Annotated in this window: 51 protein-coding genes, 17 tRNA genes and 3 rRNA genes (2 of these 71 only partly in view); 58 read left to right on the forward strand and 13 right to left on the reverse strand. The window is 38.1% G+C overall.

Annotated elements, in window-relative coordinates; all coding sequences use genetic code 11:
- Together MKX83_RS07730 and putP are read right to left on the reverse strand one after the other, a co-directional pair.
- Positions 1 to 1,187, reverse strand: the 5' portion of a protein-coding gene (locus MKX83_RS07730) for a PucR family transcriptional regulator (protein ID WP_095370026.1). The gene continues 94 nt to the left of window position 1, outside the view; 1,187 of the gene's 1,281 nt are visible here — the first part of the coding sequence; it begins with the start codon at positions 1,185 to 1,187; its stop codon lies off the left edge, out of view.
- Positions 1,188 to 1,324: 137 nt separating this feature from the next.
- The gene (putP, locus tag MKX83_RS07735; RefSeq protein WP_095370025.1) at positions 1,325 to 2,791 is read right to left on the reverse strand and encodes a sodium/proline symporter PutP; all 1,467 of its coding nucleotides are present in this window, start codon (positions 2,789 to 2,791) and stop codon (positions 1,325 to 1,327) included.
- Between the two features lie 393 nt (positions 2,792 to 3,184).
- Between putP and MKX83_RS07740 the strand changes: the two genes are divergently transcribed.
- The 8 genes from MKX83_RS07740 (at position 3,185) to MKX83_RS07775 (ending at position 9,281) form a co-directional block, all read left to right on the forward strand.
- Positions 3,185 to 4,333 carry an ABC transporter substrate-binding protein gene (locus MKX83_RS07740; protein ID WP_095370024.1) on the forward strand — a complete coding sequence of 383 codons (1,149 nt, stop codon included), beginning with the start codon at positions 3,185 to 3,187 and terminating at the stop codon, positions 4,331 to 4,333.
- A gap of 30 nt (positions 4,334 to 4,363) precedes the next feature.
- Positions 4,364 to 5,239 (forward strand): branched-chain amino acid ABC transporter permease, encoded by an 876-nt coding sequence (locus MKX83_RS07745; RefSeq protein WP_095370023.1) that lies wholly within the window; start codon positions 4,364 to 4,366, stop codon positions 5,237 to 5,239.
- Between the two features lie 15 nt (positions 5,240 to 5,254).
- The gene (locus MKX83_RS07750; RefSeq protein ID WP_095370022.1) at positions 5,255 to 6,232 is read left to right on the forward strand and encodes a branched-chain amino acid ABC transporter permease; all 978 of its coding nucleotides are present in this window, start codon (positions 5,255 to 5,257) and stop codon (positions 6,230 to 6,232) included.
- Positions 6,204 to 6,977 (forward strand): ABC transporter ATP-binding protein, encoded by a 774-nt coding sequence (locus MKX83_RS07755; RefSeq protein ID WP_341054924.1) that lies wholly within the window; start codon positions 6,204 to 6,206, stop codon positions 6,975 to 6,977. Before MKX83_RS07750 ends, MKX83_RS07755 begins: the two co-directional genes overlap by 29 nt.
- The gene (locus tag MKX83_RS07760; RefSeq protein ID WP_095370020.1) at positions 6,970 to 7,680 is read left to right on the forward strand and encodes an ABC transporter ATP-binding protein; all 711 of its coding nucleotides are present in this window, start codon (positions 6,970 to 6,972) and stop codon (positions 7,678 to 7,680) included. The genes MKX83_RS07755 and MKX83_RS07760 overlap by 8 nt, the downstream gene beginning before the upstream one ends.
- A gap of 349 nt (positions 7,681 to 8,029) precedes the next feature.
- Positions 8,030 to 8,599 carry a TetR/AcrR family transcriptional regulator gene (locus tag MKX83_RS07765; RefSeq protein WP_157733756.1) on the forward strand — a complete coding sequence of 190 codons (570 nt, stop codon included), beginning with the start codon at positions 8,030 to 8,032 and terminating at the stop codon, positions 8,597 to 8,599.
- A 26-nt stretch (positions 8,600 to 8,625) separates the two neighbouring features.
- Complete coding sequence (locus MKX83_RS07770) at positions 8,626 to 8,970, forward strand: DMT family transporter (protein ID WP_095370018.1); 345 nt, start codon at positions 8,626 to 8,628, stop codon at positions 8,968 to 8,970.
- On the forward strand, positions 8,970 to 9,281 hold the full coding sequence (locus MKX83_RS07775; RefSeq protein WP_095370017.1) for a DMT family transporter: 312 nt from the start codon (positions 8,970 to 8,972) through the stop codon (positions 9,279 to 9,281). Before MKX83_RS07770 ends, MKX83_RS07775 begins: the two co-directional genes overlap by 1 nt.
- Positions 9,282 to 9,325: 44 nt before the next feature.
- On the opposite strand, the gene MKX83_RS07780 is transcribed toward MKX83_RS07775, so the two are convergent.
- Positions 9,326 to 10,162 carry a phytoene/squalene synthase family protein gene (locus MKX83_RS07780; protein ID WP_341054926.1) on the reverse strand — a complete coding sequence of 279 codons (837 nt, stop codon included), beginning with the start codon at positions 10,160 to 10,162 and terminating at the stop codon, positions 9,326 to 9,328.
- Positions 10,163 to 10,538: 376 nt separating this feature from the next.
- Here MKX83_RS07780 and MKX83_RS07785 point away from each other — a divergent pair, with 376 nt between their 5' ends.
- Positions 10,539 to 12,269: an ABC transporter ATP-binding protein gene (locus tag MKX83_RS07785; RefSeq protein ID WP_095370015.1), complete on the forward strand. Its 1,731-nt coding sequence runs from the start codon at positions 10,539 to 10,541 to the stop codon at positions 12,267 to 12,269.
- Positions 12,259 to 14,079, forward strand: a complete 1,821-nt coding sequence (locus MKX83_RS07790) for an ABC transporter ATP-binding protein (protein ID WP_445293159.1) — start codon at positions 12,259 to 12,261, stop codon at positions 14,077 to 14,079. Before MKX83_RS07785 ends, MKX83_RS07790 begins: the two co-directional genes overlap by 11 nt.
- Before the next feature lie 66 nt (positions 14,080 to 14,145).
- Here the strand turns inward: MKX83_RS07790 and MKX83_RS07795 are convergent, their stop codons facing one another.
- Positions 14,146 to 14,274: a YfhE family protein gene (locus tag MKX83_RS07795; RefSeq protein WP_095370014.1), complete on the reverse strand. Its 129-nt coding sequence runs from the start codon at positions 14,272 to 14,274 to the stop codon at positions 14,146 to 14,148.
- 242 nt (positions 14,275 to 14,516) lie between these two features.
- Between MKX83_RS07795 and MKX83_RS07800 the strand changes: the two genes are divergently transcribed.
- Both MKX83_RS07800 and MKX83_RS07805 read left to right on the forward strand, forming a co-directional pair.
- Entirely contained in the window at positions 14,517 to 15,581 is a 1,065-nt protein-coding gene (locus MKX83_RS07800; RefSeq protein ID WP_341054928.1) for a hypothetical protein, read from the forward strand.
- Positions 15,582 to 15,816: 235 nt separating this feature from the next.
- Positions 15,817 to 15,951: a hypothetical protein gene (locus MKX83_RS07805; protein ID WP_267892247.1), complete on the forward strand. Its 135-nt coding sequence runs from the start codon at positions 15,817 to 15,819 to the stop codon at positions 15,949 to 15,951.
- A 36-nt stretch (positions 15,952 to 15,987) separates the two neighbouring features.
- On the opposite strand, the gene MKX83_RS07810 is transcribed toward MKX83_RS07805, so the two are convergent.
- The gene (locus MKX83_RS07810; RefSeq protein WP_307317995.1) at positions 15,988 to 16,899 is read right to left on the reverse strand and encodes a TIGR01777 family oxidoreductase; all 912 of its coding nucleotides are present in this window, start codon (positions 16,897 to 16,899) and stop codon (positions 15,988 to 15,990) included.
- Positions 16,900 to 17,001: 102 nt separating this feature from the next.
- Between MKX83_RS07810 and recX the strand changes: the two genes are divergently transcribed.
- Positions 17,002 to 17,811, forward strand: coding sequence for a recombination regulator RecX (recX, locus tag MKX83_RS07815; RefSeq protein ID WP_307317993.1), 810 nt, complete (start codon positions 17,002 to 17,004; stop codon positions 17,809 to 17,811).
- Positions 17,812 to 17,826: 15 nt separating this feature from the next.
- On the forward strand, positions 17,827 to 18,153 hold the full coding sequence (locus MKX83_RS07820; protein WP_095370010.1) for a YfhH family protein: 327 nt from the start codon (positions 17,827 to 17,829) through the stop codon (positions 18,151 to 18,153).
- A 35-nt stretch (positions 18,154 to 18,188) separates the two neighbouring features.
- Here MKX83_RS07820 and MKX83_RS07825 read toward each other — a convergent pair whose 3' ends face one another.
- Together MKX83_RS07825 and MKX83_RS07830 are read right to left on the reverse strand one after the other, a co-directional pair.
- Positions 18,189 to 18,347 carry a YpzG family protein gene (locus MKX83_RS07825; protein ID WP_095370009.1) on the reverse strand — a complete coding sequence of 53 codons (159 nt, stop codon included), beginning with the start codon at positions 18,345 to 18,347 and terminating at the stop codon, positions 18,189 to 18,191.
- 19 nt (positions 18,348 to 18,366) lie between these two features.
- Positions 18,367 to 18,537 (reverse strand): small, acid-soluble spore protein K, encoded by a 171-nt coding sequence (locus MKX83_RS07830; RefSeq protein ID WP_095370008.1) that lies wholly within the window; start codon positions 18,535 to 18,537, stop codon positions 18,367 to 18,369.
- Between the two features lie 121 nt (positions 18,538 to 18,658).
- On the opposite strand from MKX83_RS07830, the gene MKX83_RS07835 reads away from it, so the two are divergent.
- Positions 18,659 to 18,928 carry a YfhJ family protein gene (locus MKX83_RS07835; RefSeq protein ID WP_095370007.1) on the forward strand — a complete coding sequence of 90 codons (270 nt, stop codon included), beginning with the start codon at positions 18,659 to 18,661 and terminating at the stop codon, positions 18,926 to 18,928.
- 77 nt (positions 18,929 to 19,005) lie between these two features.
- Here the strand turns inward: MKX83_RS07835 and MKX83_RS07840 are convergent, their stop codons facing one another.
- Positions 19,006 to 19,986 carry a metal-dependent hydrolase gene (locus tag MKX83_RS07840; RefSeq protein WP_095370006.1) on the reverse strand — a complete coding sequence of 327 codons (981 nt, stop codon included), beginning with the start codon at positions 19,984 to 19,986 and terminating at the stop codon, positions 19,006 to 19,008.
- An 86-nt stretch (positions 19,987 to 20,072) separates the two neighbouring features.
- Between MKX83_RS07840 and mutY the strand changes: the two genes are divergently transcribed.
- From mutY to nikC, 11 genes are all read left to right on the forward strand, one after another.
- Entirely contained in the window at positions 20,073 to 21,179 is a 1,107-nt protein-coding gene (gene mutY, locus MKX83_RS07845; RefSeq protein ID WP_328198533.1) for an A/G-specific adenine glycosylase, read from the forward strand.
- A 75-nt stretch (positions 21,180 to 21,254) separates the two neighbouring features.
- Positions 21,255 to 22,007: an enoyl-[acyl-carrier-protein] reductase FabL gene (gene fabL / locus MKX83_RS07850; protein WP_341054934.1), complete on the forward strand. Its 753-nt coding sequence runs from the start codon at positions 21,255 to 21,257 to the stop codon at positions 22,005 to 22,007.
- Positions 22,008 to 22,092: 85 nt separating this feature from the next.
- A complete protein-coding gene (locus MKX83_RS07855) occupies positions 22,093 to 22,248 on the forward strand; it encodes a gamma-type small acid-soluble spore protein (RefSeq protein ID WP_224935696.1) in 156 nt (51 codons plus the stop codon).
- 164 nt (positions 22,249 to 22,412) lie between these two features.
- On the forward strand, positions 22,413 to 22,679 hold the full coding sequence (locus tag MKX83_RS07860; RefSeq protein ID WP_095370003.1) for a YgaB family protein: 267 nt from the start codon (positions 22,413 to 22,415) through the stop codon (positions 22,677 to 22,679).
- A 261-nt stretch (positions 22,680 to 22,940) separates the two neighbouring features.
- Entirely contained in the window at positions 22,941 to 23,471 is a 531-nt protein-coding gene (gene ntdP, locus MKX83_RS07865) for a nucleoside tri-diphosphate phosphatase (RefSeq protein WP_095370002.1), read from the forward strand.
- A gap of 171 nt (positions 23,472 to 23,642) precedes the next feature.
- Positions 23,643 to 25,391 carry an ABC transporter ATP-binding protein gene (locus MKX83_RS07870; protein WP_341054936.1) on the forward strand — a complete coding sequence of 583 codons (1,749 nt, stop codon included), beginning with the start codon at positions 23,643 to 23,645 and terminating at the stop codon, positions 25,389 to 25,391.
- A 373-nt stretch (positions 25,392 to 25,764) separates the two neighbouring features.
- The gene (locus tag MKX83_RS07875; RefSeq protein WP_095370000.1) at positions 25,765 to 26,757 is read left to right on the forward strand and encodes an ABC transporter ATP-binding protein; all 993 of its coding nucleotides are present in this window, start codon (positions 25,765 to 25,767) and stop codon (positions 26,755 to 26,757) included.
- Positions 26,754 to 27,737 (forward strand): ABC transporter ATP-binding protein, encoded by a 984-nt coding sequence (locus MKX83_RS07880; RefSeq protein WP_095369999.1) that lies wholly within the window; start codon positions 26,754 to 26,756, stop codon positions 27,735 to 27,737. Before MKX83_RS07875 ends, MKX83_RS07880 begins: the two co-directional genes overlap by 4 nt.
- Positions 27,738 to 27,754: 17 nt before the next feature.
- Entirely contained in the window at positions 27,755 to 29,353 is a 1,599-nt protein-coding gene (locus MKX83_RS07885; RefSeq protein ID WP_095369998.1) for an ABC transporter substrate-binding protein, read from the forward strand.
- A 79-nt stretch (positions 29,354 to 29,432) separates the two neighbouring features.
- Positions 29,433 to 30,437, forward strand: a complete 1,005-nt coding sequence (locus MKX83_RS07890; protein ID WP_095369997.1) for an ABC transporter permease — start codon at positions 29,433 to 29,435, stop codon at positions 30,435 to 30,437.
- Positions 30,438 to 30,456: 19 nt separating this feature from the next.
- On the forward strand, positions 30,457 to 31,350 hold the full coding sequence (gene nikC / locus MKX83_RS07895) for a nickel transporter permease (protein WP_233435343.1): 894 nt from the start codon (positions 30,457 to 30,459) through the stop codon (positions 31,348 to 31,350).
- 57 nt (positions 31,351 to 31,407) lie between these two features.
- Here the strand turns inward: nikC and MKX83_RS07900 are convergent, their stop codons facing one another.
- The 3 genes from MKX83_RS07900 to MKX83_RS07910 form a co-directional block, all read right to left on the reverse strand.
- On the reverse strand, positions 31,408 to 32,493 hold the full coding sequence (locus tag MKX83_RS07900; protein ID WP_307317977.1) for an FUSC family protein: 1,086 nt from the start codon (positions 32,491 to 32,493) through the stop codon (positions 31,408 to 31,410).
- A gap of 505 nt (positions 32,494 to 32,998) precedes the next feature.
- Positions 32,999 to 37,468, reverse strand: a complete 4,470-nt coding sequence (locus tag MKX83_RS07905; protein ID WP_341054938.1) for a glutamate synthase-related protein — start codon at positions 37,466 to 37,468, stop codon at positions 32,999 to 33,001.
- Between the two features lie 351 nt (positions 37,469 to 37,819).
- Entirely contained in the window at positions 37,820 to 39,115 is a 1,296-nt protein-coding gene (locus MKX83_RS07910; protein ID WP_341050371.1) for a glutamate-1-semialdehyde 2,1-aminomutase, read from the reverse strand.
- Positions 39,116 to 39,284: 169 nt separating this feature from the next.
- Between MKX83_RS07910 and MKX83_RS07915 the strand changes: the two genes are divergently transcribed.
- From MKX83_RS07915 to perR, 3 genes are all read left to right on the forward strand, one after another.
- On the forward strand, positions 39,285 to 39,701 hold the full coding sequence (locus MKX83_RS07915) for an ion channel (RefSeq protein ID WP_341054940.1): 417 nt from the start codon (positions 39,285 to 39,287) through the stop codon (positions 39,699 to 39,701).
- A 76-nt stretch (positions 39,702 to 39,777) separates the two neighbouring features.
- Complete coding sequence (gene bcp / locus MKX83_RS07920; protein WP_095369992.1) at positions 39,778 to 40,248, forward strand: thioredoxin-dependent thiol peroxidase; 471 nt, start codon at positions 39,778 to 39,780, stop codon at positions 40,246 to 40,248.
- Positions 40,249 to 40,616: 368 nt separating this feature from the next.
- Positions 40,617 to 41,057 carry a peroxide-responsive transcriptional repressor PerR gene (perR, locus tag MKX83_RS07925; RefSeq protein WP_180317040.1) on the forward strand — a complete coding sequence of 147 codons (441 nt, stop codon included), beginning with the start codon at positions 40,617 to 40,619 and terminating at the stop codon, positions 41,055 to 41,057.
- A 127-nt stretch (positions 41,058 to 41,184) separates the two neighbouring features.
- Here the strand turns inward: perR and MKX83_RS07930 are convergent, their stop codons facing one another.
- Positions 41,185 to 41,547: a YgzB family protein gene (locus MKX83_RS07930; protein WP_095369990.1), complete on the reverse strand. Its 363-nt coding sequence runs from the start codon at positions 41,545 to 41,547 to the stop codon at positions 41,185 to 41,187.
- A 144-nt stretch (positions 41,548 to 41,691) separates the two neighbouring features.
- On the opposite strand from MKX83_RS07930, the gene MKX83_RS07935 reads away from it, so the two are divergent.
- From MKX83_RS07935 to MKX83_RS08055, 25 genes are all read left to right on the forward strand, one after another.
- Complete coding sequence (locus MKX83_RS07935) at positions 41,692 to 42,552, forward strand: nucleotidyltransferase-like protein (protein ID WP_251163047.1); 861 nt, start codon at positions 41,692 to 41,694, stop codon at positions 42,550 to 42,552.
- Between the two features lie 280 nt (positions 42,553 to 42,832).
- A 16S ribosomal RNA gene (locus tag MKX83_RS07940) occupies positions 42,833 to 44,381 on the forward strand.
- 387 nt (positions 44,382 to 44,768) lie between these two features.
- A 23S ribosomal RNA gene (locus MKX83_RS07945) occupies positions 44,769 to 47,701 on the forward strand.
- A 229-nt stretch (positions 47,702 to 47,930) separates the two neighbouring features.
- A 5S ribosomal RNA gene (gene rrf, locus MKX83_RS07950) occupies positions 47,931 to 48,048 on the forward strand.
- Together the 16S, 23S and 5S rRNA genes with 17 tRNA genes alongside form the textbook arrangement of a ribosomal RNA operon.
- A gap of 19 nt (positions 48,049 to 48,067) precedes the next feature.
- A tRNA-Asn gene (locus MKX83_RS07955) sits at positions 48,068 to 48,142 on the forward strand.
- 2 nt (positions 48,143 to 48,144) lie between these two features.
- Positions 48,145 to 48,238, forward strand: a tRNA-Ser gene (locus tag MKX83_RS07960).
- Positions 48,239 to 48,253: 15 nt separating this feature from the next.
- Positions 48,254 to 48,328 (forward strand) — tRNA-Glu (locus MKX83_RS07965).
- 4 nt (positions 48,329 to 48,332) lie between these two features.
- Positions 48,333 to 48,408 (forward strand) — tRNA-Val (locus MKX83_RS07970).
- Between the two features lie 10 nt (positions 48,409 to 48,418).
- A tRNA-Met gene (locus MKX83_RS07975) sits at positions 48,419 to 48,492 on the forward strand.
- Positions 48,493 to 48,495: 3 nt separating this feature from the next.
- Positions 48,496 to 48,572, forward strand: a tRNA-Asp gene (locus MKX83_RS07980).
- A gap of 54 nt (positions 48,573 to 48,626) precedes the next feature.
- Positions 48,627 to 48,702 (forward strand) — tRNA-Phe (locus MKX83_RS07985).
- 3 nt (positions 48,703 to 48,705) lie between these two features.
- Positions 48,706 to 48,778, forward strand: a tRNA-Thr gene (locus tag MKX83_RS07990).
- A gap of 11 nt (positions 48,779 to 48,789) precedes the next feature.
- Positions 48,790 to 48,873: transfer RNA gene (locus tag MKX83_RS07995), tRNA-Tyr, on the forward strand.
- A 3-nt stretch (positions 48,874 to 48,876) separates the two neighbouring features.
- Positions 48,877 to 48,950 (forward strand) — tRNA-Trp (locus MKX83_RS08000).
- Positions 48,951 to 48,956: 6 nt separating this feature from the next.
- Positions 48,957 to 49,032: transfer RNA gene (locus MKX83_RS08005), tRNA-His, on the forward strand.
- Positions 49,033 to 49,078: 46 nt separating this feature from the next.
- Positions 49,079 to 49,153, forward strand: a tRNA-Gln gene (locus tag MKX83_RS08010).
- Between the two features lie 5 nt (positions 49,154 to 49,158).
- Positions 49,159 to 49,233: transfer RNA gene (locus MKX83_RS08015), tRNA-Gly, on the forward strand.
- Between the two features lie 19 nt (positions 49,234 to 49,252).
- Positions 49,253 to 49,326: transfer RNA gene (locus MKX83_RS08020), tRNA-Cys, on the forward strand.
- A 31-nt stretch (positions 49,327 to 49,357) separates the two neighbouring features.
- A tRNA-Leu gene (locus MKX83_RS08025) sits at positions 49,358 to 49,446 on the forward strand.
- 21 nt (positions 49,447 to 49,467) lie between these two features.
- Positions 49,468 to 49,550 (forward strand) — tRNA-Leu (locus MKX83_RS08030).
- Positions 49,551 to 49,553: 3 nt separating this feature from the next.
- A tRNA-Gly gene (locus MKX83_RS08035) sits at positions 49,554 to 49,624 on the forward strand.
- Between the two features lie 338 nt (positions 49,625 to 49,962).
- Entirely contained in the window at positions 49,963 to 50,778 is an 816-nt protein-coding gene (locus tag MKX83_RS08040; RefSeq protein ID WP_095369988.1) for an ABC transporter ATP-binding protein, read from the forward strand.
- Positions 50,779 to 50,841: 63 nt separating this feature from the next.
- The gene (locus tag MKX83_RS08045) at positions 50,842 to 51,762 is read left to right on the forward strand and encodes an iron-hydroxamate ABC transporter substrate-binding protein (protein WP_307318270.1); all 921 of its coding nucleotides are present in this window, start codon (positions 50,842 to 50,844) and stop codon (positions 51,760 to 51,762) included.
- 4 nt (positions 51,763 to 51,766) lie between these two features.
- Positions 51,767 to 52,807, forward strand: a complete 1,041-nt coding sequence (locus MKX83_RS08050) for a FecCD family ABC transporter permease (protein WP_322909115.1) — start codon at positions 51,767 to 51,769, stop codon at positions 52,805 to 52,807.
- Positions 52,804 to 53,811 (forward strand): FecCD family ABC transporter permease, encoded by a 1,008-nt coding sequence (locus tag MKX83_RS08055; RefSeq protein WP_095369985.1) that lies wholly within the window; start codon positions 52,804 to 52,806, stop codon positions 53,809 to 53,811. Before MKX83_RS08050 ends, MKX83_RS08055 begins: the two co-directional genes overlap by 4 nt.
- A 124-nt stretch (positions 53,812 to 53,935) precedes the next feature.
- Here MKX83_RS08055 and MKX83_RS08060 read toward each other — a convergent pair whose 3' ends face one another.
- Positions 53,936 to 54,601 carry a B3/B4 domain-containing protein gene (locus tag MKX83_RS08060; RefSeq protein ID WP_095369984.1) on the reverse strand — a complete coding sequence of 222 codons (666 nt, stop codon included), beginning with the start codon at positions 54,599 to 54,601 and terminating at the stop codon, positions 53,936 to 53,938.
- An 87-nt stretch (positions 54,602 to 54,688) separates the two neighbouring features.
- On the opposite strand from MKX83_RS08060, the gene queG reads away from it, so the two are divergent.
- From queG to nfsA, 4 genes are all read left to right on the forward strand, one after another.
- A complete protein-coding gene (gene queG / locus MKX83_RS08065; protein ID WP_095369983.1) occupies positions 54,689 to 55,828 on the forward strand; it encodes a tRNA epoxyqueuosine(34) reductase QueG in 1,140 nt (379 codons plus the stop codon).
- 89 nt (positions 55,829 to 55,917) lie between these two features.
- Positions 55,918 to 56,784, forward strand: coding sequence for an amidase domain-containing protein (locus MKX83_RS08070; RefSeq protein WP_095369982.1), 867 nt, complete (start codon positions 55,918 to 55,920; stop codon positions 56,782 to 56,784).
- A 71-nt stretch (positions 56,785 to 56,855) separates the two neighbouring features.
- Positions 56,856 to 57,329 carry a tRNA (uridine(34)/cytosine(34)/5-carboxymethylaminomethyluridine(34)-2'-O)-methyltransferase TrmL gene (gene trmL, locus MKX83_RS08075; RefSeq protein ID WP_341054947.1) on the forward strand — a complete coding sequence of 158 codons (474 nt, stop codon included), beginning with the start codon at positions 56,856 to 56,858 and terminating at the stop codon, positions 57,327 to 57,329.
- Positions 57,330 to 57,411: 82 nt separating this feature from the next.
- On the forward strand, positions 57,412 to 57,671 hold the start of the coding sequence (gene nfsA / locus MKX83_RS08080; protein ID WP_095373493.1) for an oxygen-insensitive NADPH nitroreductase. It continues 490 nt past the right edge of the window; only the first 260 of its 750 coding nucleotides appear in the window; it begins with the start codon at positions 57,412 to 57,414; its stop codon lies beyond the right edge, outside the window.

Consider the following 57,671-nt stretch of genomic DNA (forward strand, 5'->3'; position numbering starts at 1 on the left):
CATCGTGTATTAAAGTCATCAAAATTAATCGTAGTTAATTGATGTATTTTCTTTAATCGGTACTTTAGCGTATTTTCATGAATGAACAATTCTTCTGCTGTAGGCTTGAGACGACAGTTATTGAGAAGGTAAGCTTCTAATGTATCAATATAATTCGTATGATTATTTTGATCCTTCGTCAATAAAATAACTAAATCTTCATTACTATAATTGGTTTGTTTATTATGTTGTTCAATGATAGCTAAATAGCGTAATGTTTTTAGTTTTCGATAATTGATTGGAAGAGACTGTTCCTTATTAAAAAACATAGCGGTTTGTAAAACCTCAAGAGCCTCTGTATAGCTTTGCCTTAATTTATAGATAGAAGAATACTTATTTCCAATCCCAACGACCAACGATGTATCTGCATATTGCAAACGTATTGACTGTACGAGGTGTTCTGCATTCTCTTCTAAAGAAACATCTTGTTGATCATGACTAGCAAGCAAAACAATCATTTCTAAGTGGTAGAAGAAAATATAGGCAGACTGAGTCATATTATTGACAGATAATCTTACCGTATTAATGATTTCTTCAAAGTTTTTATCATCGCCTTCTTCCACCTTAAATACAGCAACAATAAAAGCTTTAGGCAATGTAACCTTTGCTGAAGCTGCCTCTACCTTTAATTGATGTTTCGTTTGGAATGAGTCTTCGATGACTTTTTCATAAAAATAATGATCTTCTTCAACCTTACCATCTTTAGCGAGCTTGTCACGATTAAGCAAGAATGCGATATGAGAAGAAGCGGCATCCAGGAACGCTAACTCTTTTTCTTTTAACTTAGGTGCTGTTTCTTGTATCCATATATAACCGTAAATGTCATTTTGATAAATAGCGGAAACAACAACCCGTTTATTCAGTGAAATATCTTTCATTGCTTTTATACGAAAAGGTTTCTTATGCTTAGTTAACTGATCAACGATACCTTCATCTGTAAATCTTTCAAAGATTGAGATGGGCCATTGTTTATTAAAGATGGTTTGCTTATTCACTTCATCATAATCCTCGGTAAAATAAGAACTATAGGCAATTAAAGAAAACTGTGCATCTTCAATAACAACAGGTTTTTTAAGTTGGATACTAATCATTTCGGCTATTTCTTCTATATTGGTAGAGGATTCTATTCTATCTAATTGTAAATCCATGCTTTTATCCTCCTTACGATGGACATTCAAGTCACATACCCCATATTATATTAAAAAAGACCTATGAAAGCCAATAGTATAAAAAGAGCAAAAAAAAGACCTAGGCAACTCGCCTAGGTCTTTTCACTCTCTAGAAATTAAGATTTAATCACTCGTTGATATTCATCGAAATCTTCTTCCACTTTTTTAGGTGGTTTGCTCGTTAAAAGGCTAACCACAATTATAGCTAATAAGCTGATTAGGAATCCTGGAATTATTTCGTAAAGGGTATCAGATAAACCTGCTGCTGACCAAATGATGACTGTCGCAGTTCCGAAAATCATACCAGCTAGTGCACCCCAACTTGTCATACGCTTCCAATATAAACTAAGTAATACTAAAGGTCCAAATGCAGAACCAAATCCAGCCCATGCATAACCGACAAGATCTAAGATCGTAGAATTCTTTTCCCAAGAAAGATATAAAGCAATTACCGAGATAATTAAAACTGACAATCTACCGATAAATACCAACTCTTTATCAGTGGCCGATTTACGTAAGAAGGAATTATAAATATCTTCAGTAAGAGAGCTTGATGTTACTAATAATTGAGATGAGACAGTACTCATGATTGCTGCCAAAATCGCTGCAATAATAAACCCAGTAATTAATGGATGGAATAAAATCTCGCCTAATAGTATAAATACTGTTTCTGGATCATCGATTGAATATTGAGTATTATTGAAGAAACCAATCCCAACGAAGCCAATAAACATGGCACCAATAATACAAAATACCATCCAAATCATACCCATCCATGTTGCCTTTTTCACGTCTTTTACTGATTTAATAGCCATAAAACGAACAATGATATGAGGTTGACCAAAGTATCCAAGTCCCCATGCTAATAATGAGATGATCCCAAGAAATGAAGTTCCGCGAAAGACATCTAGTAGAGCAGGGTCAATTTCTTTTGCTGTATCAACAGCGACACCTAAGCCACCAATCTCAGTTAAGGCAACAATTGGTACTAATACTAAAGCGATAACCATAATTAAACCTTGAACTAAATCAGTTAAACTAACAGCAAGGAATCCTCCAAATAAAGTATAAGCAATTGTTACCCCTGCAATAATTAAGAGTCCAGTATGGTAATTAAGGCCGAAGATACTTTCAAATAAGACGCCACCAGAAACCATCCCGGATGATACATAAAATGTAAAGAATACTAAAATAACAACACCGGAAACCATTCGCAATATTTTGGCTTTTTCGCCAAAACGATTTTCTAAATATCCTGGAATAGTAATAGAGTCATTCGCAATTTCTGTGTACACACGTAATCGTGGTGCCACATAAATCCAGTTTAATAAGGCCCCAACTGTTAATCCTACAGCAATCCAGCCCGAACTTAACCCTGTGGCAAACATAGCACCAGGAAGACCCATTACAAGCCAGCCACTCATATCTGAGGCTCCGGCACTAAGTGCAGTTGTTAATGGTCCTAAATCTCGTCCACCTAGCATATAATCATTTAAATTAGATGTTCTTTTATAGGAGTAATACCCTATATAAAGCATACCTAGCATATAAATTGCTATAGATATTATAATTCCTGTTTCCATTCTTTTTCTCCTTCCACATTCCAATACAATTTTTTCTAGTTTAATAATTAACATTCCAAAAAAAGAGGGAATTTATTTATATAGAAAAGACAATAAAAAAAAGACGTACAAATAGGGCTTCTCCCTCAAAATTTTTTTAGAAAGTCAATTATAGTAACTACCCAAATGCTCACCTTATTAATCATATATTTTTATATGAGCTATATCAATATATTTTCAACACAATGATATGGTCATTCTTTTGTCCCATATAGACAAAAGAAGATAATATTTAGTATATTAATGGATTTGTGTACTGAATTTTTAAAATATTTTATTTACAATGCAATATATTTATATTTTAATAGTAATATAGTTTTGAAAAATGAATTAATTTCTCGGGGGGCAAGGAAAATGAGAGGTTTAATGAAAAAATTAGTAGGATTTACAGCGCTTTCAAGTGTGCTTTTTTTAACCGCATGTGGAGGCGGCGGTAATGAAGAATCAAGTGGTACTGAAGGAGGAGAGGTTTCAGCAGACGTTGGAGTGGTCTCCTTTTTAACTGGATCAGGTGCTGCATATGGTGAAGCTATACAAGGTGGTTTAAAGTTAGCTCAGGAAGAAATAAATGCAAAAGGTGATGTGAAAATCAATCTAATCTTTGAAGATTCAGCAGGTAAGCAAGACCAAGCCTTAACTGCTGCTCAAAAATTAATTAACTCAGATAATGTAACAGCAATTATTGGTCCGACACTTAGTACAGAAATGAATGTCGTTGGACCAGAAGCAGACTTAAGTGGTGTGCCGATTATCGGAACGTCTACAACTGCTGAGGGGATCCCTCAGATTGGCGATTATGTTTTCCGTAATTCTATTCCTGAAGCGTTGGCTATTCCTGCATCAATGCAACAAGCAATAGACAAATATGATGTGAAGAAGGTTGCTATTCTTTACGGGAATGATGATGTGTTTACAAAGTCTGGTTATGACACGATGAAGAAAACGGCTGAAGAAATGGGACTTGAAGTCTTAACGACAGAAACGTTCCAAAAAGGTCAATCGGATTATAATGCCCAATTAACGAAGATTAAAAATTTGAATCCCGATTTAATTCTTGCTTCAGCGCTTTATAACGAAGGGGCAGTCATTATGGACCAAGCACGGAAAATGGGGATTGATGTTCCGTTTGTTGGTGGTAACGGATTCAATTCTCCGGAAGTTATCAATATTGCCGGTGAGTCTTCAAATGGGTTGATAGTAGCAACACCATGGTATAGCGAAAAAGAAGATGAAAAGGTACAGGAATTTGTGACGAAATTTGAAGAGGAACATGGTCATGTTCCAGATCAATTCGCTGCTCAAGCCTATGACGCATTATACATTCTAGCAGATGCACTTAAAAATGCCGGAAGTTCAGATCGTGATGCTGTAAGAGATGCATTAGCAAAAACAAAGGATTTTGAAGGAATTCTCGGCAATTTCTCTTTTGACGAAGAGGGCGATGTATTAATGGACCCTACGGTGTTAGTTATTGAAGGAGAAAAATTCGTTGAATTTAAGTAAGAAGAAAAATGTGTTAGAAGGTGAGACACCGTGTTAATAGAACAATTAATTAATGGACTAACATTGGGCAGCATTTATGCAATTGTTGCCCTTGGATTTACTTTAGTATTTGGCGTTTTAGGTATTATCAATATGGCACATGGCGAGATCTTTATGTTTGGAGCATTTATTGGAGTAATGATTACATCTACATTAAATGCGCCTTTATGGGTTGCTTTTCTGGGTGCAATCATCATTACGGCTATTATGGGTTACTTATTAGAGAGGTTTGCTTTAAGACCGTTAAGGCATAAACAAGGTGTATCACATCTAGCCCCACTAATAAGTACAATAGGTGTTTCTATTCTTTTAGAGAACTTATCACACCATCTTTTTGGTGCAGGGAATCATCCATTTAGAACAAGCTTTGCTGAAATCAGTTTTCAAATAGGATCAATCACCGTTTATTTAGTACAAATCGTTATTTTCGTCATTTCTATCGTGTTAATGCTCGTATTAACATTTTGGTTAGGTAAAACAAGAGCTGGAAAGGCATTAAGAGCCACGGCAGAAAATCTAGAAACGGCGAGTCTCTTAGGTGTGGATACGAAAAAAACCATCCTGATGACAGTAATCATTGCTTCAGCCATGGGTGGAATAGCTGGTATATTGGTCGGAATGGCTTTTAACTCAGTAACGCCGCAGATGGGTCTATCAATGGGCTTAAAAGGTTTAGCGATTATCATTCTTGGCGGAATGGGCAGTGTGAGAGGAGCCATGTTCGGTGGCCTCATTTTAGGATTAGCGGAAACCTTCATCGTTGTATACGGAGATTCAGGCTATCGAGATGCTATTGCATTCTTAGCTATTATTATTATTCTTCTCATTCGGCCTCAAGGGTTGTTTGGCCAGAAAATTTCAACGTAAGAAGGTGAACGCAGGATGCTAGCAGAATTAATTAATCCGTACTATTTACAAGTAGGTTGCTTTATTTTAATTAATATTATTTTAGGTATCAGTGTATATATAACACTATCAACAGGACAGTTATCATTGGCGAATGCTGGTTTCATGGGAATTGGCGCTTATACATCAGCACTATTAACGATTCATTTTGAGTTGCCTATTATCATCGGTATTATCATCGGTGCATTAGTTGCCGCTTTATGTGGAGTACTTATTGGTATTCCAACATTAAGGCTTCAGGGTGTTTATTTAGCCATTGTAACCTTAGGTTTTGGAGAAGTTATTCGTGTGATTTTTGTCAATTGGGAAAGCGTAACGAATGGCTCAGTAGGTATATCAGGAATCCCTCATATAGGAAGAGAAATACTGAAAACATTACAAGGATTTGGTTTTCAACCGAGCTCTATTGGATTACAAAATAATCAATTTATATTTTTAAGTATTTTTATCCTTCTGTTATTAATTACCATTTTTGTGATTTGGTTTTTCAGAAGACAGCACCAATCAAGAGTGGGAAGAGCTTTTGCTGCTATCAAATTAGATGAAAAAGCTGCGGAATCAATGGGAATCAATATCACTTATTATAAGGTTTTAGCCTTTGCACAAGGTGCACTTGTTGCCGGTTTTGCCGGGGCAATGTATGCTCATATACTTGCTTATATTAGCCCTGCCGATTTTGCCTATCATCGTGCGGTTGAAATTTTAATCTTTGTTGTGTTCGGTGGTAGTGAAGTGATTTGGGGTCCAATATTCGGAGCATTCTTCTTAACATTAATGCCTGAGGTGCTAAGGTTTATTAGCGAGTATCGTTATATGATTTATGGACTGATTATCATTATTATGATGGCTGTCCGCCCACAAGGACTTATCGATGTGCCATTATTGAAGGCTTTAAGTAAAAAGGGTAGAAAAAGGGGGCAGAAGCATGGTACTGGAAATCACAAAAGTATGTAAAAATTTTGGTGGATTAAGTGCTTTGACTGATGTTACCTTCTCAATAAATGAGGGAGAAATATTTGGTTTAATAGGCCCTAATGGTGCCGGTAAAACAACGATGTTCAATTTGATTACGTCTATGTTTACACCAACTTCAGGACAAATTACTTTTAAAGATGAAGATATTACAACGATGAAATCACATAACATTACCGAAAAAGGGATATGCCGAACGTTTCAAAATATCCGTTTATTCCCTGAAATGTCGGCCCTTGAAAATGTCATGGTCGGGCAGCATTCCCGCACTCACTCAGGTGTGTTAAAAAGCGTCTTTCGTACAGCTTCACAAAAGAAAGAAGAAGCAAAAATAAAAGGTATAGCAGAAGAACTTTTAGACTTTGTCGGATTATCTACTTTTTCTGATGTTACTTCAGAAAATCTCGCCTATGGACAACAAAGGCGGCTCGAGATTGCACGTGCACTTGCTAGTGAGCCAAAAGTACTCCTGCTTGATGAACCGGCAGCTGGTATGAATGAGACTGAAACAAGCGACCTGTTTGATTTAATTAAGAAGATTCAACAGAAGGGCATAACGGTTTTAATTATTGAACATGATATGCCACTTGTGATGAAATTATGTGATCGCATAGCTGTATTAAACTTTGGCAAGAAGATAGCAGAAGGTACTCCGATTGAGATACAGAACCACCCAGAAGTAATTGAAGCTTATCTCGGTAAGGAGGAGGAAGATCAATATGCTTGAAGTTAGTGGTATTCATGCCGGTTATGGGAAAATTCAAGTGTTAAAAGATGTATCGCTAGAAGTGGAAGAAGGAACGATTGTCACCATCTTAGGGGCAAATGGCGCTGGGAAATCAACCACAATGAAAAGTGTATCCGGATTATTAAAACCTTCGGCAGGGAAGATCTCTTTCCTTGGTGAAGATGTAACGGGGTTACGCCCTGATCAGCTCTTAAGAAAGGGTATTGCCCTCGTTCCTGAGGGGAGACAGATTCTTGCAGGCATGACAGTGCTAGAGAATTTAGAAATGGGTGCTTATCATAGGAAGGATACGGAGATAGACTCAGATTTAAATAAAATGCTCGAGCGCTTTCCTATTTTGAAGGAACGAGAAAAGCAGCTTGGGGGAACATTATCTGGTGGTCAACAGCAGATGCTTGCAATTGCTCGTGCGATTATGAGTAGGCCGAAATTGTTGCTATTAGATGAGCCTTCAATGGGATTGGCTCCACTTGTTGTTGCCGATATTTTTAAAATCATTAAAGAGATTAATCAATCAGGAACGACTGTATTGTTAGTAGAACAAAATGCGAGACAAGCTCTGAAAATCTCAGATAAAGGTTATGTGCTTGAAACTGGAAAAATGGTTGCAAGTGGTAATGCAACAGAGTTATTAAGTGATGCGCGTATTATGGAAGCGTATCTTGGAAAGAAATCAAGTTAAACTAATGTAGTTCAACTTAGCATATAATCACATCCGAAGACTAGAGGAGATCGTTTAAAAAACGGTCCCTCTGGTCTTTTTATTTTGTGAATTTGTCTCAGTTTGATATTTGTAGTGATTATTGTCAATTTATAAAAACAAGTGACAATAAATTGGAAGCGAGATGAAAAAGGAAATTTGGAGATAATGAGAAGGTGGGGCTTCATAGGGGTTTGAGGAATTGATCAATTTCTGTAAGGCAAGATGGGCAATAATTGAAAGTGAAGTAACCAAATGTCATTATTGACTTTCATATTATCCTGTGAAATAATCTACCTAACGGTCGTTAGTTGAAGGGGTGTGATAATTGGTGAGTGCAGAACTTATTCGTGATGTTGCGCTAGTCCATTTCGCAGATAAGGGATATGAGGGAGCATCTTTACAGGATATAGCCACAGATGTAGGTATTAAGAAACCGTCGATATATGCTCATTTTAAAGGAAAAGATGACTTGTTTTTACATGTTGCAAACTATGTGTTTCAGCAGGAAAAGCGGAAGATGATTACCTTATTTGCTTCGAGGAAAGATCATTCATTAGAAGAGAATTTAGTTTATTTTTTTGATTGGATTGTCGAGGAAAACAAGCATAACGAGCATGCAAAATTCTTACTGAGGGTGTCTTACTTCCCTCCAGCGAAACTTTATAATGAGTTAATGCGAATAGTCAATCCATTCTTTGCAGATATGGAACGGTTGTTAGCAAAATATATGAGGAAACACTCGAGTGAAGAAAATGACCAAAAGAAGTATCTAAAGGAAGCACTTGCTTATATTACGATTGTTGATGGTGCGGTTATTGATCTTATTTTTAATGGAGAAGACAGCTATTACAGAAGAGTTCGTGCTATCTGGCCGATATACTTTAAAGGCGTACAATGATAAACAACTAGAAAGAAGGGGTATAGATGACTAGGCATTGGTTACTTGTATTTTTAGCAGGCGTGTTAGAGGTTGGTTGGGTTTCAGGATTAAAATATGCTCAAAACACACTGGAATGGATTGCTACTGGAATTATAATTACATTAAGTTTTATAATATTAATTCTTGCTACGAAGCATTTACCAGTAGGAACTGTTTATGCAGTATTTGCTGGTTTAGGTACGGCGGGTACAGTAATAGTAGAAATGGTCGTTTTCGGGGAGCCATTTAAATTGATGAAAGTACTATTAATTATTATGCTTCTAGCAGGTGTGGTCGGGTTGAAGTTATTATCTGACCGTGCACCGGTTGAGAAAGGAGGATCTCAATAATGTACTGGATTGCCTTAGTTGTTGCAGGGTGCTTTGAGGTTCTCGGTGTATACCATTTGAAGAAAGTAGCTGATAAGCAATGGAAATCTATTATTTTCCTTGCTTTATCATTTGCGATCAGTTTTTCTTTACTTTCATTTGCAATGACGGATATTGCTATGGGTACTGCTTACGCTATCTGGACTGGAATAGGTACCGTTGGAGCAGCGATAGTAGGAATGGTCGTTTTTAATGAACCGAGAGAATGGAAAAGACTTGTTTGTATTGCGCTTATCTTAGGCGCAGCAATTGGATTAAAATTAATCTCCTAGATGTTAAAATAAAAGGCAGCGAAGTTTACAGTCGCTGCCTTTTATTATGATGTTTTCTTTATTACTTTATTAACAGTTTCATTTACTTCATCACGAGTCATTTTTTCTCGACCGTCTACTAACGCTTTTAATGTTCCATGGGCAAGTGAAAGTGGTATTTGACAGAAATTCACGATTGTCTCTGTCTCGATACTCGCTACGTATTCCTCAGCTCGAGATAGATTTTTATGCGCATAATCAAACATATCGTCTAGGCTATAACTATCTGGGAAAAAGCTTACACCGCGTTCTGCATCTTCTTTATAATTTCTTAAAATGTTAACAGCTTGAAGTCCACGACCGAAACCAATTCCAAGCTCTTTATCAGCTTCAGTTCCGTCATACCATTTCCATATGTCGGTTAACATCACACCAACTAATCCAGCAACTGTATACGTATATTGATCAAGGTCCGCTTCTGATTGTATTTGCCAATCTTTATCAACCCAATCACCCATCCCAGATGCCATGATTGCAGTTGACTCAACTACTTTTACTCTAATTTCATCTGGACAGAAAGAAATCCAATCATATAGGCGAAGAGTAACTTCTGGTAATTCGTTTTCAAATGGCTTGAACATCTTAATAAAGGTTTCTTTATTGTATTGAGCGGATTGAAGGACGTCACCGATATTATGCAATAGTTTGCTTTTTAAAGCTGGTTCCAAATCAGGATGATCTTCAATTTCATCAATTGCGCGCATACAAAGGTAAGCAGATGCAACGGTTTCTCGTAACTCTGTTACTAATAAGCTGATTGGAATGAAAAAAGTACGGCTTGTCTCCCTTAATGTTTCAATAACATCATTATGTAATTGTTGGTCGTGATTCGTATTTTTCACCTTTTATCGCATCCTTTAGTTTTATAATTATAAGTAAGTTACTTTTTTAACCATTTTGAGAATACAATACACATGACATGATGCATGTTAGTATATGGATTACAAAGAAAATTTAGTCGTATAGTTAAAAAATCCCTTATGATTGAATAATAGGTTAAATGCTTAGTAAGCATTGAAAAATGTTCAAGGTAAGTATGCTAAATTGTGTTAAAAACGAAGAACAACTTTTGAAAAAGTCAATGTTCTCTACCTCTAAAAATTTTAACATAACATTAAAGAAATAAAAATCAGAATGAATTATTTAAAAATTATGTAAAAAGGTATATGATAGTTCATATCTATTTAGTTAAACGAAGTATTAGTTTGGGGGAAAGCTATGACAAAGATACTCAAATTTATTAAACCTTATCGAGTCGCGGCATATATTGCATTAATACTTATGCTTATTGAGTTATCAGTTGAATTGCTTCAACCATTATTAATCGGCAAAATTATTGATGAAGGTATTCTAAATAATGATATGAGTGTGGTCCTTTATTGGGGAGGTATGATGCTCCTACTATCATTAATTGCCTTCTTCTCAGGGATTACAAACTCATATTATGCAGCCTTCGTTGGACAAAATTTAGGATTTAGTATTCGAAAGAAACTAATGAAAAAGGTGCAATCTTTTTCATTCGCCAACTTTAATACCTTTCCTCACGCATCCTTGATTACAAGAATGACTAATGATGTGACACAAGTGCAAAATATCGTGTTTATGGGCTTAAGAATTATGTTAAGGGCTCCTTTACTCATTATAGGTAGTCTTATATTAGCTGTCCTAGTGAATTGGCAGTTAGCGCTTATTTTTCTAATTACCATACCGGTTGTAGTGATCTTCCTTGTTATTGTGATGACTAAAGGCGGTAAGATGTTTAGGTCTGTTCAACAAAAACTGGATACAGTCAATAATGTCATGCAGGAAAGTTTAATAGGATTAAGGTTGATTAAAGCGTATAACCGCAGAACTCATGAAGTAAAAAAGTTTATGAATGTAAGTAATAACTTAAAGGAACAAACAGCAAGCGCTCTAAGATTGATGGAAGCAGCTATGCCTGCATTACTATTCATAATGAATGTTTGTATTATCTTTATTTTATGGATCGGTAGAGAACAATTGCAAGCGACAAATATAGAAGTGGGGGAAGTCGTTTCAATTATTAATTATGCTACGAGAATGACTACTGCCTTTTCAATGTTTTCATTCATCATTATGGCTTTTTCGAGAGCGCGTGCTTCATCTGAACGGATTGTTGAAGTACTTGAGGCGAAGATTGATTTAGAAGATGAAGAAGATGGCAAAAGCCTTGAGCAGTTAAAAGGAGCGGTTACATTTGAGCATGTCTCATTTAGGTACCCAGGGATGTCTACATATGTCTTAAAAGATATTAGTTTTCATATTCGTCCAGGAGAAACTGTCGCTATATTGGGTAGTACAGGTGCTGGTAAAAGTTCTATTCTACAACTTATTCCTAGATTATATGATCCTACTGAAGGTGCAGTTTATGTGGATGGTATGAATCTGAAAGATGTTAAAATGGATGATTTACGAAAGAGAATTGGTTTTACCCCTCAAGAGTCCATCTTATTTAGTGGTACAGTGGAAGAAAACTTAGCATGGGGTAAATCAGACGCGACTTTATCTGAAATGAAAGCGGCGGCACAAGACGCGCAAATACATGAAACCATTACTGATTTAAAAGATGGCTATGAAACAAAATTAGGACAAAAAGGAATTAATCTATCAGGAGGTCAAAAGCAAAGATTATCGGTTGCTCGTGCTTTAATTAGAAAGCCTAATATTCTCATATTGGATGATAGTACGAGTGCTTTGGATTTACAAACAGAGTCCAAAGTATTGGATGCGATTGATAAATATAAATGTACTTTATTCATTGTCACACAAAAATTAAGTACGGCCAAGAGAGCGGATAAAATTATGCTTATAGATGATGGAAAAATCATTGAAGAGGGAACACATGATCAATTGATGAATACGTCTACTCTTTATAGAGAAATAGCGTATTCTCAGTCAGAACAGGGGGCTATGAATAGTGTTTACTAAAATAATGGCCCCATTCAAACAACCAAAGATACATAATCAAATAAATAACGATAGGAACAAAAAGCAACGTAAGCCCAATGACTTCAGTGCTGTCATTAAAAGAATTTGGTCTTACCTTGCCATCTATAAAATACGGCTATTATTACTCTTTTTTATGATTGTCATTAGTTCAGCGATGTCTTTACTTGGTCCCTTTTTAGTAGGAATAACAATAGATACTTTTATAGAAGAAAATGAAGCGGTTGTTTTCGTTTGGTTATTACTAGGTTTACTTGTAACTTATATCGTTCAATCATTGTCACTATGGCTACAAAACTATTGGATGATCGGTGTGTCTCAAGATACAGTATTTAATATGCGCGCAGATTTATTCCGGCAAATACACCGCTTACCTGTAGCTTTTTTTGACAAAAGACAACTTGGTGAATTGATGAGTAGGATTACAAATGATATTGAAAATGTTAGTGCGACTTTAAATAGTTCAATTATCCAAATCATATCTAGTGTTTTCACACTCGTTGGTACGATTGCAGTCATGTTATGGTTGAGTCCGTTGCTAACAATTCTAACTCTTTTAATCATACCGATGATGTTCTATGGAATGAAATGGATTACGAAGCGAACAAGTATGTTGTTTAAAGAGCAGCAAAAAAACTTAGGAGAAATGAATGGCTTTATTGAGGAATCTATTTCTGGGCAGAAATTAATCAAAATGTTTTCACAAGAAGAGAAAGTGATGGATGATTTTTTGCATAAAGCAGAAAACCTAAGAATTTCTGGATTTTGGGCACAAACATTCTCAGGGTTTATTCCTAAGTTGATGCATTTATTGAATAATTTCAGCTTTGCCGTCATTGCTGCGATTGGCGGAATACTTGCATTAAACGGTGGAGTGAGCATTGGTACAATAGTTGTTTTTACAGAGTATTCTCGACAGTTTACAAGACCACTCAATGATTTAGCCAATCAATTTAATACGTTATTATCTGCCATTGCTGGAGCTGAAAGAGTTTTTGAGCTGATTGATGAAAAAGATGAATTAACGAGTGAAAAAGATAAGCAGATGCTTGAAAATGTAAATGGTGAGGTTATTTTTGATAACGTATCGTTTACTTACGGGGAAGACAGAGAAATACTTTCTCATATATATCTTGAAGCCCGTCCTGGTGAGACTGTTGCTCTAGTAGGTCCAACAGGCGCAGGTAAAACAACCATAATTCAACTTATTAGTCGTTTCTATGAAGTGAGTAAAGGGAGAATATTATTAGATGATCGTGATATCTCCACAATACATAAAGAGAGCTTACGATCATATATGGGCTTTGTTCTGCAAGATTCCTTTCTTTTTCAAGGGACCGTCAAGGATAATATCCGCTATAGTCATCTTGAGGCAACGGATGAGGATGTTATACAAGCTGCAATGAAGGCAAATGCTCATTCATTTATTATGAAATTACCACAGCAGTATGACACGACTTTGAGTTTTAATGGCAGCGGGATTAGTCAAGGACAGAAACAATTAATTAGTATCGCTCGTGCTTTTTTGGCACAACCAAAAATTTTAATTTTAGACGAAGCTACGAGTAATATTGATACGGTTACAGAGGTGAAGATTCAACAAGCATTACAAAAGTTGATGATTAATCGAACATGTTTTGTCATTGCCCACCGGTTAAATACTATTCAAAATGCGGATAGAATCTACGTATTAAAAGATGGAAAAATAATAGAAGAGGGTACACATCAATCATTGCTGAAAGAAAAAGGTTTCTATCATCAATTGCAAAATAGTAAAGAAAGAAGTGGTTAATTAAAGATGCCAGTACATCAACCTTGTGTTTGATGTACTGGCATCTTTTTTGATGAGAAAATAAATCTAATGTCTTTGCTGAAGGGGGTTTTTGGCTGCACGATCAGCACGTTTAAATTCTTTTGCATATGTAACTTCTTGCATGCTTGAAAGACCACTAAAGCTCCGTTCTTTCCTCTTTTTATCATTTGCCATAACATTCACCCTTTCTTATTAGTAGTAAACTTTATTAGATTGCCCTATTTTCACGAGTACCATACGATTGAAGTAAGAGATGAGGAAGTAAATAGAGAATAAAAGTGTTCGAGAAGGGGAGAGAATCGCGAAAGTGTTGGCTTTTTAGAAGGGAAAGAAACTGAGAGTGTCGCAAGAGGAAGAATAGCCTTCCTGTCGTTCTTAGAGGAGAAAAAGGAGAACTGCAGACAAGACGTGTATATGTGCAAAATGCAGCAAGAAAAGGGGGAGAACTGCGCGCAAACAGTAGATACGCGCAAAAGGCAGCAAGAAAAGGGAGGGAATTGCGCGCAAAACGCGGATACGCGCAAAAGGTAGAAAGAAAAGGAAGAGAACTGCGCGTAAATGGTATATACGCGCAAAAGGCAGCAAGAAAAGGGGGAGAACTGCGCGCAAAACGTGGATACGCGCAAAATGCAGCAAGAAAAGGAAGAGAACTGCGCGCAAACAGAAGATACGCGCAAAAGGCAGAAAGAAAAGGGAGAGAACTGCGCGCAAAACGAAGATACGCGCAAAATGCAGCAAGAGAAGGAAGAGAACTGCGCGCAAAACGTGGATACGCGCAAAAGGCAGAAAGAAAAGGGAGAGAACTGCGCGCAAAACGAAGATACGCGCAAAAGACAGGAAGAAAAAGGAGGGAATTGCGCGCAAAACGAAGATACGCGCAAAAGGCAGTAAGAGAGGGGAGAGAACTGCGCGCAAAACTTGGATACATACGCGCAAAAGGCAGAAAGAAAAGGGAGAGAACTGCGCGCAAACAGTATATACGCGCAAAAGACAGGAAGAAAAAGGAGGGAATTGCGCGCAAAACGAAGATACGCGCAAAAGACAGAAAGAAAAGGAAGAGAACTGCGCTCAAAACGAAGATACGCGCAAAAGGCAGTAAGAGAGGGGAGAGAACTGCGCGCAAAACTTGGATACGCGCAAAAGGCAGAAAGAAAAGGGAGAGATCTGCGCGCAAACAGTATATACGCGCAAAAGACAGGAAGAAAAAGGAGGGAATTGCGCGCAAAACGAAGATACGCGCAAAAGGCAGTAAGAAAAGGAAAAGAACTGCGCGCAAACAGAAGATACGCGCAAAAGGCAGCAAGAAAAGGAAGAGAACTGCGCGCAAACAGAAGATACGCGCAAAAGGCAGTAAGAGAAGGAAAAGAACTGCGCGTAAATCGTATATACGCGCAAAAGACAGCAAGAAAAGGAAAAGAACTGCGCGCAAACAGAAGATACGCGCAAAAGGCAGAAAGAAAAAGGAAGAGGACTATACCTAAATAGATTTTAAATCCAAAAACACAAAAAATCGCGAAAAAGCAGTTTTGTATTAATTTCCATAGGAGTACAAACAATCAAAAAGTACTTTGCTAGCTTGAAATTTATACAGAAATTCACGAGAGTGAGGAAATAGGAGAAATCACCGTCCTCAGAAAAGAATCATGCCCCAGATCGTCCTAGGGAAGAATTTCTTCCCCGAAAAAGTTCAATTAACTTAACGGAGAAGCACGGCGAATGGATAAACGACCATTCTTAGTAGAAAAGTGGTTAAAAGAAAAAATCAGAGCAAAAAAAGTGAAAGAAATGGTCTATTTACGTAAACAAAAGATGCGTGACCACTCAAAAGAATCACTTATCTTCTGTATTTAATCAACAGAGTGTATTTGTAACATCAAAATATAAAAGCTACTTCTGATAAATATCTTCTAATGCTTCTTTTAAATGAGTAAAATGAAAAGGGTAATCATGACTCAGAAGCTTATTTGGTGTAACTTTTTGCCCTTCAGTTACGAGCTTACTCATTTCACCAAGGATAGCTTTTACTGCAAATGAAGGAACAGGTAGCCAATGTGGTTTATGGAGCACAGTGCTTAATGTATGGCCAAACTCATTCATGGTTACTGGGTTTGGAGCAGTAAAATTGACGGGACCTTCTATTGATTCATGTTCAATCATATAAACGATTGCGGAGATAACGTCATTAATATGAATCCAAGAAAGCCATTGATTACCACTACCAATTCTACCTCCAGCAAAGAGTTTATATGGAAGGGCCATCTTAGGTAACGCCCCTGCATTTTTATCGAGAATGATGCCAAAACGACAACATATCGTGCGTATATTCCAATCTTTTTCGGCAGTTTTTGCTATATCCTCCCAGTTTTTAACGACAGTACTTAAAAAATCCTCACCAGAATAAGGACTTGCCTCGTCAAATGTACGCTTTTCTGATGTGCCATAATAGCCAACAGCACTTGCATTAATAAGGGTGTATGGCTTTTCGTTTAGATGATCGATTAGGCGTATTACCTCATTTGTAGCATGCATTCGACTATGGTATATTCGTCTTTTTCTTTCTTCAGTCCAACGACCACTGTTGATTGATTCCCCAGCTAAATTAATGAGGACATCTATTCCTTCTAGCATTTCTTCTGGTTCATCCCCTTCATTTAACCATTGAACAAAGTGGAGACCTTGTTTTTCTTGCTTCTTTCCTTTATTTCTTGTAAGTATATAAACTTGGTGATTTTCTTGTAATAATTGGTCAGTTAGTTTTTGTCCAATAAAGCCCGTTCCGCCTGTTAAAGCAATTTTCATGTTGACCCCTCCGCAAAAATTCTCTTCTATTTCTAAATGAATTCAATGAAAAGTGGATTAAAACCTGTTTTTTTTGTGGTAAAGTTAAAGTGAGGTGAGGATATGCCTACAATTACTAAAATTACGATTCAAAAGAAAAATAAAGATCGCTACAATATCTATACCGACAGTGAGCATGGAGAGACGTATGCCTTCAGTGTGGATGAAGATGTGTTAATTAAATATAATATGAAAAAAGGGAAAGAGATTGATTCCTTACTCATCGGAGAAATTCAATTCCAAGATGAGATTAGAAAGGCGTACAATACGGCCATCCATTATCTTTCTAGTAGAATGCGTTCTGAATCTGAAGTTCGTACACATTTAATCAAGAAAGAGTATGCTGTTGAGTTGATAGATGAAGTGATCCATAAATTATATCAATACCAATTCTTGAATGATGAAGAATTCGCTATTGCATTTGTGAGAACCCAAAAGAATACGACAGATAAAGGTCCAAATATAATTAGACATGAATTGAAAGATAAAGGTATAGCTGAAAAAATCATACAAGATGTTATAGAACTATACCCAAAGGAAGAGCAAGTTGAAACAGCCATTTCTCTTTGTCAGAAATATACGCTTAAATATAAAAAAGATTCCTCAAGAATGATGCAACAAAAAATAGAGCAAATGTTAACGAGAAAAGGCTTCAGTTATGATATGATTCAGTTGGCACTTGAAGAAATACAATTAGATAAAGACGATGATGAGGAGATGGGAGCTCTGAAACGTCAAGCTGAAAAAATAAGTAGAAAATATAATCATGAAGAACCATTCATCTATGAGCAAAAGTTAAAGCAAGCGTTATTTCGAAAAGGGTTTCCTTTGCATTTAATTGATGCCTATTTAAAAGAAAATAAAGATGTATGAGGAGGTCTTTTTACTATGCAAGAAAAAAGGTATAGCCAATTGAGCGAATATGAGCTAAAACAAGAAATTGCTCAATTAAGAGAAAAATCTAGAAAAGCTGAGCAATTAGGAATGGTTAATGAATTCGCTGTACTGGAAAGAAAAACAGTGATGGCTAAGTCGTATTTGCTCAATCCCGATGACTTTATTACAAATGAAATATATGAAATAGAGGGAGATCCAGGCTCTTACTTTAAAATTGATTATATGAATGGCGTTTTTGCTTGGGGTTATCGCTTATCTGGAGATCAAGAGCAAGAAGCTTTACCGATTGCAATGCTCGGCAAGTTGAAAAATCTTTAAAAAGAGGATGACGTATTTATCATCCTCTTTCAGTGTTAAGGGGTTTTTTGTAAAGTTCGCTTGAGCTTAATAAGATTTTGCGTTTGTTGTGTCTCTCCATTTACTTGGTAATGTGCCTTTTTCGGATTGAAATGTCCGGATGCAAACGGACTGTTAAATTCGTTTTCACCAAAGATTTCTTTTTTGTTTACCATGTAAATTAACCCCCTAAGTTTAAAAATCAGTTGTATTGCTATTGCGATTTGATGATGCCTTCATCCGTTCCTGTGGCTGTGTTTGTATCGTTCCATCTGCTCTTTTGGATGCAAACTCAGCTTTGGCACGTGGTTCACCGTCAAACTTATTGTGGTTCTGATTAGGGAAATGAGCGGCTTTATTACGCATCGTTTTTGCCTCATTTCTAAAAATATTTGCGAAGCGTCATTTATTCAACTTCGCCTATTCATTAGTATAAGCAAATACGTATTTCACACACGGAAAAAATAATTTGGAAGTAGGGTAAAAGATGAATGAATTTCAAAATAAACTTCTTAATCGTTTATTGGAAATAAATGATCAATTGTCTGTTCACATTGCCAGAACATGGATTGAATTGCTTTGGGAGGATTTTGAAGCGACCTATGCGAAGGCAGGAAAAAAATATCAGGGTGAAGAGATGACTGCTAAAGTAGTCAGCCAATGGATTGAAAATCATGGGGCTAAATTACATGAGTTTATCGCAAAAAATCCAAAATATAAGCATTTACTTGAGGAAGATAAAAATAAAATGAATTAAGCCATAAAAGAGAGCTCCCCCGTTCGTTAATAGGAGCTAATGGGGGAGCTTATTTGTTGTGTTTGCACATTTACTGTTTAATTTGTAATAATATCTAATTTCTTCTTCAATTTCTCCTCACTAAATATCCAGCCCGTATATGAGTTGATGATCGTTAAATCCTTGTCTAAATGGGCAACAGCAACAAATGGATAATATTCATTGCTACGATATCTTAAATCGATAAATCTAATTTCTACAATGTTTTCGATTGTCTCAATTTCCCATCTATATACTGGAGAAAAGGAAAGAAAGGCAGAGATATTCTTATCTTTCGTTGCTGCGTTAAAAATCGGTGTTTTTGGTATAGGTACACGCTTAAACTGATCAACAATACGAACTTGACCTCTAAGGGCGCGTCCAACAAAAAAGCTATCTTTATTTTTTATAGCAATTCTCCATTGGTTGTATTTCATAGTTGGTGATATAATGATTTCTGTTGCGTCAGGGATGAGCTTTTGAACTTTCGCTTCAACGGATTTCTTTGCAAAATAACGTAAAATATAATAAATAAATAAAATACAATAAATAACTAGGAATGTATATCCTGGGTCCATTCCGAATATCCACAGAAACAAGCCAAAGACGTGCATGGCAAAAATAAACGGATCAAATGTATTGATCATACCTAATGCTACCCATCTCGATGAAAATGGCCTTAAAGCTTGTGTGCCATAAGCATTAAAAATATCGACAAATACATGTAAAAATACAGCTATAAAGGTCCATAACCAAAGGTGAAAAAGATTTGTTTCGGGAAAAAATAAATAAATAACACCTGTTATTAGTAATGGCCATAGTATCACCGCTGGAATGCTATGAGTAACACCCCGATGATTTCTTATATATGAAGCATTATTTTTTAATTTTAATATGGTATCGATATCTGGTATTTGTGATCCAATTATTGTACCGACCATTACACTTGCTGCTGTTATTGAACTATTGGCAACAACGGGGTCAAGTGTTGCAAGTCCTCCGAGCGCCAGTCCCATGACTACGTGAGTTCCGGTATCCAAAAGAGGAATTCCTCCTTTTTGTTTTTAATATTTTATTTAGTATATTCCCTAATTAACATAGTTTCAAATCATGGAGGTTAAAAAAAATGAACAATTCTCAACTAAAAGATAATCCTATAGATATTTATGCATTTCAACAGGATTTATTATCTTGGTTTGAAAAAGAGCAGAGAGACCTACCATGGAGAAAGGATAAAGATCCATATAAAGTATGGGTGTCTGAAATCATGCTCCAACAAACAAGAGTCGACACCGTTATCCCGTACTTTTTACGTTTTATGGAGGCGTTTCCTACAGTGAAAGATCTTGCAGAAGCGGAAGAAGAAAAGGTGCTGAAACTTTGGGAAGGTCTTGGTTATTATTCTAGGGCAAGAAATTTACAATCTGCAGTCAGAGAAGTACAGGAACAGTATGACGGAGTAGTACCTAACAATATTAAGGATATTTCTGCATTAAAAGGTGTTGGCCCTTACACTGCTGGTGCGATATTAAGTATTGCCTATGGCGAGCCAGAACCTGCAGTTGATGGCAACGTGATGCGTGTTCTTTCACGTATTCTCATGATCGAGGATGATATCGCTAAAGCTTCAGCGAGAAAAATATTTGAAGCAGCGGTAAGAGAGTTAATTTCTCATGACAACCCATCGTATTTTAATCAAGCTTTAATGGAGTTAGGTGCGCTTATATGTACGCCAACTTCCCCATCTTGCTTATTATGCCCAGTGAGGGATCATTGTCATGCTTTTTATGAAGGTAAGCAAGCGGAATTACCTGTAAAAACTAAAAAGGTGAAAAATAAGCATGTTCAGATTGCTTCCGCCATTCTCTCTAATAGTAAGGGGCAGTTATTAATCCGCAAAAGGCCAAATAAAGGATTATTAGCTAATTTATGGGAGTTTCCTAATGAAGAAATTCATCTTCAAATCGATTCAGATAAACAGCAACTCCAAAATCAATTATCTAAGTCATACGATACGCATTTGAAAATTAATCAGCGTATTGGTCAAATCGATCATGTGTTCACGCATCTTACATGGCATATCAATTTGTATGAAGGGGAAATTCATTCAGTAACCGAAACAGAAAATGTAAAGTTAGTATCCTTAGAAGACATAAAAAAATATCCATTTCCCGTCTCCCATCAAAAAATGTTCAAGCAGTACATGCAGTATAAGGGGATAATGGATGAATGAGATTGTCAATCATAACACAACAAGATAAAATGGGTACGATGGAAGAATTGAACATTGAAAGGAGCAAGTTTTTAGATGAATGAAGGAAAAGTTGCACTAATTACAGGAAGTAGCAGAGGCATTGGCAGAGCTACTGCATTGAGACTTGCACATGAGGGTTATGATATTGTTTTAAACTATGCTCGTAGTCGTTCACAAGCGGAAGAAGTCGCTCGGGAGATCGAATCATTAGGAAGAAAAGTATTAACAATTAAAGCAAATGTCGGCGATAATGAAAAAATAAAATCAATGTTTGCGCAAATAGATGAAACGTTTGGCCGTTTAGATGTTTTCATTAGTAATGCTGCATCAGGCGTACAAAGACCTATCATGGAACTAGAGGAAACTCATTGGAATTGGACAATGAATATTAATAGTAAAGCGTTGTTATTTTGTGCGAAAGAAGCAGCTAAGTTAATGGAGAAAAATGGCGGTGGAAAGATTGTCAGCATTAGCTCACTAGGTTCTATTCGCTACTTGGAAAATTATACTGTAGTCGGTGTTTCTAAAGCTGCTGTTGAGGCTTTAACAAGATATTTAGCTGTTGAATTAGCACCGAAAAATATATGTGTAAATGCCGTATCAGGTGGAGCAGTGGATACAGAGGCATTAAAACATTTTCCGAATAGAGAAGAGTTATTAGCTGAAGCAAGTGAAAAAACGCCAGCAGGTAGAATGGTCTCTATTGATGATATGGTCAACTCGGTCATGTTTTTAGTATCTGATGATGCTAGCATGATTCGTGGACAAACGATAATAGTGGATGGTGGCATCTCATTATTGGTTTGATGTAATATTCGGAATATAATTACTTCGAAAAAAATGGATAATTCCTCTCGCTCTGGTTAAATTAATGAGCGTGGAGGTGATTAGGATGGCTAAAAAGCAAAATCAACAACAACAAAACCAACAACAATATAATCAAGAATTTGCGAGTGAAACAAACGCTCAAGAAGTAAGACAACAAAATCAACAAGCTGAAGCTAATAAGCAAAAAGCGAAAAACCAAAACAACCAAAATCAACAATAGTTCTTCATTAAAAGGCGCTCCTTTTTTTCAAAAGGGGTGCTTTTTTATATTTAGTCTTCTTTTATTTCGACAAAAGTTCTATCTCATCAACAATAATCTGCAAAGGAATCGATACAAAAAAGATAGAATAGTTTAGAAAAGACTTTAAAGGCTGGTGTATTTTTATGAAAGAATTTCAAGCATTGGTTGAAGAACAAATGAAAACAATGGATCATTTACTTTATTTGCAAAGTGAAGTGGAGAGATGTCATGAACTTCAAAATGAACTTTCTCGTTTACGCTCTAGAACAGCTGTAAGCGATATTCACAGTGAGATCCAAAAAATGAATGATGAATTAGATGAAATAGTGGCTGTATTCGAACAGCAAACGAATGAAGTTGTGAAATTGTTTCGCAAACAAAATATGAAAAATGCAAAGATTATCGTTTAGTAAACATATGTTAAAGGCAAGAATGATACAATAGGATGAGCATTACATACCCAATTACTGCTGAATCTACCGACAATTAAGCTGTCTTTGTTTTAAAATTCATTTTTTAACGTTATAATAAATAGAAAATAGGATCTGCACTTTGTTACCTTTAATCATCAATCAACTTATCGGAAGCATTATAGAAGGTAATAAGTTTGAGAGGATGTCCTTTTTAATAAAAGGTTCCAAAGCTTCCAGAAAGGAAAGTAGGGGAAAAGAATGGCGGTACCCATAGAAGGTGAACCGGTACAAATTCATAGTTATAAACATAATGGGCACATCCATCGCGTCTGGGAAGAGTCAACAATCCTTAAAGGTACGCAAAACTTAATTATTGGAGCAAACGATCGTACAATGGTTACTGAATCAGATGGTCGAACTTGGATTACGAGAGAACCGGCAATCTGTTATTTTCACTCACAATATTGGTTTAATATTATCGGAATGCTGAGAGAAGATGGCGTGTACTATTATTGTAATTTAAGCTCTCCTTTTATTTACGATGGAGAGGCGGTTAAGTATATTGATTACGATTTAGATATTAAAGTTTTTCCGGATATGACGTTTAATTTATTGGATGAAGATGAATATGAGCGTCATCGGCAAGAAATGCGTTACCCCACACCGATTGATAAAATCTTGTGGGCAAATGTGGACAAGTTGATATTCTTAATCAGACAACGAAAAGGTCCTTTTGCACCGGATTTTGTGGATGGTTGGTATGAAAGATACTTAACTTACCGAAGATAAAATGTTTTATTTACGCCTGTTGATATGAGAAACAACAGGTTTTTATTTGGCATGAAAAATAAATGGTATTATCTTTACATAATGAATATCTAGAAGGCTTGAAGAAGAAATGAATCATGACAATCTGGATAGATTAAAAGATAAATGAACAAAAAGGGTGACAGGCTAAAATTGAACATAATTAAAAGATATATGCATTTTGTTAAGCCGTATCGCCTACAGATTTTCTTAACAATACTAATTGGTATTGTGAAATTTGCAATACCATTGTTAATCCCGCTGTTAATTAAATATGTAATCGATGATATAGTCGGAAATGATGCGCTTACACAACCTGAAAAAATGACACAACTTTTAACGATCATGGGTATGATGTTGATTATTTTTATAATTGTAAGGCCACCAGTAGAATATTATCGACAATATTTCGCACAATGGGTAGCGAGCAAGATTTTATTTGATATTAGAGATAAACTTTTTACTCATATTCAGAAATTAAGCTTTAAATTTTATGCGAATAATCGATCAGGTGAAGTGATATCTAGAATCATAAATGATGTAGAGCAAACAAAGAATTTTGTTGTTACAGGACTGATGAATTTATGGCTGGATATGGCCACCATTATTATAGCTGTTGCAATTATGTTTACGATGGATGTTAAATTGACGATTGTATCGCTTATTTTAATGCCGTTTTATGCATTAAGTGTAAAGTATTTCTTTGGAAATTTACGAAGGTTAACAAGAGATCGATCACAAGCTTTAGCTGAGGTTCAAGGTTATTTACACGAAAGAGTTCAAGGAATGGCCGTTATTAAAAGTTTTGCCACAGAAGATTATGAACAAAGAAATTTCACGAAGCATAACAGTAACTTTTTATCAAAGGCTATTGATCATACAAAGTGGAATGCGAAAGCATTTGCAGTCGTGAATACAATTACTGATATTGCTCCACTCCTAGTAATTGCCTTTGCTGGATATCAAGTAATACAAGGACAAATCACTTTAGGTGTTATGATGGCATTTGTAGCTTATATTGACCGTTTATATAATCCACTTAGAAGGCTAGTCAATTCATCGACAACATTGACACAAGCTATCGCTTCAATGGACCGTGTGTTTGAATTAGTTGATGAAAAATATGATATTGATGATAAAGAAAATGCTATCCCTTGTAGAAATGTAGCTGGCCATATTGAGTTCAAAGATGTTCATTTTAAATATAATAATGAAGATGGTGCTGTTCTTCGTGATATTAATTTAGATGTGAAACAAGGGGAAACCATTGCACTTGTTGGAATGAGTGGTGGAGGAAAATCTTCACTAGTTAGTTTAATTCCCCGCTTTTATGATGTTTCAGGTGGGCGAATATTACTTGATGGTGAAGATATTCGTTCTTTCCAAGTAAGAAGTTTACGAGATCATATTGGTATGGTACTACAAGATAATATTTTGTTTAGTGAATCAGTAAAAGCAAATATATTACTCGGAAAGCCTGATGCTAGTGATGAAGAGGTCATTAGAGCAGCTAAGGCAGCTAATGCACATGGATTTATAATGGATTTGCCTGAAGGGTATGACACGAAAGTGGGAGAACGAGGAGTAAAGCTTTCCGGTGGGCAAAAACAACGAATTGCTATTGCACGTATTTTCTTGAAAAACCCTCCAATTCTTATATTAGATGAGGCGACCTCAGCATTAGACTTAGAAAGCGAACATCTTATTCAAGAGGCATTAAATGATTTGGCAACGGATCGAACGACGTTTATCGTCGCTCATAGATTATCTACAATCACACATGCCGATCGCATTGTTGTTGTTGAATATGGTGAAATTGTGGAGACGGGCTCACATGAGGAATTAATGGAGAGACAGGGTCATTATTATAAGCTTTTCCAAGTACAACAACTCGAATCGTAATTAGATGGTAACGCTATCGAAATCACATTCATGTAAAATTCTTTTTAGAATTTAGACATGTATGTGATTTTTTAGTTTCTGTTGGCTTGAGTTAGTATCTGAAAACAGGTAGTTCCTAAGATACACTCGAATGTAAATGCAGATAAGGCTTGTGACTCCCGACTCTATAAAATATATAAATTGCTATTTTATTATATTAATAATTGGAAAATTCGGAATTATATTATAAAAAAATAACAAACTAGCGTAATTTTAAAGAATTATAATTATATTTAAATATTTCTGAAAAAACAATAGACTTATTCTTACATATTTTATAAAATATTAAAAAACGGAGGGAGAATGTAGAAGAAACTGATAAAGGGGTGACATAGTGACGCAATCTCCAGTATTAGAGGTAAGAAATCTAGAAACTTCGTTTGTAACTAAAGACGGAGAAGTAACCGCCGTCGATCAGGTAAGTTTTACTATTCATAAAGGAGAGGTAATAGGGATTGTTGGTGAATCAGGTTGTGGTAAAAGCGTAACATCATTGTCTATTATGAAGCTTGTGCCGCAACCACCTGGGAAAATAGTTGGCGGGGAAATACTACTTAACGGTGAGAATATAGTAGGGGCTAATGAAAAGAGAATGAGAGAAATTCGTGGTAATGAAATTGCTATGATCTTTCAAGAGCCAATGACTAGCCTCAATCCGCTTTTTAAAATAGGGGAACAAATGACAGAAGGCATCAAAATACATATGAAAAAGACAAAAAAAGAAGCAAATGAAATCGCACTTAAAATGCTAAAGCTAGTAGGCTTACCAAGGGCAGAGGCGATAATGAAAGAGTATCCGCATCAGTTGTCTGGTGGAATGAGACAGCGGGTAATGATAGCCATGGCACTGTCCTGTAATCCCGAAGTACTAATAGCTGATGAACCAACAACTGCTTTGGATGTAACCATTCAATCGCAAATTCTTGGTCTGATGAAAGAGCTAAATAAAACTTTGCAAACTTCTATTATGATGATTACACATGACCTTGGAGTAGTGGCGCAAATGTGTGAGCGTGTCATTGTAATGTACGCAGGACAAGTGGTAGAAGAAGCAAAGGTAGGAGATTTATTTAAAAACCCAAAGCATCCTTATACACAGGGGTTATTAAAGTCGGTTCCAGATATTAGGGGAGAGCATTCCAGATTATATTCTATTCCAGGCAATGTACCGAAACCAGGCTCAATTACAAAAGGTTGCCGTTTTGCTGAAAGATGTGAATTTGCTCATGAACGCTGCGTAATGGAAGACCCTGTATTGTTTATGGAAGATGGTGAAGAGCATACGGTAAGATGCTTTCTACATGAGAAGAGGAGGGAAGTCTCATGAGTAAAGCAATATTAGAAGTAGAAAATCTAAAAAAATATTTTCCGATTACTGCTGGCGTTTTTAATCGCAAAGTTGCGGATGTAAAAGCAGTAGATGATATTAGTTTTTTTGTTAATGAAGGAGAAACATTAGGAATCGTTGGTGAATCGGGTTGTGGGAAGTCAACAACTGGACGGATGTTGATGAGATTAATTGAGCCAACCGAAGGGAAAATTTCATTTAACGGTAAAGAAATTACGAAATTATCAGATTATGAGATGAGAAAATTGAGAAAAGACATGCAAATGGTCTTTCAAGATCCATTTGCTTCACTCAATCCACGTCACTCAGTCGAACAAATATTAGAAGAACCTTTAATTGTTCATGGGATTGGAGATAAAGCTACACGGAAGAAGCAGGTAAGAGAGATGCTTGAAGTTGTTGGATTAAGTGGTTACCATGCTAAACGCTATCCCCATCAATTTAGTGGGGGGCAAAGACAACGGATTGGAATTGCGCGCGCATTAATGACCAGACCCAAATTAATTATTGCTGATGAACCTGTGTCTGCTCTAGATGTATCCATACAGGCACAAGTATTGAATTTATTAGAAGATTTACAAAAAGAATTCGGTCTGACCTATATATTTATCGCCCATGACCTAGGGGTGATCAAACATATTAGCGACCGTGTAGGAGTTATGTATTTAGGAAGAATGGTTGAGTTAACAACCGCTAAACAATTGTATGATAAGCCACTTCATCCATATACAGAAGCACTTCTAAGTTCCGTTCCGATCCCTGATCCAGAAATAGCTGTTACTCAGGGAGTGCTATCTGGAGATATCCCTAACCCTGCTGATCCACCAAACGGTTGTGCTTTCCATACGAGATGTTCAAAATGTATGGAGATTTGTAAGCAAGAACGACCACTTTTGCAGGAAATAGAAGATGGACATATGGTGGCTTGCCATTTATATGAGAAAGAGATTGCAAATTAGAAGGGAGAGAATGAAGAATGAAGAAAAAGAAAAGTTTTTGGCTACTTATTGTATTAATGGTTAGTACGCTTATTTTTGCTGGATGTAATAGTTCTACTTCAGGTGATAATGGAGATGAAGGCGGAGAAGCAGATGAAGGGAGCACTGGAGGAACACTTGTTTTTGGTCGAGGAGGAGATTCAACTTCTCTTGACCCAGCAATTACAACTGAAGGTGAAGCTTTTAAAGTAACGAAAAATATTTTTGAAACGCTTGTTGAATTTGGTGAGCAAGATACGGAGCTTCATCCTGGTCTAGCAACAGATTGGGAAACAAGTGAAGATGGGTTGACTCAGACACTTAAACTACGTGAAGGAGTTAAGTTCCATGATGGAACAGATTTTAATGCGGAAGCTGTCGTATTCAACTTCGAACGTTGGATGGCAGGGAATAAAGAACAATTCTATTATTACAATTCTCAATTTGGAGATAAGGTTGATAGTGTAACAGCAGTTGATGATTATACGGTTGAAGTCAAGTTAAATACAGCAATTGCACCGTTCTATAAAAACTTAGCGATGTCACCATTTGGTATCGCCAGTCCAACAGCCATTGAAGAGCATGGTGATAAATTCCTTGAAAACCCAGTTGGAACGGGTCCATTTAAATTTCAAGAATGGAAAAGAAATGACAGAATCACAATCGTAAAAAATGAAGAGTATTGGGATGAAGGTTTACCAAAATTAGACTCAGTCATTTTCAGATCTATTCCTGAGAACTCTGCAAGACTAAATGCTTTAGCTTCAGGAGAAGTTGATTTAATTGATGGTGTGAATTTCAGCGACGTCCAACAAATTGAAGATAATCCAGACCTACAAACATTTGAGAGACCGACAATGAATGTTGCTTATGTTGGATTAACGAATACGAGAGGTCCTTTACAGGAAAAGTTAGTCCGTCAAGCACTTAACCATGCGGTGAATAAAGAAGAAATCATCGATGCATTCTATGCTGGCGCAGCGGACCCAGCTGTAAATCCAATGCCACCGGTAATCTCTGGTTATAATGATGAAATTGAAGACTATCCATACGATCCAGAAAAAGCAAAAGAATTACTTAAGGAAGCTGGATATGAAGACGGATTTGAGATGGAATTATGGGCAATGCCAGTTCCAAGACCATATATGCCGGACGGCCAAAAAATAGCTGAAGCCCTACAAGCTGATTTTGCTGAAATTGGCGTTAAAGCTAAGATTGTTTCATATGAATGGGGAACATATTTAGAAAAAGCTAATAATGGAGAAGCTGATTCATTCTTACTTGGATGGACAGGTGATAATGGTGATGCAGATAACTTCTTGTATGTATTATTAGATGAAGATGCCATCGGTTCAAATAACTACACTTACTACAAAAACAGTGAAGTACATGATTTATTATTAGAAGCGCAAGCAACTACTGATCAAGCGAAAAGAGATGAGTTATACAAACAAGCACAAGTAATTATAAAAGAAGATGCACCATGGATTCCGCTTGTACATTCACGTCCTATTTTAGCTGGGAAATCTAATATTAAGAATTTCCTACCACATCCGACAGGGTCTGATTTGCTTTCACATGTGGAGGTCAGTCAATAAATCAATAGAGATAGAAAAAGGGAGTGGCACACTCCCTTTTCTATTCATCTGATAATAATGTAGTAATAGAGGTGAGAAGATGTTTACTTACACAGTTAGGCGGTTAATTGCATTAATACCCGTTCTATTAGGTTTATCACTGATTGTTTTTCTAATGATTCGTGCAATTCCCGGTGATCCAGCTCAAATCATATTAGGGCAATTAGCTACGGAAGAGGCGATAGAGGCCTTAACGCAACAGCTCGGGTTAGATCAACCGTGGTATATTCAGTACTTTACATATTTGGGAGATTTATTGACTGGTGATTTGGGAGAATCAATCAAAACCAATACAGCGATAAATCAGGAAATTTGGCCATACTTAGCAGCAACTTTAGAGTTATCCTTTTGCGCAATGTTAATTGCCATTTTTATAGGGGTTAATGCTGGTATCATAAGTGCATGGTTTCAGCATTCTTGGTTTGATTACATAGCGATGATTTTAGCACTGATCGGTGTTTCTATACCTATTTTTTGGTTAGGTTTGATGGAACAATGGTTCTTCTCTATTCAGCTTGATTGGTTACCGACATCTGGAAGGGAAGAGGTAAGGAACCCTGTTACATCTATAACAAATATATATTTAATAGATACATTGATTCAAGGTAGGTTTGATCAATTTGTTGATGTGTTACGTCATTTAATATTGCCAGCGTTTGCTTTAGCTACAATTCCAATGGCCATCATTGCTAGAATAACGAGATCTTCAATGTTAGAGGTAATGAAATCTGACTATATTAGAACAGCAAGAGCTAAAGGAATAAGAATGTTTTGGGTTGTGTACAAGCATTCATTAAAAAACGCAGTGATTCCTGTTCTTACTGTGATAGGTTTGCAAACAGGATTATTGTTAGGTGGTGCGATTCTTACCGAAACGATATTTAGTTGGCCGGGTATGGGCAGATATATTTACGATGCGATTAGTGCGAGAGATTATCCTGTCATTCAATCTGGAATATTAGTGATTGCATTTATATTTGTCATGATTAATTTATTCATAGACTTATTGTACGCTGCAATCGATCCGCGAATTAATTATCGTTAAGGGAGGAATAGACGTGGAAGTGTCAGTAAATAATAAACCACCTATTCAGCCAAAAAATAATGAAGATAAAGTACAATCGCCTTGGGTGGAGGCGTTACAAAGCTTCATGAAAAACAAAATTGCCTTAGTCGGTACAGGGATTGTTGTATTTTTTATACTGTTAGCGATTTTTGCACCATTCATTGCGCCACAGGGCATTAATGAGCAGAATATGGCAAATAGGCTTCAAGCCCCATCAGCGGAACATTGGTTTGGAACTGATGATTTTGGGAGAGATATTTTTTCGCGAGTGATTTTTGGGGCGAGAATATCGTTATGGGTTGGTTTCTTAGCGGTAATGGGTTCGGCTGTTGTGGGTTCTTTATTAGGGATTATTGCGGGGTATTACGGGAGATGGATCGATACGATTATCTCTAGGATTTTTGATATAATGCTTGCTTTCCCAAGTATTCTTTTGGCAATTGCTATTGTGGCCGTCTTAGGACCATCACTGCAGAATGCATTAATTGCGATAGCTGTTATTAATATTCCTAATTTTGGGAGGTTAATTCGTTCAAAAGTTTTAAGTGTTAAACAAGAGGAGTATATTGTAGCCGCGAAGGCAGTTGGGATGAAAAATAATCGAATTCTATTTAGGCATGTACTTCCCAATAGTATGGCACCTATTATCGTTCAAGGAACTCTGGCAATTGGTACGGCTATTATTGAAGCAGCAGCTCTAGGGTTCTTAGGTTTAGGAGCAGAGGCACCGAATCCGGAATGGGGTAAAATGCTTTCAGATGCAAGAGTGTTACTTATCCAAGCACCGTGGACAATGATATTCCCTGGCATAGCCATTATGTTAACAGTTCTCGGCTTTAACTTAATGGGGGATGGATTAAGAGATGCCTTAGATCCGAGGATGAAGAATTAGAAAAATTTAGAGGAAAAGAGGCTATCGGAGATTTTATATCCGGTAGCCTCTTATTGATTATTGTTCGTCAACGGCTTCATCTAATGTTAAAGAAGAGTCTTCTTTATGGAACTTTTGAAAGCTACTAATAAGGCAATTCAATCGTTCCACTTGTTCATTATAATCCATCATTGCAGATACAATATGCATAGTATGAGCTAATTCTACCTGCCCATCATCTGAAATGAGATGTTGTTGTTCTAAAAAGAGCGTGAAAAGTTCCTTTCTGCTTAAAGTAATATCGCCTTCTTCAAAAACGACTTCCGGTCGAACTTTCCCAATAAATTTTAATACCGCATGTTCATGATAATGAGTAATAATATCCAATTGTTGCTGGATAAGGTGTTGAAAATCTTCCGGCATTTCTGCTAAATCATTCTCAAAGCGATGCATCTTTGTTAAAGTATCTAGAGCTTTTTTATTCGCGGCATTCATTTGCCGGTAAATGACTAATTTTCTCGGTTTGGAATGGTTCTTCTTTTTAAAGTAATTACGTTCTTCTTTATATAAAGAAAAAAGCGTATCAATCTTTGTTAATCCTTCTTGCATGGTCCGTATATCATTCTTTAATAAATGATGTTCAGAGGCATGCCTTATATTTAAGCGAATCCACTTTGTAATTTCTTCGGTTAGATTAGAAATCTTTACATATAACTTCTTCTCATATTTCGGTGGAATAAACACCAGATTAACAATAAATGCAGAAAATATCCCGAGGATAACTGTCGAGAACCTAAGAATGGCAAACTCAGTAAAGGTATCTCCTGGTGTGACCATAATCGCTACCATTGTAACGAGTGATAAACCAATAGTGTTATCAAGTTTTAATTTTAAATTAATCGTAATAACCACTATTGCTGCTAAACCGATAATGAGAATTTCATGACCAAATAATAGTACAAATAATACCGCGATTACTGCTCCGATTATATTTCCTTGAATTTGTTCAAGTACAGATAAATAAGAACGATAAATCGTTGGTTGCAGTGCAAAAATAGCTGCAATCCCTGCAAAAACAGGAGATGGGAGTTGAAAAAGTTCTGCTAAAAATAAAGATAGTATGATTGCGATCCCCGTTTTCAGAATGCGGGCGCCAAGCTTCATATTTAAATAATCCTTTCTGCTCAATCATTAGTATGGCTGTCATGATAAACACCCACTCTTACTTTATACGTTTTTTTTCTTTATTAAACAATTATGTACTATACATGGATATTAGTATAAGTTCAATAGACAAATATGAAAAGTCGTTAAAATTAATAAAAAATTAAAGTTGATTAATTCTAAATGAAAAAATAGAAATACATCAAAAGGCAAGCAAGAGGGAGAAATTTGTTTGGACTAGCAGAGAATCGCATCAAAATCCAGCAAGAGAGAATAATTAGCTAGAAATGAGGCGAAATATCAATTAACTTCAGATTGGCATTTAAAGACAAACGGATAACCGATAATGTTGAAGCCCGAATCTGTTTCCGCACTCCCAGTGAAATGAGTCACATAAATTCATAAAGAAACACGAGAAATTCATCATTAGAATTCCTCGTGTCTCAAGTTTAGCAGAAAAACAAAATCAAATTAGTATTTCTTAGCAAAAGAAATGTATGTTATATCACTCAGTTGAAACAGAAGGATCGGCTTGTTCTTTAACTGGAACAACTTGCAAAAAGTGACTACTTAAATCTGATAAAAGAGCTTTTAAACCAATTGCTTCTTCTTCTTGGTTTTGATCCATCAATAGATTGATATATTTTTCTAATAGTTCTTTTACATCATCTAGTCCATTTTGGTCAAGCTCGGTTACGTTTACTTTTGCACCTTTAGCTATTCTTCTTTCAATTGCCGCTTTTGTTAATCCCATTTCAGGTTGATGTCTTAAGTAGACGACGCCACCTGTCATCCCTGCACAAATCCATGGGCCCGGATCACCTAATACAAGGCCGCGACCGTTTGTCATATATTCAAACGCAAATCCCTTAATATTCGCATTTGTACCGATTTTCCCAAATTCCTTCTCTGGAATTGCACTTGTTAGTTGTCCACCGATAATCATATCAGCTCCAGATAGACGAATACCAGCTCTTGCATCAGCGTTTCCTTGGGCAACGAGAAGTCCCACTTGTGCACCATAGCCAAAACCTTTTCCAACAGATCCATTATAATACTGTCCATTCTTACCTTTCGATTTAAAAATTAAGATTTGACCACCGAAGGAAGTTTTACCAATACCATCTTGTGCACCGCCTGCTACTTCGATGTTTATGCCGAAACTGTTATAGGCTCCTAATCCGTTACCAGGGATAGACCCATCATTATATTTGAGGTCAACTGGAGGAAGGGTTTTATATGATCCATCTAAGCGTCCTCTTACACGGTGACAAGATACACGACTACCAAGCACCCTTTGCTCTGAAGTAACATTAGAGAAGGTACGCGATTGGTGTAATTCTTCTACACTCTTGTCTAGATATTCAGCACCAACAGCTACTTGTAATTGTGCCTCACTCACTTCTTTAGGTTGTTCATTATTTGTGAGCTGTGAAATCTCTAATGTACGAAGTAAGTAGTCTAAATTCAATTGTTCTTTTCCTTTTATTTGTTCAAGTAAATCTGTACGTCCAATGGCATCTTGTAAATTGCGAATACCGATGCTACCCGCAAGTGCTTGCAGTTCTTTACCGAAAGCAGAAAATAAGTTAACTAAACCTTGGACAGCAGATTCAAATTGACGAGGAACGAATCTTCTTAACCCATGTTCTTTTGCTTGTGCCTCTGAATCAATTTGCGTAGCAATTCCAACATGACAAGTATCTAGATGACACCCACGGCAAGTTGTACAACCAATGGCTAACATTGATAAAGTACCAAACCCGACTCTATTTGCACCAAGTAACATCACTTTTAAAACATCACTAACACTTTTTAAGCCGCCGTCTGCCCATAGCTCAACATAATCTCTTAATCCAGCTTCTAGTAAGGCGTTGTGTGCCGCTTTAACACCAATTTCAACTGGTAATCCAACATGTTGAAGCGCGTGGATTCTAGCTGCACCTGTACCGCCATCAAACCCACTTAAAGTGATAATATCCGCACCAGCTTTAGCGATCCCTACAGCAATTGTTCCAATATTAGGCACAACAGGAACTTTAACTGACACTTTCGCCTTATCGTTCGCTGTTTTTAATTCATGAATCATTTGTGCTAAATCTTCAATAGAATAAATATCATGATTATTTGAAGGTGAAATTAAATCAGATCCAATTGTTGCATTTCTAGCTTCAGCTATTTTAGCTGTTACTTTAGAGCCTGGTAGATGTCCACCTTCACCTGGTTTTGCTCCTTGGCCGATTTTAATCTCAAGGAGGTTAGAAGAGTTAAGAAGCTCAGCGTTTACTCCAAATCGTCCTGAGGCAACTTGCTGACCTCTTGTACGAGGGTATTTCCCGAGCATATCTTTTATTTCTCCGCCTTCGCCATTTAAACTAATCATATTTAGTCTTTCTGCACCTTCTGCATAGGCTCTAAAAGCAATTTCATTTTGAGAACCAAATGACATAGAAGAAATAACGAATGGTAAGTTATGATCTCCAACAGAAATATTAACATCCTCTGGTGAAATTTTGGTTTCTGATTGTTTAAAATCAGTTAGGTGACGGATGGTTGTTGGGTTCTGAGCTTCTTGTTCGCTTATCTTTTCACGGTAAGCATCATATTCACCTGTGGATGCAACTTCACCAATTGCTTTCCAAATTCTCGGGAATAGATGGAAGGTTTTCCCGATTCTGTTTTTCTCGTTAATAAAGTCTTCGGCTCTTAATAAAGCATCTTCTTTCATGTGACCAATATTGTATTTAAGCTCACCTGAACCAAAGAAATTGATGATATTTAAATATTCAGCGATTTCTTCGTTTAAGCCAATAGTTGAGAATAAGCGACCATATCCTCTTAGTTCATGAATACCGATTGTAGAGATTACCTTTTCCAACCCTTTTGTTAAAGCTGAATATAAGTTAACAAGAGGAGTTATTTCTTCGTTAGCAACAGTTACAAACATATAATATGGGCTAATTAAATCTGCACCTAAACCGTAAGCTGTAATAATATCATGTAATGACCTGATAGAAGCGGAACGTAAAAGTAAAGAACAGTCTCTTCTTATTGTTTCTTTTACTAATGCTTGATCAATGGCAGATACGACTAAGTGTGGATCCATCCAGTAGGAATCTTCTTGATGAGCACTAGCATCATTCAAGACAATAAGTGTTTTACCAGCTTTAACTGATTCAATCGCTTCTTTTGATAAGCGTGAAATTGCCTCTTTAATCGTTTCATCTTTTGAAAAAGTGATAGAAAGATAGGCAATTTTCTTTTGTGCTTGATAATATTCAGTTACTTGATCATAGCTAGGCTGATTGATTTCCTTAACACACTCGTATCCTAATTTTCCTTCTATTAATAATGGTGTTTGTAATTCAAGTACATCTATTGATTCTTCATTATTAAAGAGCGACGGTCTTTTACCGATAATTGTTCTAGTAGAGAAATGTTCTGTTTCTCTATCTCTATCGATGGCAGGGTTCGTAACAACTGCGACACTTTCTTTAATAAAATCAGCGATATTTGTTCTCTCACCATTTAAAGCAGCTAATGGAGCATCATGGCCAAGTGAACGGATAGGTTCCGCGCCTTTTTCTGCCATTTGTTCTACTAAGTTCACATGGTCTCTTTCCCAACCAAACGCTTTATATTGACCATTATGAATTTTTGTAGGGAAAGCCATTGTAGTTACTTTATTCAAAACTGGCGCACTTAAACGATCTTTATAATCTTTAACATTTACACGAGAAGAGAAGCGATTAAATGTTTCTTCCTGATAGTTTTCATGTTCATATTTTTCTAGTTTATTACCGTTCCATTTGAAGCCAACTTTTTCACCAGGAGATAAGGGCTTTGGTTCATTTACATATTCACTCGATGAAATAATCCCTGGTTCAGATGAGAATAAATAAGAACTTTCAGTCTCTAACATCCAAAGGGGTCTTAATCCAAGGGAGTCTACACTATATACTGCTTCGTCTCCGAATCTTGAGATAATTCCAGCAGGCCCTTGAGCGAAATGTCCCCATGCTTCCCTTATATAAGTATATAAATCTTGCAAATGCGGAGGGTATGACTTGATTTCGTTAATGATTGGAGGGAAGAGTACGTCCATCGCTTCAAATAATGAATAGCCATCTCTACAAATGAGTGTTTCAATGGTTCTGCTTAAATCTTGGGAATCACTACCTCCTCTAACGAGTGGTACATTAATCATTCTAGCTTCGTCGCGTAATTTTGCAATCGTATTAATTTCACCATTATGCCCTAAGACGGCAAATGGTTGCACACGAAAAAAGCTTGAGAGTGTATTAGTCGAATAACGATTATGGCCAAGAGTCATAGTCGAAGCTACCAATGGGTTTGCTAGGTCATGGTAGTATTTAGGTAAAATATCGCCAGCTCCCATTACTTTATATACAGCATGAAACTGACTAAGGGATGCTACGTGAATAAATTCATTTTTTTCTGCTTCTACAATAACTTCTAATATCGCTTGATTCAGATCTGTTTCATTTTTATCAACCATACATGCAATTTGCCAAAAAACAGGGTTCTCTTGAATCGCTATTGGGCCAAGTGCAGAAGAATCTGTCACTTCATCTGATTCGAAAATTAAAGAAAACCCTTTATCATCAAGAAGTTGGCGTACTTCTGTTTTGAAGGTTTCACTTTGTTCATTACGAGTGAAAAAGAGATGACCGACGACAAAATTGGGTGTGTCAACAACTGTTGAATCGATTTGAGCATTTTTAAGTTTTTCTTTCCAGAGTGTACGGGGGATATCGATATGAATCCCGACGCCATCTCCTTCTCCATTAATAAATCCTGCACGGTGGTTCATTGTTACTAATGCATCTATACAACTGAAAATATTTTCACGTGTTGGAATTTTTTCTTTTTCTAATGAAGAAACAATCCCACATGCATCGTGTTCTTGATTATTAAAATTTTTGAATTGGGAAGGGGTCCATTGTTGAGTCATAGTATTCGGCTTTTTGAGGCAATGCCTTAAGCCGTTCACCTCCTAGTTTAGTAATGTTTTTGAGGTTGCTAGATTGTTAAGATTTCTAGCGAAGTTAATTGAAATGTTATTTAACTGGGTAACGCATTAAAGTGTTTCGGTAACGAAGGAATTATACAGAATATTTTCATTATCATATCACATGAATTTTCAGAAATCAATTATTTATACATTTTTATGGATATGGAAAAGGTTGAGAATGTATAAAAATGTATAGCGGAATCTATATTTGTAAACGTTTTCATAGTATGTATCAAGAGAAAAAGAGAGCTAGTTGGCTCTCTTTTTGTGTATAAAAAATGAATATTTTATTTATTGGTTGGCTAATTCTTCGAAAGTATCATGGACTGCTTGAATGGTAGCGTCAATATCTTCTTCTGTATGAGCAATTGTAAGAAACCATGCTTCATATTTGGAAGGTGCTAGGTTGATGCCTCTATTTAACATAAGCTTGAAGAACTTAGCAAACATCTCACCGTCCGTATTTTCTGCTTGTTCATAGTTGATTACTTTTTCATCAGTAAAATAAACAGTTAATGCCCCTTTTAATCGATTAATTGATATGGAAATATTGAACTGCTTGGCCGCATTCATGATGCCATCTTCAAGCTTTTCACCTAATCTATCTAAGTATTCATATACCCCAGGTTGTTTTAATACTTCTAAGCAAGCAATTCCAGCTAAGATTGATGCAGGGTTTCCTGCCATTGTTCCTGCTTGATAGGCGGGACCTAGTGGAGCAACACTCTCCATAATCTCTTTTTTTCCACCGTAGGCACCAATGGGTAAGCCGCCGCCAATGATTTTTCCTAATGCTGTGAGGTCTGGTTGCACACCTAATAAATCCTGTGCACCTCCATAGTGAAAACGGAAAGCGGTAATAACTTCATCATATATAACGAGTGAACCATGTGCATGACTTATCTCATTTACCTCTTCCAAGAACCCTGGTAAGGGCTCGACAATACCGAAGTTCCCTACAATCGGTTCTACTAAAACTCCTGCAATCTCATGTCCCCATTTATCCATAGCTTGTTTAAATGAATCAATGTCATTAAAAGGAACGGTGATTACTTCTTTTGCAATCGATTGAGGTACCCCGGCAGAATCAGGTGTACCAAGGGTTGACGGACCAGAACCAGCTGCAACTAGTACTAGATCTGAATGTCCGTGATAACAGCCGGCAAATTTAATTATTTTATCTTTTCCTGTATACGCTCTTGCAACCCTTATGGTTGTCATCACAGCTTCCGTACCGGAATTCACAAATCTTACTTTTTCTAAATTAGGCATCGCCTCTTTTAGCAATTTAGCGAAGTCTACTTCATACGGAGTAGGTGTGCCAAATAGTACTCCTCTTTCGGCAGCTTCTTTAATGGCTTTCGTTATATGAGGGTGAGCATGTCCTGTAATAATGGGTCCATAGGCTGCTAAATAATCAATATATTGATTCCCATCTACATCAAAGAAGTAAGCACCTTGGCCTCTCTCCATTGCAACAGGTGATCCTCCACCAACCGCTTTATAAGAACGAGAAGGGCTGTTTACGCCCCCGACAATGTGTTCAACAGCTTCTTTATGTAGTCGTTCGGAATTGATAAAATGCATCAATATTCCTCCTTAAGTAATATAATCTCCCTTTATATTTTAACATGTAAGCTATCGATATGTTAAAAGCAAAATATTTTCATATCTATAGTCAGTAAGACAACTTGTCATACTCTCAAAAGGTTGAACGTATAATGGTAATACCGTCACGAGAGAGGTGAGGTTAGTCTTGCTATTTTTTTTCGTTATTTTTACTGTTACATTATGTATTTTTATGAGTATGCAAAGCCTCTTAACCCCTAAAAGAACGAAGGGAAGATGGGTGTCATTAGATAACTTTTTTTATTTAATTTGTCTATATGCTACGATTTTAATTGCTTTTGGGTTAATATATATTATTCTCGATTTAAATGGGCATGTTGTGCTAATAGATGAAACAAGCTATGGAGGTATTAATTTCTTAGATCGTCTTGCATCAGGTTTTTATTTTAGTGCTGTTACTCTTTTTTCATTGGGTTATGGAGATGTTATCCCTGTGGGTTTAGGCCGTATGGTTGCGATGGTTGAAGCGTTGATAGGTTATGTCATTCCAACAGCATTTGTCGCAAGAGTTGTTTTTAATATTGATAATAAGAATAATCAATGAGAAGAAGGGTGTTTACTTGTATTTCACTCTTGTTTTTTATAGTCTAAGAAAAACGTGGTTAAGGAGTGAACGATTTATGAGTATAGAACTTGGAGAAAAAGCACCCGCATTTACATTAGAAGCAAGTAATGGAGAAGTTGTTAATCTAGAAGATTTTCGCGGGAGAAATGTCGTATTATATTTTTATCCAAAGGATATGACACCTGGTTGTACGACTGAGGCATGTGATTTCCGCGATAAGCATAATGACTTTTCTGATGTGAATACGGTCATTATTGGTGTCAGTCCTGACCCAATTAAACGTCATGAGAAATTTATTGAGAAACATGGGTTACCATTTCTTTTGCTTGCAGATGAAAATCATGAAGTTGCAGAAAGCTACGGAGTTTGGAAGTTGAAAAAGAATTTTGGTAAAGAATATATGGGGATTGAACGCTCTACATTTGTGATTGACGAGGAAGGCAGACTAATAAAAGAGTGGCGAAAAGTGAAAGTAAAAGGACATGTAGAGGATGCATTGCATTTCTTACAGGATAGAAAAGGTTAGGCTTTTAAATAACATGATAATAACTTGCCCATTTTAAAAAATTTAAGGCTTTTGTCCACGCAAGTAAAGCTAGTTTGAATATGATTAAACTAGGGCATACCTCCTCAAATATATTTTCCGGACTTTTAAAATGAGTCCGGAATTTTTTATGATGACAGGTTAGATCTGTTGATTTGTGGGATGAGAAATACAAAGGTATTAACAAAGTTAAGTTTATTAAAGATGGAATATTAGATGAGTTTAGTCTATATGATAAAATAAGAAAAACATACTTCTTGAAACGCGGTTATTGACAACTTTCAATAATTATTAGTAAACTATTTATAAAGATTATAATTTAAGAATGAATAGAAGAGAGGTGCATGACGGTGGCGCAAACACATCTTAAAGAAGCATTGGATACGTTAAAAGATACAGGGGTTCGCATTACTCCACAGCGTCATGCGATACTTGAATATTTAATAAACTCAATGACGCACCCAACAGCTGATGACATATACAAAGCATTAGAGGGAACGTTCCCAAATATGAGTGTGGCTACAGTTTACAATAATTTAAGAGTATTTCGTGAGGTTGGGTTAGTAAAAGAACTAACCTATGGAGATTCATCCAGCAGATTTGATTTTGTAACAACACAACATTATCACGTCATTTGTGAAGGTTGTGGTAAAATTGTTGATTTTCATTATCCTGGTTTGGATGAAGTTGAACAATTAGCAGCACATGTGACTGGCTTTAAAGTAAGTCACCATAGAATGGAAGTTTATGGGGAATGTCCAGAGTGTTCAAAGAAAAAAGAAATGCATTAAAAAATGTCTAAAGCTGTCAGCGTACTGCTGCCAGCTTTTTCTCTGTATTTTTTTGTTTAGTTTTCTATACAAATGAGTAAACATATTGTTTGTTTTAAGATTTACATCCTTTTTGGCGTGTGAAAATCTACTGTTTTAATGAAGTATCTTTTCGATTATATTTTTCGTCAAAATCTTTTCCTTCTAGTGAGCGATCGAGCGTTAGTGGTTCACGACAATGCATGCACATATCAACCCGTCCTAATATTTTGGTTGGCTTGTTACAATTTGGGCAAACAACTTGTATTGCTTTAGTTGAAAGGATGCCAATCCACAAGTAAATAACCGTACTAGCAATAATGAATAATACACCAAGCAGCATACATAAAGACATAATTAATGGTGAAGTTCTGAAAAAGATACCTATGTACATGACAATAAATCCAACAAATATTAAGCTTAAAGCGAAGGTTCTTATTTTATTTATTTTACTCGAATATTTTTTTGCCATTTTGTTCCCTCCTAAACACTAACTATATCATATCATTGTAAGAAAAAATAAAAAAATTGTCACTATTTGTTGGTGTTTATCAAAGGAAATTTAGATGAATTGTCGAACTAATATATATTAATACGAAATTATGGGGGCGTTATGATGGAAGATATACTCCGTCCTATTTATCAAGAAAGAGCTAGTCAACTAAATACACTAGGTGTGTTAATTGTAGAGGGAAATGAAAAGACAATTTCAAATAGAGATACGTTTGATGCAATACTATTAATTATCGTAGAAAATGCGGATACGCCTATTTTTGTGAAGCATTACACATTTGAAGATAAGAAAGCCTCAATGCAAATAATAACGAAGCAACAATTGGATCAATGGATACTTATGGGGAGTAATAGGAAGATTTTTGACTGGCTTTATAGTGGGAAGGTTTTATTTGATCGCAATGAATATATAGGAAACTTGCGTGATAAATTAAACGAATTCCCTTTCAAGGACAGAAAGCTCAAAATGGGACTAGAGTTTGCTAAGCTGATAAGAAGATATACAGATGGGAAAACTTTGTTTGAAAATCAGAATTATTTCGATGCTTATAATAATGTTGTTCATTCTTTGCATCATTTAGCAAGGCTTTCAATTATAGAAAATGGTTTCCATCCAGAAGTAACATTGTGGAATCAAATTCGCCATATGGAACCAGAAATAATGAAACTTTATGAAGAGTTAGTACAAAGTCATGAGCCGCTTGAGAAAAGGTTAGAGCTATTATTTTTAGCTAGTGAATTTTTAATTCATTCACGAACAAAGGCTGGAGTTGGCCATTTACTTGAAGTTTTAGCAGAACAATCAGTTTGGACAATTCAAGAAATCATCCAGCATAAAGAACTGAGACACTACTCAGTGGATTTGGTGATTCTACTAGAATACTTAATTGATAAAGGGTTTATTAAAGTGATTAGTGAAGAAACAAAAGGAAAAGGGATTAAACACCGATATTACAGTTTGTAATAAATTATATTAAAAAAGCAAAAAGTGGTTGACCTAGAAGAAAAATGATGATATATTAATAACCGTCGCTAATAACTGTATGAAAAACAGCTAACGCGACGGATGATTTAAAAAAGTATTGACTCCATAATAATAGATGTGTTATTATTGGAAAGTCGCTTCTAAAGCGAACGAGATTGTTCTTTGAAAACTGAACGAACGTAAAACGTCAAGCGTAATTTTAAAAAGCTGATTTATCAGCAACAAAGCACCATAGGTGCAAATGAGCTAATCAAACACTTTATTGGAGAGTTTGATCCTGGCTCAGGACGAACGCTGGCGGCGTGCCTAATACATGCAAGTCGAGCGAATCTGAGGGAGCTTGCTCCCAAAGATTAGCGGCGGACGGGTGAGTAACACGTGGGCAACCTGCCTGTAAGACTGGGATAACTCCGGGAAACCGGGGCTAATACCGGATAATATCTATTTATACATATAATTAGATTGAAAGATGGTTCTGCTATCACTTACAGATGGGCCCGCGGCGCATTAGCTAGTTGGTGAGGTAACGGCTCACCAAGGCGACGATGCGTAGCCGACCTGAGAGGGTGATCGGCCACACTGGGACTGAGACACGGCCCAGACTCCTACGGGAGGCAGCAGTAGGGAATCTTCCGCAATGGACGAAAGTCTGACGGAGCAACGCCGCGTGAGTGATGAAGGTTTTCGGATCGTAAAACTCTGTTGTTAGGGAAGAACAAGTATCGGAGTAACTGCCGGTACCTTGACGGTACCTAACCAGAAAGCCACGGCTAACTACGTGCCAGCAGCCGCGGTAATACGTAGGTGGCAAGCGTTGTCCGGAATTATTGGGCGTAAAGCGCGCGCAGGCGGTTCCTTAAGTCTGATGTGAAAGCCCACGGCTCAACCGTGGAGGGTCATTGGAAACTGGGGAACTTGAGTGCAGAAGAGGAAAGTGGAATTCCAAGTGTAGCGGTGAAATGCGTAGAGATTTGGAGGAACACCAGTGGCGAAGGCGACTTTCTGGTCTGTAACTGACGCTGAGGCGCGAAAGCGTGGGGAGCAAACAGGATTAGATACCCTGGTAGTCCACGCCGTAAACGATGAGTGCTAAGTGTTAGAGGGTTTCCGCCCTTTAGTGCTGCAGCAAACGCATTAAGCACTCCGCCTGGGGAGTACGACCGCAAGGTTGAAACTCAAAGGAATTGACGGGGGCCCGCACAAGCGGTGGAGCATGTGGTTTAATTCGAAGCAACGCGAAGAACCTTACCAGGTCTTGACATCCTCTGACAATCCTAGAGATAGGACTTTCCCCTTCGGGGGACAGAGTGACAGGTGGTGCATGGTTGTCGTCAGCTCGTGTCGTGAGATGTTGGGTTAAGTCCCGCAACGAGCGCAACCCTTGATCTTAGTTGCCAGCATTTAGTTGGGCACTCTAAGGTGACTGCCGGTGACAAACCGGAGGAAGGTGGGGATGACGTCAAATCATCATGCCCCTTATGACCTGGGCTACACACGTGCTACAATGGATGGTACAAAGGGCTGCAAGACCGCGAGGTTTAGCCAATCCCATAAAACCATTCTCAGTTCGGATTGTAGGCTGCAACTCGCCTACATGAAGCCGGAATCGCTAGTAATCGCGGATCAGCATGCCGCGGTGAATACGTTCCCGGGCCTTGTACACACCGCCCGTCACACCACGAGAGTTTGTAACACCCGAAGTCGGTGGGGTAACCTTTTGGAGCCAGCCGCCTAAGGTGGGACAGATGATTGGGGTGAAGTCGTAACAAGGTAGCCGTATCGGAAGGTGCGGCTGGATCACCTCCTTTCTAAGGAATATACGGAATTAACTTGATGTTAGACTGTTCGTTCAGTTTTGAGAGTATAATCTCTCAAAATAAGGTGAAAGTAGCGAAGGATTCAAGGAAGCGTAAGCTGACGAGAATACCAAAGCTTACCATTCATCAATCGTTCTTTGAAAACTAGATAATGTAATGAAGAAGATTACCGAGTAATCGCCACCTTAGTTATTTTCTCTCTATATAATAGAGTAGAGATACTAAACTTTTTTTAAAAACACACAACCGTGAGGGTTGTGAGAAGCAAGCAGTTCAAGGAAGCGAGCGAGGAAACACCGGAGTGTGCGTCTTGTGCACATGAGGATGTTGACGAGTGAGCTGACGCCGAAATGCGTAGCTTATCGCAAGCCGAACAATGGTTAAGTTAATAAGGGCGCACGGTGAATGCCTTGGCACTAGGAGCCGATGAAGGACGGGACTAACACCGATATGCTTCGGGGAGCTGTAAGTAAGCTTTGATCCGGAGATTTCCGAATGGGGAAACCCCCTATCCGTTATGGGATAGGATCCATACCTGAATACATAGGGTATGGAAGGCAGACCCGGGGAACTGAAACATCTAAGTACCCGGAGGAAGAGAAAGCAAACGCGATTCCCTGAGTAGCGGCGAGCGAAACGGGATTAGCCCAAACCAAGAGGCTTGCCTCTTGGGGTTGTAGGACATTCTATACGGAGTTACAAAGGAACGAGATAGACGAAGAGGTCTGGAAAGGCCCGCCATAGGAGGTAAAAGCCCTGTAGTTGAAACTTCGTTCCCTCCAGAGTGGATCCTGAGTACGGCGGGACACGAGAAATCCCGTCGGAAGCAGGGAGGACCATCTCCCAAGGCTAAATACTCCCTAGTGACCGATAGTGAACCAGTACCGTGAGGGAAAGGTGAAAAGCACCCCGGAAGGGGAGTGAAAGAGATCCTGAAACCGTGTGCCTACAAGTAGTTAGAGCCCGTTAATGGGTGATAGCGTGCCTTTTGTAGAATGAACCGGCGAGTTACGATTACATGCGAGGTTAAGTTGGACAGACGGAGCCGTAGCGAAAGCGAGTCTGAATAGGGCGAATGAGTATGTGGTCGTAGACCCGAAACCAGGTGATCTACCCATGTCCAGGGTGAAGTCCAGGTAACACTGGATGGAGGCCCGAACCCACGTACGTTGAAAAGTGCGGGGATGAGGTGTGGGTAGCGGAGAAATTCCAATCGAACTTGGAGATAGCTGGTTCTCTCCGAAATAGCTTTAGGGCTAGCCTCATGCGTAAGAATCTTGGAGGTAGAGCACTGTTTGGACTAGGGGCCCTCATCGGGTTACCGAATTCAGACAAACTCCGAATGCCAAAGATTTATCCATGGGAGTCAGACTGCGAGTGATAAGATCCGTAGTCAAGAGGGAAACAGCCCAGACCACCAGCTAAGGTCCCAAAGTATACGTTAAGTGGAAAAGGATGTGGAGTTGCTTAGACAACCAGGATGTTGGCTTAGAAGCAGCCACCATTTAAAGAGTGCGTAATAGCTCACTGGTCGAGTGACTCCGCGCCGAAAATGTACCGGGGCTAAACGTATCACCGAAGCTGTGGATTGAACATCGTTGATGTTCAGTGGTAGGAGAGCGTTCTAAGGGCGTTGAAGCTAGACCGTAAGGACTGGTGGAGCGCTTAGAAGTGAGAATGCCGGTATGAGTAGCGAAAGATGGGTGAGAATCCCATCCACCGAATGCCTAAGGTTTCCTGAGGAAGGCTCGTCCGCTCAGGGTTAGTCGGGACCTAAGCCGAGGCTGAAAAGCGTAGGCGATGGACAACAGGTTGATATTCCTGTACCACCGTATTCTGTTTGAGTGATGGGGGGACGCAGGAGGATAGGGTAAGCGCACTATTGGATGTGCGTCTAAGCAGTTAGAGGGACCATGAGGCAAATCCCATGGTCACATACCTTGAGCTGTGATAGCGAGGGAAATTTAGTACCGAAGTTCTTGATTCCACACTGCCAAGAAAAGCCTCTAGCGAGGAATAAGGTGCCCGTACCGCAAACCGACACAGGTAGGCGAGGAGAGAATCCTAAGGTGAGCGAGAGAACTCTCGTTAAGGAACTCGGCAAAATGACCCCGTAACTTCGGGAGAAGGGGTGCTCATTAGGGTGTTAAAGCCTTGATGAGCCGCAGTGAATAGGCCCAGGCGACTGTTTAGCAAAAACACAGGTCTCTGCGAAGCCGCAAGGCGAAGTATAGGGGCTGACGCCTGCCCGGTGCTGGAAGGTTAAGAGGAGAGGTTAGCTCACGCGAAGCTTTGAATCGAAGCCCCAGTAAACGGCGGCCGTAACTATAACGGTCCTAAGGTAGCGAAATTCCTTGTCGGGTAAGTTCCGACCCGCACGAAAGGCGTAACGATCTGGGCACTGTCTCAACGAGAGACTCGGTGAAATTATAGTACCTGTGAAGATGCAGGTTACCCGCGACAGGACGGAAAGACCCCGTGGAGCTTTACTGTAGCCTGATATTGAATTTTGGTACAGCTTGTACAGGATAGGTAGGAGCCTTAGAAGCCGGAGCGCTAGCTTCGGTGGAGGCGTCGGTGGGATACTACCCTGGCTGTATTGAAATTCTAACCCACATCCCTTATCGGGATGGGAGACAGTGTCAGGTGGGCAGTTTGACTGGGGCGGTCGCCTCCTAAAGAGTAACGGAGGCGCCCAAAGGTTCCCTCAGAATGGTTGGAAATCATTCGTAGAGTGTAAAGGCACAAGGGAGCTTGACTGCGAGACCTACAAGTCGAGCAGGGACGAAAGTCGGGCTTAGTGATCCGGTGGTTCCGCATGGAAGGGCCATCGCTCAACGGATAAAAGCTACCCCGGGGATAACAGGCTTATCTCCCCCAAGAGTCCACATCGACGGGGAGGTTTGGCACCTCGATGTCGGCTCATCGCATCCTGGGGCTGTAGTCGGTCCCAAGGGTTGGGCTGTTCGCCCATTAAAGCGGTACGCGAGCTGGGTTCAGAACGTCGTGAGACAGTTCGGTCCCTATCCGTCGTGGGCGCAGGAAATTTGAGAGGAGCTGTCCTTAGTACGAGAGGACCGGGATGGACGCACCGCTGGTGTACCAGTTGTCTTGCCAAAGGCATCGCTGGGTAGCTATGTGCGGAAGGGATAAGTGCTGAAAGCATCTAAGCATGAAGCCCCCCTCGAGATGAGATTTCCCATAGCGCAAGCTAGTAAGATCCCTGAAAGATGATCAGGTTGATAGGTTAGAGGTGGAAGTGTGGCGACACATGCAGCTGACTAATACTAATCGATCGAGGACTTAACCAAAAACGAAAAGCGAAAGCGCCTACCTAGGCGCTGTAGCTGGACAATACGAAATGCGGGCGGCTTCAAGCCGCCGCAGCTAGACAGCACTACGTAAGTAGTCGCGTCAGCACGCATTCAGGCGATTACTCAAAACAATCTTCTTCAACATTACCTAGTTTTCAGAGAATGATTTAAAATTTCTCTTGAAAATTTTATTAAAGACGTTATAATAATATATGTCTTTAAAAAGTCCGGTGGCGATAGCGAGAAGGTCACACCCGTTCCCATACCGAACACGGAAGTTAAGCTTCTAAAGCGCCGATGGTAGTTAGGGGCTGTCCCCTTGTGAGAGTAGGAAGTTGCCGGGCATACATACTATTAAATTATTCCGCAGTAGCTCAGTGGTAGAGCATTCGGCTGTTAACCGAACGGTCGTAGGTTCGAATCCTACCTGCGGAGCCAATGGAGAGCTGTCCGAGCTGGCCGAAGGAGCACGATTGGAAATCGTGTAGGCGGTTTATAGCCGTCTCAAGGGTTCAAATCCCTTGCTCTCCGCCATTAAACATATAAATTGGCCCCTTGGTCAAGCGGTTAAGACACCGCCCTTTCACGGCGGTAACACGGGTTCGAATCCCGTAGGGGTCACCATTTTGGAGGATTAGCTCAGCTGGGAGAGCATCTGCCTTACAAGCAGAGGGTCGGCGGTTCGATCCCGTCATCCTCCACCATTCATATTATCGCGGGGTGGAGCAGTCCGGTAGCTCGTCGGGCTCATAACCCGAAGGTCGCAGGTTCAAATCCTGCCCCCGCAATTTGGTCCGGTAGTTCAGTTGGTTAGAATGCCTGCCTGTCACGCAGGAGGTCGCGGGTTCGAGTCCCGTCCGGACCGCCACTACATAAATTCACACAAATTAATTTAAAACATATTGTAAAACGTATAAGTTTTGGCTCAGTAGCTCAGTCGGTAGAGCAAAGGACTGAAAATCCTTGTGTCGGCGGTTCGATTCCGTCCTGAGCCACCATTTGCCGGCCTAGCTCAATTGGTAGAGCAACTGACTTGTAATCAGTAGGTTGGGGGTTCAAGTCCTCTGGCCGGCATTGTTTTTTATGGAGGGGTAGCGAAGTGGCTAAACGCGGCGGACTGTAAATCCGCTCCTTCGGGTTCGGCAGTTCGAATCTGCCCCCCTCCACCATCTAGGGGTATAGTTTAATGGTAAAACGAAGGTCTCCAAAACCTTTGATGTGGGTTCGATTCCTACTACCCCTGCCAATTATGGCGGTTGTGGCGAAGTGGTTAACGCATCGGATTGTGGTTCCGACATTCGTGGGTTCGATTCCCATCAGCCGCCCCATTATTTTAAATTCACATTTTTTGCTTTCATGCATAGAATATACAAATGGGCTATAGCCAAGTGGTAAGGCAACGGATTTTGATTCCGTCATTCGCAGGTTCGAACCCTGCTAGCCCAGCCAGATCTGCGGAAGTAGTTCAGTGGTAGAACATCACCTTGCCAAGGTGAGGGTCGCGGGTTCGAATCCCGTCTTCCGCTCCAAGTAGTTATTTATATTGATGGCGGCATAGCCAAGTGGTAAGGCAGAGGTCTGCAAAACCTTCACCACCGGTTCAAATCCGGTTGCCGCCTCCAATACATATTCACTCATTTTTATACACCTCATGCCGGGGTGGCGGAACTGGCAGACGCACAGGACTTAAAATCCTGCGGTAGGTGACTACCGTACCGGTTCGATTCCGGTCCTCGGCACCATAATTAAATAAAAGAATATTTGCCGGTGTGGCGGAATTGGCAGACGCGCACGACTCAAAATCGTGTTCCATCACGGAGTGTCGGTTCGACCCCGACCACCGGTATTTGCGGGTGTAGTTTAGTGGTAAAACCTCAGCCTTCCAAGCTGATGATGAGGGTTCGATTCCCTTCACCCGCTTATATGGAAGTTAAGGACTGTAGACAATCTCTATTTATTAGCAGATTGTCTACAGTTTTTTTTAGTTGAAGTGATTAGTTTTGTTGTTTTTTACTAACCTTAACGAAGTGCATAATGAGTGAAGAGAATGGATGAAAGGCTTCAGTAACGAGAAATGCATTCTCCTTAAAAAATATATGCAGAATACAGGTTGGTTAACAAGAAATATGTTGGAAATGAAAACTTTTCGGATTGATGGTTGACAGGATAGCTTTTATTAGATAAAATTTTCTTTGAAGTTGATAATCATTATCAATGACATGATGATGATCTAAAATGTTCGGATGGAGTGAATGACCTTGTCTAGATTATTTACTGAAGACTTAAGAATTGCATACGGTGATAGAGAGATTGTGAAGAACTTAAACATGATGATACCAGACGGTGAGATTACGGCTATTATTGGGCCGAATGGTTGTGGTAAATCGACTGTCTTAAAGACGATTGCAAGAATTATCCAAGCCAAAGCTGGGTCTGTATATCTTGATGGTAAGCAAATCAGTAAGGAATCGACAAAAGCGATTGCACAAAAAATGGCCATTCTTCCTCAATCTCCTGATGCTCCTGAAGGCTTAACGGTTTCAGAGCTAGTATCTTATGGAAGATTTCCATATCAAAAGGGTATGGGGAGATTAACAGCAAAAGATCGCCAGGTGATAGATTGGGCACTCCAAGTAACAGGAATTGCAGAATTTAAAGATAGAGAAGTAGATGCATTGTCTGGTGGACAGCGGCAAAGAGTATGGATCGCGATGGCTTTGGCTCAAGAGACTGATATAATCTTATTAGATGAGCCGACTACATATTTAGATATGTGTCATCAATTGGAAGTATTAGAACTGTTAAAAGAGCTTAATCAATTAGAAAATAGAACAATTGTTATGGTTATTCATGATTTAAACCATGCAGCAAGGTTTGCTGATTATTTAATTGCTATGAGAGCAGGCAAAATTATTAAAAATGGTGCTGCGAAGGAAGTTATGAATAAGCAGATTTTAAGAGAAGTATTTAATATTGATGCAGAAATTGGTATTGATCCACGTACACAAAAACCAATCTGCTTAACTTATGATTTAATTGATAGTAGGATGGTAGTTCAAGAGCAAGTCGTTTAATGATTTGCTTCTTTTTTTGACTATAATTGAGAATGATTATTATTTTAAAGGTGGATGGAGAACTTGAAAAAGCAATTGGTATTTTTATTTTTTATTCTATTATTAGTTTTAACAGCTTGCGGAAATGGTGGGAATGAATCGTCAGGTGAAGGCAGTAAGGAAACGGAAAAAGAAACATTTACATATAAATCAGAAAATGGAGAAATGGAGTTACCAGCTAATCCTGAAAGAGTAGCATCTATGGCTTACACTGGTAATGTTCTATCATTAGGGATTACGCCAGTAGCAATAGATGAGTGGTCTAAAGCGAACAAATTTTATGGTGATAAACTGAAAGATTCTGAAGTCATTACAGCAGATAATGTAGAGAAATTATTAGAATTAGAACCAGATTTAATTATTGCATATTCAACTGACGAAAATTTAGATAAATACAAAGAAATCGCGCCAACCGTCACATTAACTTATGAAAAATATGGCTATTTAGATCAACACCTTGAAATAGGTAAGGTGTTAGGAAAAGAGCAGGAAGCACAAGCATGGGTGGAAGAGTGGAAAGAAAAGACAGCTGCTGAAGGTGAGAAAGTAAAAGAGGCAATTGGTGATGATGCGACTATTATGGTATTTGAGACATTTGGTAAAGACATGTATGTGTATGGTGAGAACTGGGGACGCGGAACAGAAATCATTTATCAAGCACTTGGTTTAAAAGCACCTAAAGCGGTAGAAGAAGAAGTATTTGGACCAGGGTACTTAGCTATATCTTCAGAAGTCATACCAAAATATGCTGGAGATTATATTTTCCTAGGAGATGGACAAGGAGCCGATAATTCCTTTACTGAAACAGATGTTTGGAAAGGCATCCCAGCAGTGGAAAATGACCGCGTGTTTACATTTGACTCTTCTTCTTTCTATTTCAATGATCCCATTTCATTGGAAGAAGAATTAGCATTTATCGTTGAAAATTTACTTGGGGCTAAGTAATATAATGAAAAATAATACTTTTAATGAAGCAAAGGAAAAGAAAATATATGCACGTCCTGCAATTGCTTCTATTATTCTAGTACTAAGCTGCCTACTTTTAGTAGGTAGCTTAGTTTTGGCTATTTCGGTTGGAGCAGCGAGTATTTCATTTGCAGATGTTTGGCAAGCTGTATTTGCTTATGAACAAGGAAACGAAGACCACCAAATTATAAGAAGTATACGATTACCTCGTGAGCTAGGAGCTGCTGTTGTCGGCGCGGCTTTTGCTGTTAGTGGTGCCATTATGCAAGGAATGACAAAAAACCCTTTAGCAGATCCGGGTTTACTAGGTTTAAATGCAGGTGCAAGTTTAGGACTAGCGATTGCCTTCTCGTATGTAGGCAATACAAATTATATGATTATTATGTTATTCTCATTTATTGGAGCAGGGATTGCTGCTTGCTTAGTATTTGGATTTAGCGCAATGAAAAGAGGTGGGATGAGTCCACTAAAAATAACGTTAGCTGGTGCGGCAGTTACTGCATTTCTTTCATCGATTGGAGAAGGGATAGCACTTATAAATAAATTATCACAAAGTATTGCCTTTTGGACTGCTGGTGGCGTTTCAGGAACAACATGGGCACAGTTGCAAATTGTTACACCTACAGTACTTTTCGGTATTATAATTGCCATCATGCTCTCAAGAAGTTTGACTGTATTAAGCTTTGGAGAAGATGTGGCTAAAGGCTTAGGGCAAAGAACTTTTATTGTTAAGGCTGTGCTCATGACGGTTGTGCTTATATTAGCAGGTGCCGCGGTCTCTCTTGTTGGGGCGATTGCTTTTGTTGGTTTATTAATTCCTCATATCGTGAGATTTTTAGTCGGTACGGATTATAGATGGATTATTCCGTGTTCAGCCGTAATAGGTAGTGTGTTTTTAGTTTTAGCCGATACGGCAGCAAGAATGGTTAATCCTCCTTTTGAAACACCAATGGGAGCAATTGTAGCAATACTTGGCCTACCTTTCTTCTTGTACCTTGCAAGAAAGGGGAGATCATTAATATGATTAGTGCCCGCCACTTTAAACGTTCAATTATTATCATTATCTCGACGTTTGTGTTACTATTGCTTATCTTTACAATTAGTGTAGCAACAGGATTTGCCTCTTTAAGTCCCGATCGTCTTTTGCCAACATTACTTGGTAATGGAACGGCGAAGGAAAACCTGATTTTATTTACCTTTAGATTGCCGAGGATACTGATTGCGGTGCTCGCAGGCATGGGTTTAGCTTTGTCGGGGGCAATCTTACAGAGTATTACGAGGAACCCGTTAGCAGATCCGGGAATACTAGGAATTAATTCAGGTGCCGGTTTGTTTGTCGTTTTCTTTGTTTTGTTATTTGGAAATAGTACAGGCAATCATTTATATTTGTTGCCACTATTCGCTTTAATTGGAGGATTAATTACCGCTATATTCATTTACCTTCTCTCTTACAAGAGAGGGGAGGGCATTCAACCTGGTAGAATGCTTTTAGTTGGTGTAGGATTAGCTGCTGCTATAAATGGTGCATTGTTAACTCTTGCTTCTAAAATGGCTAGAGAAGAGTATGATTTCTTCGCCAACTGGGCTGCAGGGAGAATATGGGGAGATGATTGGTTATTTGTCTTTGCTCTCCTTCCTTGGCTTGCAATATTAATCCCGTTCATTTACTTTAAATCAAATACGCTAAATACGATGGCTTTAAATGAAGAGCTTTCTGTAGGTCTTGGAGTTAAAACGAATAAGGAAAGGTATATACTGTTATTGGCTTCCGTGGCCTTGGCAGCTGCGTCAGTATCCGTTAGTGGCGGTATAGCATTTATCGGTTTGTTAGCACCCCATATTGCAAGAAGCTTAGTCGGTCCTAGACATCAGTTGTTTTTGCCTGTTGCGGCAATGTTTGGGGGCTTACTTTTACTTTCAGCAGATACGGTTGGCAGAGTTTTACTTGATACGATTGGCATACCAGCGGGAGTAATTGTATCATTTATTGGGGCGCCGTATTTTCTATATTTAATGGCTAAGAAATAATAGACTTAAAAATCGAACAAAATAAGAGTGAAATGCACCCCACTTGCTAGACACAATCTAATAAGTGGGGTGCATTTTTTCTATAGCCAAATTTAATGCTGTAGAAAAATAGGATATTATTTTTTTAAACTATTACCTCAACTTGACCATTACCTCCATGAACTTGGATAAACATATCTTTTAGTGAGTTGAGCAGTGCTTGTGCCTCAACTGTTTCAATTGAATGTCTTAAAAAGACGACTTGTAATGCATTGGTTGTCTGTTCATTAACATTTGTTCTAGTAGAATCTACAAATGGACTACCAAATGGCCCAAGTGAATCACTTAAAATAATTAAGTTTTTTAGTGAATTATCACGTCCGTTTAATCCTCCGTAAACTTCTCCATCAGCTCCGATTCTCACATCAATATTTCCGTTGATACAATCTAAATCGTATATGCCAATCGGGACTTCGTATTTTAATGAGAAAAAATTATTAATATCAGCGGCACTGTTGATGCTCTGTAGGTAGTTCTGTTTTTTAATTCTTCGATACATTGCTTCAGCAGAATGACGATATTTGTTGGGGTCTTTACCTGTTTGTTTGAAAATACTTCGCCATTCTTTTATCCCTGCAAATTCAGTTATATTCTTTTCTTCAAGATCAAAAAATAATGACTCTTGAAAGAGTTGTAAGCGGCCCTTTACCATTTGGGGAGAACCTGATATAGTGATATGATTGTATGTAATGATGCCTATTTTGAATTGAGGGAATAAGGTCTTTAAATCTTTTGAAATGTTGATTACCAATGTTTACACCTCCTGATTTTATAATAACTAGTTTATCATGAGAGGGAAGATGAATCACATGGAAAACCAAGGAGGAGTGAATAATCCTTGAATATAGCTGAACTAAAAGAAGAAATCATTCGATATAGTAAGACGATTGGAATAGATAAGATTGGATTTACCACTGCATCAACTTTTGATGGTTTGCGGAATAGATTAATGAAACAACAAGAGCTCGGATACCAATCAGGTTTTGAAGAGCCTGATATAGAAAAGAGAGTCAACCCTGCGTTATTGATGGATCAACCGATGTCGATTATTAGTATTGCCCTAGCTTATCCAACAAAGATGAGAGAGCGCGTAGTGAGTAAACCGGGTGAGAGAAGAGGTATTTTTTGCCGTGCTTCTTGGGGAGATGACTATCATTTAGTGTTGAAGGATCGTCTAAGTAAGTTAGAAGCCTACTTGGAAGAGCTTGTTCCTGATGTCCGATTTACATCAATGGTCGATACAGGTGCTTTATCTGACCGTGCTGTAGCTGAGCGAGCGGGTATAGGGTGGAGTGGAAAGAATTGTTCTATCTTTACACCTGAATTCGGCTCTTACGTCTATTTAGGTGAAACCATCACAAATATTCCTTTTGAACCGGACGAGCCACTAGAGTCAAAGTGTGGGACTTGTACGAAATGTATTGATGCTTGTCCTACAGGTGCACTCGTTCAAGGCGGGCAACTAAATGCGCAACGTTGTATTTCCTTTATTACGCAAACAAAAGGATTTATGCCCGATGAGTTTCGCGAAGAATTAGGGAATCGAATTTATGGCTGTGATACTTGTCAAACGATTTGTCCAGAAAATAAAGGCAAGGATTTTCATTTTCATGAAGAAATGGAGCCAGATTCAGAAATTGTCAAACCTTTGTTAAAACCGATACTTCATATGAGCAATAGAGAGTTTAAGGAGAAGTTTGGTCGTCTTTCTGGTTCGTGGAGAGGGAGGAAACCTATTCAGAGAAATAGTATTATCGCTCTAGCTCATTTTAAGGATGAATCAGCTGTGGGAGATTTAATCATGTTAATGAAAAAAGACCCACGACCAGTAATTAGAGGAACAGCAGCATGGGCATTAGGGAAAATTGGAGGCGAAGAGGCAGAAAAAGCTTTACAAGCAATGCAAGCTACAGAAGAGGATCCTGAAGTCCAACAAGAAATCGAAAAAGGTTTAAAGATGTTTAATCCTATTATGTAGTATGTGAGAAAGTAATGCGATTACTTTCTCTTTTTTTATCGTTAAACCCCTCTTATGAACATATGCATGTTAATGGAGGGAGTGATACGATGAAAGAACAATTGCAAGAACTATTAGAAAAAAGAGTCAGGCAATGTGTCAGCAATGAGAGAGAATCTATTCATACTTGTATGAAGATAAAAAATAAAAAAAGAAGTTTAGAAAAAAGGGGAGCAAGTATCGTAAAGGCAAAGGCAATTGGAAAAATCAAAGGAGAGCCGCACATTCAAGAAGATAGTAAATATATTTCGTATAAGGCGCATTTTCAATATTTAATTAAGCAAGGAAAGACTTTTTATATTGAAGAAGAGGTGGAAGAACGAGTGGCTGAGTTTTATAAAGAAACGCTCGTTGAGGATAAAGAAAAGTTGGTTCTTTATGATCAAGACACGGTTGATATCTTAGAGGAAGATTCGCGTTCATCTTATCCATTTCATTTTGACCGCAGAAAAGCGGTACAATACGCAGAAAAATGGTGGAATAGCCATAATCCACAGTTTCATGCATTTGATGTCGATTGTACGAATTATATCTCTCAATGTCTACATGCAGGAGGAGCCCCGATGCGCGGATTTCCTGCTAGGGGAACGGGGTGGTGGATGCGCAGTAAAAATTGGAGCTATAGTTGGAGTGTAGCTCATTCTATGCGTATTCATTTAGCTAACTCGACAATTGGATTACGAGCGAAAGAAGTGGAGCGTCCTGAGGAATTATTGCTAGGAGATGTCATTTGTTATGATTTTCAAGGAGATGGTCGTTTTGACCATACGACGATTGTGACGGCTAAAGATGAACAGAATATGCCGCTTGTAAATGCCCATACGACTAATAGTCGCAAACGCTATTGGGATTATGAAGACTCTACCGCTTATACTGAAAATATTAAATATAAATTCTTTACGATTTATGATGCCTAGCACTTACCTTTCGTAATGAGCTGAAGAAGTGTATAATAAGAGCGAGATATTATAATAGAGGTGAACAGTTAGTGTCAGTGAATGTTGTTTTATATCAACCAGAAATTCCAAGCAATACAGGTAATATCGCTCGTACTTGTGCAGCTACTTATACAACGCTTCATTTAATTCGACCATTAGGGTTTTCAACGGATGATAAGATGTTAAAAAGAGCGGGTTTAGATTATTGGACGTATGTAGATATTGTTTATTATGATTCGTTAGAAGAATTTTTAGAGAAAAATAAAGACGGCGAATTTTTCTTGTTAACAAAACATGGGAAACAACCGCATACTACTTTTGATTATAGTGATCAATCAAAAAATTACTTCTTTATCTTTGGAAGAGAAACAACTGGCTTACCAAAGGAATTTATTCAAGCGAATCTTGATCGCGCTTTAAGAATACCTATGAATGACCATATGCGCTCACTAAATTTATCAAACACAGCAGCTATTTTGATTTATGAAGCCCTGCGTCAGCAAGGATATCCACGAATGAGCTAGCGTGAATAAGAAGGTCTGCTCTTACATTTGGCAAGATCTTCTTTTTATATACTAATTTTTTTTACATAGGGGAGATGAGATGATGAATGAAATGATTCAATTGATGAAAGACCATCGTTCAGTACGCCATTTTGAGGATAAACGTTTAACGAAAGAGCAAATTAAGGAGATTGTGACAGCCGCTCAGTCTGCTTCTACTTCAAGTTTTGTACAAGCGTATTCTATTATAGGTGTTTCCGACCAACAGAAGAAGGAAAAGTTGGCCGAATTGGCAGGAAACCAAGGGTTTGTTGCAGACAGTGGGCATTTCTTTGTGTTTTGCGCAGATCTTCATCGTCATGA

Source organism: Cytobacillus sp. FSL M8-0252, from assembly GCF_038007345.1.
Lineage (GTDB): Bacteria > Bacillota > Bacilli > Bacillales > Cytobacillaceae > Cytobacillus > Cytobacillus kochii.

Coding starts and splice junctions, on each gene's coding strand:
- MKX83_RS07930 (WP_095369990.1), bottom strand. CDS start 41,547: ATGGCAAAAAAATATTCGAGTAAAATAAATAAAATAAGAACCTTCGCT.
- MKX83_RS07755 (WP_341054924.1), top strand. CDS start 6,204: ATGGTACTGGAAATCACAAAAGTATGTAAAAATTTTGGTGGATTAAGT.
- MKX83_RS07760 (WP_095370020.1), top strand. CDS start 6,970: ATGCTTGAAGTTAGTGGTATTCATGCCGGTTATGGGAAAATTCAAGTG.
- MKX83_RS07750 (WP_095370022.1), top strand. CDS start 5,255: ATGCTAGCAGAATTAATTAATCCGTACTATTTACAAGTAGGTTGCTTT.
- MKX83_RS07855 (WP_224935696.1), top strand. CDS start 22,093: ATGGCTAAAAAGCAAAATCAACAACAACAAAACCAACAACAATATAAT.
- MKX83_RS07785 (WP_095370015.1), top strand. CDS start 10,539: ATGACAAAGATACTCAAATTTATTAAACCTTATCGAGTCGCGGCATAT.
- MKX83_RS07820 (WP_095370010.1), top strand. CDS start 17,827: ATGCAAGAAAAAAGGTATAGCCAATTGAGCGAATATGAGCTAAAACAA.
- MKX83_RS07880 (WP_095369999.1), top strand. CDS start 26,754: ATGAGTAAAGCAATATTAGAAGTAGAAAATCTAAAAAAATATTTTCCG.
- MKX83_RS07825 (WP_095370009.1), bottom strand. CDS start 18,347: ATGGTAAACAAAAAAGAAATCTTTGGTGAAAACGAATTTAACAGTCCG.
- MKX83_RS07795 (WP_095370014.1), bottom strand. CDS start 14,274: ATGGCAAATGATAAAAAGAGGAAAGAACGGAGCTTTAGTGGTCTTTCA.
- MKX83_RS07910 (WP_341050371.1), bottom strand. CDS start 39,115: ATGCATTTTATCAATTCCGAACGACTACATAAAGAAGCTGTTGAACAC.
- MKX83_RS07905 (WP_341054938.1), bottom strand. CDS start 37,468: ATGACTCAACAATGGACCCCTTCCCAATTCAAAAATTTTAATAATCAA.
- MKX83_RS07770 (WP_095370018.1), top strand. CDS start 8,626: ATGACTAGGCATTGGTTACTTGTATTTTTAGCAGGCGTGTTAGAGGTT.
- bcp (WP_095369992.1), top strand. CDS start 39,778: ATGAGTATAGAACTTGGAGAAAAAGCACCCGCATTTACATTAGAAGCA.
- MKX83_RS07890 (WP_095369997.1), top strand. CDS start 29,433: ATGTTTACTTACACAGTTAGGCGGTTAATTGCATTAATACCCGTTCTA.
- ntdP (WP_095370002.1), top strand. CDS start 22,941: ATGGCGGTACCCATAGAAGGTGAACCGGTACAAATTCATAGTTATAAA.
- MKX83_RS07805 (WP_267892247.1), top strand. CDS start 15,817: ATGGATAAACGACCATTCTTAGTAGAAAAGTGGTTAAAAGAAAAAATC.
- fabL (WP_341054934.1), top strand. CDS start 21,255: ATGAATGAAGGAAAAGTTGCACTAATTACAGGAAGTAGCAGAGGCATT.
- MKX83_RS07860 (WP_095370003.1), top strand. CDS start 22,413: ATGAAAGAATTTCAAGCATTGGTTGAAGAACAAATGAAAACAATGGAT.
- recX (WP_307317993.1), top strand. CDS start 17,002: ATGCCTACAATTACTAAAATTACGATTCAAAAGAAAAATAAAGATCGC.
- MKX83_RS07775 (WP_095370017.1), top strand. CDS start 8,970: ATGTACTGGATTGCCTTAGTTGTTGCAGGGTGCTTTGAGGTTCTCGGT.
- MKX83_RS08070 (WP_095369982.1), top strand. CDS start 55,918: ATGAAAGAACAATTGCAAGAACTATTAGAAAAAAGAGTCAGGCAATGT.
- MKX83_RS07830 (WP_095370008.1), bottom strand. CDS start 18,537: ATGCGTAATAAAGCCGCTCATTTCCCTAATCAGAACCACAATAAGTTT.
- MKX83_RS07885 (WP_095369998.1), top strand. CDS start 27,755: ATGAAGAAAAAGAAAAGTTTTTGGCTACTTATTGTATTAATGGTTAGT.
- MKX83_RS07740 (WP_095370024.1), top strand. CDS start 3,185: ATGAGAGGTTTAATGAAAAAATTAGTAGGATTTACAGCGCTTTCAAGT.
- MKX83_RS07810 (WP_307317995.1), bottom strand. CDS start 16,899: ATGAAAATTGCTTTAACAGGCGGAACGGGCTTTATTGGACAAAAACTA.
- putP (WP_095370025.1), bottom strand. CDS start 2,791: ATGGAAACAGGAATTATAATATCTATAGCAATTTATATGCTAGGTATG.
- mutY (WP_328198533.1), top strand. CDS start 20,073: ATGAACAATTCTCAACTAAAAGATAATCCTATAGATATTTATGCATTT.
- MKX83_RS07835 (WP_095370007.1), top strand. CDS start 18,659: ATGAATGAATTTCAAAATAAACTTCTTAATCGTTTATTGGAAATAAAT.
- MKX83_RS08050 (WP_322909115.1), top strand. CDS start 51,767: ATGAAAAATAATACTTTTAATGAAGCAAAGGAAAAGAAAATATATGCA.
- MKX83_RS07935 (WP_251163047.1), top strand. CDS start 41,692: ATGGAAGATATACTCCGTCCTATTTATCAAGAAAGAGCTAGTCAACTA.
- MKX83_RS08055 (WP_095369985.1), top strand. CDS start 52,804: ATGATTAGTGCCCGCCACTTTAAACGTTCAATTATTATCATTATCTCG.
- MKX83_RS07900 (WP_307317977.1), bottom strand. CDS start 32,493: ATGAAGCTTGGCGCCCGCATTCTGAAAACGGGGATCGCAATCATACTA.